Origin of the sequence: Paracidovorax cattleyae (assembly GCF_900104515.1) — a bacterium.
Taxonomy (GTDB): domain Bacteria; phylum Pseudomonadota; class Gammaproteobacteria; order Burkholderiales; family Burkholderiaceae_C; genus Paracidovorax; species Paracidovorax cattleyae.
The window spans coordinates 1-57,063 of record NZ_FNJL01000020.1; the positions used below are offsets into that span (position 1 = coordinate 1).

Below are 57,063 nucleotides of genomic sequence, written 5' to 3' on the forward strand. Positions count from 1 at the left end.
ACCGGGCCTGCAAGGCCCTTCATGCACGAGGCGCAGACCGCCCAGGGCCTCATCAAGCATTCAAAACGGCTGGCGCCCACTCGTGCCTATTCGGATTCATCAAACATGGGGTTGTGAGAGGCTCCCAAGGGGCTGCTGCAGGCCGGCAGCGTGGAAGGCCTGACGGGCGAGCGCCTGAGCGACGATCTGCTTACCGCCGTGATCTGGAGCTGGTTCGCGGCCACGGAAAGCCATAGCCGGCTGAGCCAGCCGGCATGGTGGAGAACCCGGGGCTGAGCTACGGGCTCTTCCACGCGGTGGCGCAGCCGGTGTACAGCTGGGGCGTGGGATGGAGGCGGACCAGGAACTGGTGGACGTCCATTTCGCCCGCGTGGAACCGGGGGCGCCCTCTTGCCCCTCCTCTCGGCGATAATCCTCCCGTGAAGCGCGCCAGACCGCCGCTGGTGCACGTGCCGAAAGGCCGCACTGGAGGAACGTCCGGACTGCACAGGACGGCGTAGCAGCTAACGGCTGTCCACCGCGAGGTGAGGATCAGAGCAACAGAGACGAGTCCGGAAGGAGTGCCGCAAGGCAGACCAGCCGGGGTGAAACGGGCAATCTCTACGCGCAGCAATACCAAGTAGGCCAGCGTTGACGTGGTTCCGCGGAGCTGGCGGGTAGGTAGCATCGAGCCGGGTGGGCGACCCCCGGCCCAGAGTAATGGCGGTCACATGCGGGCAACCGCATGCACAGAATCCGGCTTATCGGCGCGCTTCACACTTTTGTTTTTCCGTGCGCCTGCGTCCTGCAGGCGCCGCCGCATCCCTGGCGGCACCCGCATCTTTCACCGCACTTCATTTCAAGGCCGCGCGCAGTGCGGCGCATGGCCGGCGCGCAGTTCCGCGGCGCGCTGTTCCGTGCCGGGGTGGGTGGCGAGCAGGCCCATCCACACGCTGTCGCCGCTTCCCTTGCGCGGGGGCGCTTCGGGCGTCTCGCGCGCAGCCGGGTTGCTGCCCGGGGCTTCGGGAGGCTTCGCGGCCGTGCCGCCTTCGCCGCGCTGGCCCGCGGCTCCATCCGCATCGTCTTGTTCCTCGCGGCCATCCTTCGTGCGATCGCCTGCGGGCGCCTTGCCGCGGGGCGGCGCCTCCCGCTGCTCCTGCGCGATGGCCAGCAGCAGGTCGGCCATGGGCGCGGTGGGCAGGCGCGCATGGCCCATGAGCGCGAGGGCGTAGCAGTCGGCCTCGCGCTCGTGGGCGCGGCTGTAGGCCAGGCCGGTGACGAGGGCGCCGCCGGTGGACAGCAGGCTGGAGACATCCCCCAGCGCCAGGCCCAGGCCGATGTTGAGCACGCCCTGCTCGACCACGGTGCGCGTGGTGTGGCGGTACACGACGTGGCCGATCTCGTGCGCGAGCACGCCGGCCACGGCATCGTCGCCCAGGCCCTGGCGGGACGCGGTTTCCGCAAGGCCGTCGGTGATGACGACGGTGCCGCCCGGCAGGGCGAAGGCGTTGGCGCCCATGCCGCGCCGGAACTCCAGGCGCAGCGCGGGTGCGTAGCCCGCATAGCGCTGCGGCGCCGATGGCATGCCCTGCACGAGCGTGTCGAAGCGGGCGCGCAGCTGCTGCTGGCGCTCGGGCGCGAGGCGCGAGGGGCGCAGCAGGTCGCCGTCCATGCGCTCCAGCGTTTCCCGCGCGAGGGAGGTCTCCCATCCCGGGGGCACGGCCCGGGTGAGCTGGGTGGCCAGCCAGGGCGTGCCATAGCGGTAGAAGAGCGCCAGCACCAGCACGGAGGCGAGCAGCACGGCCGCCAGCATGCCCCGGCGGGTCTGCATGCGCTGGGCGATGCCGGCGCGGTGGCCGGCCGCCTGCAGCGCGGCGTGCCAGCGCGCAATGCCATCGCCCGCGATTTCCAGGCTGCCGCGCTCGCCCAGGTCCACCGCCAGCCGCGGGGGAGGGCGGCGCGGGTTCCAGGCCTCGGGCCAGTCCACCGCATCGTGCGCGAAGTGCTCGGGGTTACCGCCCCCGGCGCCCACGGGGTGCAGCATGAGTTCCGGGCCGCGCAGGCCGGGGGCGATGGCCGCGAGCACGGCGCGGCCCTGGCTGCTGCGCCCGTCGAACCAGCGCGCGGGCACGGGCTGCGGGGCCGTGCCGGAGGGCGTTCCGGCCCCCGGGGCGGCATGCCCGGAATCTGCCCGCGGAGGCGGCGGTGCGGCGGAGGTCATGGCGGGTGGGCGCCGTTCAGCCGATCAGGTCCAGGCCCGCGGCGTCGGCCAGGGCGTCGCCCACGCCGCTCTGCTGTTGCCGCTGCAGCTGCCCTGCCAACTGGTCCACGCCGCCCTTGACGTGCAGCGTCACGGATTCGAGCTTCATGCGGTATTCGTTCACGCGGGCGAACGGGCGGTAGAAGCCCAGCGTGAGCAGGGTGAGCAACAGGTTGCGGATGCGCAGGCCGACGAAGCGGCGCGCGCGCAGGTGGCATTTGAAGCGCGCCACGTGGCTCACGCCGATCTGGTTCCAGGTGATCTGGAACAGGCGTGCCTCGCGGTAGGCGCGCGCCGGCGCCGAGACCAGCAGCGCCAGGAAGCCGAAGAACACGATGCCCACGATGAAGAGCATGGCCAGCCAGATCCCCATGTGCTGCATCTTGCCGGACAGCAGCGCCAGCGACCCGCCGAAGGCGGCGCCCACGATGGCGCTCATCCCCGCCACGGTGAGCAGGAACACGCCCACGGTGGCCAGCCACACCTTCACGAAATCCATGTACACCGGCTTCCAGCGGCCGGGCTCGGTGCCCAGGCGCGAATGGAGCACCAGGATGCTGCGGTAGTTGTATTCGAGCCGGATGGCGCACAGCACGGTGAGCACGAGCGTCAGTGCGAGCAGCCCCCACATCGCGCCGGTGACCTGCGGGAGCCTGCGGCCCGAGGCGCCGGCCACGGGTTCCGGCGCCAGCGCCTGCAGCCCGTAGAACGCGGCCAGCCACAGGGCGGCGATGGCGAACACGGGCCAGCTCGCCGCATAGACCTGCCGCCAGCCAGCGGTGAACTGCAGCCGCAGCCCGCGCCAGCGCGTGTTGCCGAGGCGAAAGCGCATGGCGCTGCCCCAGATGAGCGGCGCGAGCGCCGCGCCCGCGAGGATGAAGAGGCCCACGGCGGTGTCCTGCCCGGTGCGCACGGCGATCTGGTAAGCGGCGGTGAGCACCAGCAGCACGACGAAGCCGAACACCATGCGGCGCTGCTGCGCGGTGAATTCGAGCGGGCTGCCGGCCACCAGCGTGTGGCCGTAGAAGTACTGCACGGTGCGGCGGCGCGCCCAGGGGGTATAGAGGCCCAGCGTCAGGATGCCCAGCAGCACGTTGACGATCCAGACGCGGAAGTATTCGCCGCCGCTGCCGGTGAACTCCAGCGGATGCGGCTCGATGCCGTGCGACGTGAACGATGACGCCATGCGTGCCACGTGGGGCTCGACGCGCTGATCCATGGATATGCCTCCCTCGAAGAGCCCGGCAGTTTATCGCGGCGGCGCGAGGATCAGAAGCGCTCCCAGGGCAGCAGGTAGCGCCACTGGCCTTCGGGCACCCTGGCGAGCGAGACGCGGCCGATGCGCAGCCGCTTGAGCGCCGTCACCTGCAGGCCCACGGCCTCGCACATCGCGGGGATCTGCCCGGGGCGGATGCCCTTGAGCGCGAAGCGCAGCCGCGTCTCGCTCTGCCAGCTCACCCTGGCGGGCGGCAGGGGCCGGCCGTTGAACTCCAGGCCCCGACAGAGGCGCTCGAGCCCGCCTTCGGCAATACGCCCTTCCACGGAGGCGATGCATTCCTGCTCGAGCAGCTCGATGTCTTCGGCCAGGCGGCGCGCCATGCGGCGGTCCTGCGTATAGACCACGAGCCCGCTGGCCGCGTCGGCCAGCGGCGTGAAGCACTCCTGCTGCCGGAAATGCCGCTGCAGCACCCGCACGGGCGGGCTGTCGCCCACGTACCGGTGGCCGGGCTCCAGCAGCGTGCCGGCGTCGGGTGCCCCGCCGCTGCGCGCCTGGCGCGGATCGCCGGCGGGGCCCTGGCCGATGCCGGCTTCCCAGCCGGCGGGCTTGTGCAGCAGGAGGGTGACGGGCGGCGCTTCCTCGGCCTTCGCGTTCTGCGCCACCACGACGTCCTGGTCCGGGCGGACACGGGCTCCCGGCGCCTCGGTCATCCGGCCGTCCACCTGCACCCAGCCGCCTTCGATGAGCCACTCGGCTTCGCGGCGGGAGCAGCCGCGCATCTCGGCGACGCGCTTCGACAGGCGGATGTGTCCGGCTTCGCCGGCGCCGGTGTCATTGTGGGAAAGATCATGCATGGCCGGCCTCCAGCGCGCGCAGGCGCTCCACATGGGCGAGCAGGGAGCGCTGCGCCACGGGCCACAGCCGCTCGGGCACGTCGGCATAGGCGTGGCGCACCCAGTCGTCCATGCTGCCGTCCGGCAGGGCCTGCATGGCCGCGAGCACTTTGGCCTCGCGTGCGAGCCGGTGCGCCTTCAGCCGGGCGATGGCCTCGCGCGCACCGGCGATCGCATGGCCGTGGGCCGGCAGGATGAATTCCACGCCGTGGCGTTCGCACAGCGCGTCCAGACGGTCGAGCGAGGCGAGGTAGTCGTCCATGTTGCCGTCCGGCGGATCGATCGCGGTGGTGCTGCCGTTGAGGATGTGGTCGCCGCTGAATAGCAGGCCGTCCTCGTGCAGCAGCAGGCACAGGTGGTTCGCGGCGTGGCCCGGGGTGTGGACCACTTCGAGGGTGTGGGTGACGTCGCCTTCCAGCTGCCGGCCGCTCAAGGTGATCCGCTCCCCATCGGCCAATGCCCGGTCGGGCGTGAACCGGCTGGCCGCGCGCGCCGTGGGGGCGGAGGGCAGGCCCAGCACGGGCGGGCGCGGGCGGCCGGCCGCGGCCACGCGTGCGGCCAGCGGCGCGGCGCCCGGTGCGTGGTCGGCATGGGAGTGCGTGCACACGATGGCGCGGATGTCGCCGCCCGCCGCATGCCAGAGCCGTTCGAGATGCGCCTCGTCGGCCGGGCCGGGGTCGATGGCGATGTAGCCGGTGGACGGATCGCCCACCAGGTAGCTGTTGGTGCCCGGGCCGGTCATGGCGCCGGGGTTGGCCGCGGTGAGCCGCTGCAGGTTGCGCAGCAGCGGCACGGACCGCTCGGGCTGCCAGTCGAGCGGGTGCACGATCTGCCCGTCGGGGCAGACCAGGGCCAGCTCGCCATAGGGTGCTTCGTGCTCCATGTAGCGTGCCTCGCGGCCTGCGAGCAGGCCGGCGCGCGGGCAACTGGTCCACAGCGGCTGTTCGTGGGCCACGGCGGCGAGCACCGCATCGGCGCCGGCGAATTCCGCCAGGCGCTCCAGCGTGCGGATGGTCGGGAAGATCATGAAGAACTGGCCTGCCGCATGCCGGTCCAGCGCGTCCCGCGGGCGCACCCACACGGGCTCGAACTGCTCGGTCTCGTCGGCCACGGGCTCCTGCCCCTGCGGCATGCGCGCGACCAGGAACGGCACGTCGAAGCGCCTGGGCAGGTCGCGGTCGGCCGTCCAGTGCGCGAGCAGGAAGACCGCATCGGCGGCCAGGCGCAGGCCGCGCGCGGCGCACTGCGCGATGAAGGGCGCGCCGCGGTCGAGCGCGGCGATGTCTTCTTCGGTAGCGAAGTGGCCGTCCGGGCGCCGCGCGAGCAGCACGCCCAGTTCCTCGAAGCTTTCGCGGATGGCGGCGACGGCCTGGGTGACGCGGTCCTGCGTCTGCGCCGGGCGCCGGTCGGCCTGCGAATGGGTGGCGGGCTCGGCGTCCTGCGGGTCGATCGCGCCGCCGGGAAAGACGTAGGCCCCCGGCGCGAAGCTGGCCTGCGGCGAGCGCCGCGTCATGAGCACTTCGAGGCCGCCGCCGGGCGCGTCGCGCAGCAGCAGCACGGTGGCGGCCGCGCGCGTGGCGGCAGGCTCGCGGTGGGGATGGAGTTGTTGGGAAAGGCGGGGCATCCGGGGATTATCGGCAGCGTCCCCTGCCCGCCGGCAGAGGGGGCTTCCCGCCCGTGCCCTGGCGGGCCCCGGTTCAGGCCGCGGCCACCGCCGGCTCCGACTGGCGGTGGCCCGCCGCGGTCTTGTAGGTGCGCACCCAGTCGGCCAGCAGCGCGGGATCGAGCACGTCGCCGATGCGCTCGAAACCATCGGGCGCGCGCTCTTCCACCATGTCGAGGATGGCGTCCAGGCCTTCCGCGCGGTTGAGCTCCACGATGCGCGCGGTCATGGGCCGGCGCCCGTCCTCGTAGGCGTCGAGGGCGGCCGGCAGGTCGTGCGGGCGGGCAGCCAGCGCATCGGCGATGGCGCGCGCGTCCAGCAACGCCTGGGTCGCGCCGTTGGAGCCGATGGGGTACATGGGGTGGGCCGCGTCGCCCAGCAGCGTCACGCCGCGGCCCTGGCGCCAGCGCGGCAGCGGGTCGCGGTCCACCATGGGCCATTCGAGGATCTGCGTGGCCTGCGCGATCAGGCCCGGCACGTCCACGAAGCCGAAGCGCCAGGTGCCGAAGGTGGGCAGCAGGTCGTCCACCGAGCCCGGCCGGCTCCAGTCCTCGCGGCCCGGGGCCGTGAGGCCGCCGCCGAAGCCATCCTCGCGCAGCCGGCGGTCGGCCACCCAGTTGACCAGCTGCAGGCCGTCCTCGCGCGGCGGGGCGATGGGGTAGACGACGAATTTCGCGCGGCGGTGGCCGGCCTGCACCATGGTGCGGCCGTCCATGAACGGGCGGGCCCAGGTGGTGCCGCGCCACATCATCATGCCGTTCCAGCGGGGCGCGCCTTCATCGGGATGGAACTGGCGCCGCAGCGCCGAATGGATGCCGTCCGCCCCGACCAGCAGGTCGCAGCGCAGCGTGGCGGTGTCGCCGGCAGCGAGCTCGGCGTGTGCCAGCACATGGCCGTCAGCCTCCTCCGTACAGCCGGTAACGCGGGTGCCGGCGCGCACCCGGTCTTCGCCCAGGCGCTGCAGGCAGGTGTTCCACAGCAGCATCTGCAGCTCGCCGCGGTGCACGCTGTACTGCGGATGGCTGTAGCCCGCCTCGGTGCCGCGCAGGTCTTCGTAGATCGGCTGGCCGTGCCGGTTGGCGAACACCAGGGCGCGCGTGCGCACGGCCATGGCGTCCAGCGCGGGCAGCAGGCCCAGGCTGTCCAGCACCTCCACCGCATGCGGCAGCAGGTTGATGCCCACGCCCAGCGGCTGGGGCCGCGCCGCGGCTTCGCACACCGTGACGCGGTGCCCCTGGGCACGGAGGGCGAGCGCGGCGGCGAGGCCGCCGATGCCGCCGCCGGCGATCACGATGTCCAGCGGTCGCGGCGTGGCCTGGGAGGGGGCGGGGGAGGGCGAAGTCATGGCGGTGCGTTCTCCGGGTAATGCCGCTTGACGCGGGTCAAAGCGGCCGCCTATTGTTGCGTCATGCAACAAAACCGGCGCTCCGAAGAAACCCGCGGTCCCGGCGCACGCCCCACCGCGGCCGCCCGCGCGCCCGATGCACCCGAAGGCTCGCTGCAGCCGCTTCCGGGGCTGCGCTACGGCGTGCTGGACCAGCTCATGGGCTATGCGCTGCGCCGGGCGCAGAACGCGCTCTACCTCGATTTCCAGCGCGCCGTGGGCGACGACGTCAGCCCGCAGCGGTTCGCCGCCCTGGTGCTGGTGGTGGGCAATCCGGGCCTGCGCCAGGGGCTGCTGGCCGAGGCGATGGGCCTGCACCGCAGCGGCGGCATGCGCCTGGTGGACTGGCTGCACGCCCAGGACTGGGTGCGCCGCGAGGCCGATCCGCAGGACCGGCGCTCCTGGCTGCTCCATCCCACGCCGCAGGGCCGTGCCGCGTTGGAGGCGCTGTCGGCCCGCGTGCGCGCGCACGACGACGCGCTGGTCGCATCCCTGGGGTCCGGCGGCAAGGCCCTGCACCCGCTGCTGGAGCGGCTGGCCCGCGTCGCCCCCGGCCCCGAGTGAAGATAGGCCCCCGCCGGTACGGGCGACGCAGTCCGGCACGATCCGAACCATTCCAAGGAGACACCCACCATGACCTTTTCCTTTCCGCGGGGCTCCGCCCCCCATCCCGCGCCGCAGGGCATGCGCCGGCGCGACGCCGGCCTGGCCCTGGCCGCGCTGTGTTTCGGCGGCGCCGGGCCCGCGGCGGCACAGCAAAGCGTGCAGCGCATCCTGGTGGGGTTTCCCGCGGGAGGCTCGGTGGATGTGGTGGCGCGCCGCCTGGCCGAGAGCTGGCGCGCGCGCAGCGGCATGACCACGCTGGTCGAGTCCCGCGCCGGCGCGGGCGGGCGCATCGCGCTCGCGGCGCTGAAGGACGCGCCGCCCGACGGGCTCACCGTGGTGCTCAGCCCTTCGTCCATGCTCACCATCTATCCGCACGTGTACAAGCGGCTGCAGTACAGGCCCGCCACGGATTTCATTGCCGTGGCGCCGGTGGCGCTGTCCACCTGCGGCTTCATGGTGGGCCCGAAGGTGCCCGATTCGGTGAAGACGCTCGGGCAGTTCGCGGAGTGGGCCAGGGGCCGGCCCCAGCCCGAGGGCTATGCGTCCCCCGCTGCGGGCGCCATGCCGCACTTCCTGGGCAACCAGTTCGCGCGCGCCGCGGGCATCTCCCTCACGCACGTGCCCTACCGCGGCGCGGCGCCCGGCCTGCAGGACCTCATGGGCGGGCAGGTGGCCTCGGGCTGCTTCAGCGTGGGCGACTGCCTTCCGCACGTGCCCACGGGCCGCGTGCGCGTGCTCGCGGTGAGCGACAGGGAGCGATCGCGCTTCCTGCCCGACGTGCCCACCTTTGCCGAGCAGGGCTTCGCGGGCATCCAGGGCGTGGAGAGCTATGGGCTCTACCTGCCCGCCCGCGCCCCCGCTGCGGTGGCCGAGCGCTGGGCCGAGGCTGCCCGCCAGGCCGTGCGCGAGCCCGCGGTCGTGGAGGCGCTGGCCAAGCTGGGTTTCGAGCCCGCGTCGGGATCGCCCGAGGAATACGCCCGCCAGCTCGCCCAGGAGCGCGACCGCTGGGCGCCGGTGGTCGCCGCCTCGGGTTTCTCGTCGGAGGAGTAGCGGCGGGGCCCGTTCCGGGCCCTTTCGCCGCGGAACCCGCCGAAAATCACGTATCTCTTTCGCGATGGTCTCCATGCCATCTCCCGCCGCCGAAGGCGTCCATCCGTCCGCCGTGTCCCTGCCGGAGGCCCTGCGCTTCTGGCTGAAGCCCGGCTTCATCGGTTTCGGCGGGCCGGCCGGGCAGATCGCGCCCATGCACGACGAACTGGTGGACCGGCGCCGCTGGATCTCCGAAAAGCGCTTCCTGCATGCGCTGAACTGCTGCATGCTGCTGCCCGGGCCCGGGGCGCAGCAGCTCGCCACCTACCTCGGCTGGCTGCTGCACCGCACGTGGGGCGGCATCCTGGCGGGCGTGCTCTTCGTGCTGCCCTCGCTGTTCATCCTGGTGGCCCTGGCCTGGCTGTACATGGCGCACGGCGATGCGCCCGCGGTGGCGGGTGTCTTCCACGGCATCCAGCCGGCCGTGACGGGCATCGTGGCGCAGGCGGCCCTGCGGATCGGGGGCGGTCGCTGCGCAGCGGCTGGCTGTGGTCCATCGCCATCGCGGCGTTCGTCGCGCTCTTCGCCTTCGATGTGCCGTTCCCCGCCATCGTGGCGGCCGCGGCGGCGGCGGGCTGCGCCCGGAGGCGTTCGGTGCCGCGGCGGCCACCGCCGCCCCCTCGGGAATGCCCAGTGCGCGGTGCTGCCTTATGTGTACCAGGGCGCGGTCGAGCACTTCCAGTGGATCACCCCGGCGCAGATGATGGACGGCCTGGCGCTGGGCGAAACCACGCCGGGGCCGCTCATCATGGTGGTGACGTTCTTCACCTTCCTGCCGTCCTTCGTCTTCATGCTGCCGTGCGGGCCGTTCATCGGGTCCACGCGCGGCAACCTCCGGCTCGCGGCGCCGCTGGCGGGCATCGCGGCGGCCGTGGTCGGGGTAATCGCGAACCTGGCGGTGATCTTCGCCCTGCACGTGTTCTGGCCGCAGGGCCTGCACGCGGGCCCCGATATGCGCATGCTGCTCATCGGGGCGGCATCGGCCGTGGCGCTGATGCGCTGGCGCGTGGGCGTCATCCCCGTCATCCTCGCCGCGGGGCTCGCCGGACTCGCGATGGGGCTGTGAGCCACGGACAGGGCCCCGGCGCAAGAGACCGTCAGGCCGGGTTCCTCGCGGGAATCTCCAGCCCGCGCGCCACCGCGGGCCGGGCCGCGAAGGCATCCAGCACCCGGCGCACGTGGGTGAACCGGTCGAACTCCACCAGTTCGCCCGCCTCGTAGAAGCCCACGAGGTTGCGCACCCACGGGAACACCGCGATGTCGGCGATGGTGTAGTCCTCGCCCGCCATCCAGGCACGGCCGTCGGCCAGGTGCCGGTCCAGCACGCCCAGCAGGCGGCGGCTCTCGGCCACGTAGCGGTCGCGCGGGCGCTTGTCCTCGTAGTCCTTGCCGGCGAATTTGTGGAAGAAGCCGAGCTGGCCGAACATCGGCCCGACCCCGCCCATCTGCCACATCAGCCACTGCAGCGCGGCATAGCGCTGCGCGCCCGCGGGGGCCAGGAAACGGCCCGTCTTGTCGGCCAGATAGACCAGGATGGCGCCGGACTCGAACAGCGCCAGGGGCTGGCCGCCCGGGCCGTCGGGGTCCAGGATGGCCGGGATCTTGTTGTTGGGATTGAGCGAGAGGAATTCGGGCGAGGTCTGGTCGTCCTGGTCGAAGCGCACGAGGTGCGCCTCGTAGGGCAGGCCGGTTTCCTCCAGCAGGATGGACGCCTTCACGCCGTTGGGCGTGGGCAGCGAATAGAGCTGCAGCCGGTCGGGATGGCGGGCGGGCCATTTGCGGGTGATGGGGAAGGCGGCGAGCACGTTGTCGGTCATCGGAACTCCTCGGGGGCGTAAGGGATGGATGCCGCCATCATCGCGCGCCCGGCCGGCCCCTGCCGGCGAGGGGCCATGCTATGCCCGCCGGGCAACGATAATCCTGCGGATGCAGATCCGCTTCACCAAAATGCAGGGTGCCGGCAACGATTTCGTCGTGCTCGACGAAACGCAGGGGCGCCTGGGCCTCACGCCCGCGCAGTACCGCTTCCTCGCCGACCGCCACTTCGGCGTGGGGGCCGACCAGATCCTCACCGTGCGCCCGTCGCCGGCCGACGGCATCGATTTCGAATACGTCATCCACAACGCCGACGGCGGCGAGGTCGAGCAGTGCGGCAATGGTGCGCGCTGCTTCGCCCGCTATGTGCGCGACAAGGGCCTCACCGACCGGGACACCATCCGCGTGCAGACCCTGTCCGGCGTGATCGCCCCGCGCCTGACGCCGGACGGCCGCGTCACCGTGGACATGGGCCGCCCGCGCTTCGCTCCCGCCGAGGTGCCTTTCGACGCCTCCGGCCTCGCCCCCGCGGCCCGTGGGGCGGGGCAGACCTGGCCGCTGGCCCTCGGCGCTGGCGCCGATGCGCAGGTGGTCGATGTGGCGGTGGTCTCCATGGGCAACCCGCATGCCGTCCAGCTGGTCGATGACGTGGACGCGGCGCCGGTGGCGCGCACCGGTCCGCTCATCGAGAGCCACGCGCGCTTTCCGCAGCGCGTGAACGCGGGCTACCTGCAGATCGAGGACCGGGCCCGCGTGCGCCTGCGCGTGTACGAACGCGGCGCCGGCGAAACCCTGGCCTGCGGCACGGGCGCCTGCGCCGCCGTGGCCGCGGGCATCCGCCTGGGCCTGCTGGACGCGCGCGTCGATGTCCGCACGCGCGGCGGCCTGCTCACCATCGCCTGGAGCGGCGACCCGTCCGAGTCCGTCTTCATGACCGGCCCGGCGACCACCGTCTTCGAAGGCCAGATCGACATTCCCGACGCACCATGACCCATCCGCATACCCCCGCCCAGGCCGTGCCTCCCATCACGGAAGAAGACATCGCCGAATTCCTCGCCAACACCCCGGGCTTCTTCGAGCGCCATGCCGAACTGCTGACCGGCGTGGTCCTCACCAGCCCCCACGGGCAGCGCGCCGTCAGCCTGCAGGAGCGGCAGGCCGAGATGCTGCGCGAGAAGATCAAGGGCCTGGAGCAGCGCATCATGGAAATGGTGCGCCACAGCCACGAGAACACCGCCATCGCGCAGAAGATCCACCAGTGGACGCGCGAGCTGGCGCAGGCCGGCGACCCGGCGCTGCTGCCGGGCGTGGTGGAGCAGGGCATCCGCCGGCTGTTCGACGTGCCGCAGGCGGCGTTGCGCCTCTGGGACGTGGCCGGCCCGTACGCAGGCGCCGCCTTCGCGCAGGGCGCGAGCGCCGATGCGCGCTCGTTCGCCACCTCGCTCACGCAGCCGTTCTGCGGGCCCAACCTCGGCTTCGAGCCCGCGGGCTGGCTGCCCGAACCGGCCACGGTGCAGTCGATCGCCCTGCTGCCGTTGCGCCAGGGGGCGCTCGATGGCGATGCGCCGGCCTTTGGCCTGCTGGTGCTGGGTTCGCCCGATGCGCAGCGCTTCGGGGCCGACCTGGGCACCGACTTCCTCGTGCGCATGGCCGAACTGGCCAGCTCGGCGCTCTCGCGTCTGCGCTGATCCGGCCATGGCGGATGCCGTGCAGCCGGTCGCGCCCACCGATCCCGACGTGCTGCGCTACCTGGAGCACGTGCGCGTGGAAAAGCGCCTGGCGCAGCGCACCGTCACGCTCTATACGCTCGATCTGGCCAGGCTGGCCGCCAGCGCGCGCGACGCGGGCGTGCCGCTGCTGCGACTGCAGACCGCGCACATCCGCCGCTTCGTCGCGCAGATGCACGCGGGCGGGCGCGGCGGGCGGGGCATCGCGCTGATCCTGTCGGGCTGGCGCGGCTTCTTCACCTGGGCGGCGCGGCAGGGCCTCGTGCCCCACAACCCCGTGCAGGGCGTGCGCGCCCCGCGCGCGCCCAAGCCGCTGCCCAAGGCGCTGGGCGTGGACGATGCGGTGCAGCTGGCGGAGTTCGAGGGCTCCTCGGGCAGCGACCCGTGGCTGGAGGCCCGCGATGCGGCGATGGTCGAACTGCTCTACGGCTGCGGCCTGCGCGTGGGGGAACTGGCGGGCCTGGACGCCGTGCCCGGGCCCGATACGCAGCGCCAGGGCCGGGGCTGGATCGATCTCGATGCCGCCGAGGCGCACGTCTTCGGCAAGGGGTCGAAGCGGCGCAGCGTGCCGGTCGGATCGGCCGCGCTGGCGGCCCTGCGCACCTGGCTGGAGGTGCGGCTGCAGCCCTTCGGCGGCGCGGCGTCCGGCCGGGCGGATGCCGCGCTCTTCCTGGGGCGCCGCGGGGCGCGGCTCACGGGGCAGTCCATCTGGTCGCGCCTGCGGCAGCGCAGCCAGCTCGCGGGTCTCTCCACCCCCGTGCATCCGCACATGCTGCGGCACTCCTTCGCCAGCCACCTGCTGCAGTCCAGCGGCGACCTGCGGGCGGTGCAGGAGCTCCTGGGCCACGCCAACATCACCACCACCCAGGTCTATACGCGCCTGGATTTCCAGCACCTCGCCAAGGTGTACGACGCCGCCCATCCGCGGGCGCGCCGCAAGCCCGGCGGCTGACGGCGGGGGCTTTCGTGGCGCAGGTTTTCCGCGCTGCAGAATATCGTCCCATGCCCCGCCACCTCGCCACGCCACTACGATCCCCTTTTGATCCGCGCCGCCGGCGCCTGTTCGCCCAGGCGGCCGGACTGTCGTCCCTGCTGGCGGCGCCGCTCCTGCTGGAAGGCTGTGGCGGAGGGGCCCGCGCTGGCGCGGCCGGCCCGGAGCCGTCTTTCACGCGGGCCCGGCCCCTGCGGGCCAGCTGGGTCTCCACGGTCCTGAACCTGGACTGGCCTTCCGCGGAGTCCGTCCGGATCACCGACGATGCGCAGCGCGCCGCCGTGCAGCAGGCGGAGCTGCTGCGCATCCTCGACGAGGCGGTGGCCACCGGCCTCACCGCGGTGATCTTCCAGGCCAAGCCGTGCGCGGATGCGTTTTACGCATCCGACCTCCTGCCCTGGTCGCCCTACCTGACCGGCACGCTGGGCCGGCATCCCGGCTTCGACCCGCTGGCCTTCGCCGTGGAGCAGGCGCATGCGCGGGGGCTGGAGTTGCACGCCTGGCTCAATCCGTACCGCGTGTCGATGGACGTGGGCGCGGACACCGTGCGCATGCTGGGCAGCACGCCCGCCGACGGCCCGCCCAGCATCTACCGCACCCGGCCCGGCTGGATCCGCACGGCCGCACGGCGCTTCGTGCTCGACCCGGGGCTGCCCGAGGTGCGGGCGTGGCTGGGCAGCGTGGTGGCCGAGATCACGTCGCGCTATGCCGTCGATGCCATCCACTTCGACGACTATTTCTATTACGAGACCGCCGATTCGCCCCTGGACGACACGCAGACCTTCGCCACCTACGGCGGTGGGTTCGCGGACAAGGGCGACTGGCGCCGCGACAGCACCCGGCTGCTGGTGCAGGGGTTGTCGGAGCAGTTGCGCGCCACCAGCCCCGGGGTGCGCTTCGCGGTCAGCCCCGCGGGCGTCTGGCGCAACCGGGCCGACGATCCGCGCGGCTCGGACACGCAGGCCGGCGCTCCCAGCTACGACGCGGCCTTCGCCGATACGCGCCAGTGGGTGCTCGATGGCCTGGTGGACGACATCGTGCCCCAGGTGTACTGGCCTTTCGCGCGGCAGGCGGTGGGCTACGGCACCATCGCGCGCTGGTGGGCGGACGTCGCGCTGGCCTCGCCCGGCGTGCAGGTCCACATCGGCATGGCGCTCTACAAGGCGGGGCGGCCCACGGCCCAGGAGCCCGACTGGGGCGTGGAGGGCGGCGTGCCGGAAATCCGCCGCCAGATCGACCTCAACGAATCCACGCCCGGCATCCACGGCAGCGTGCTGTTCCGCCACGCCTTCCTGCGGGACCCCGCGGCCGCGGCCGTCGCGGCCTGGCTGCGGCAGCGGTGGGTGCCCGCGCCCTGAGGCAGCCTCCCTGTTGGCTCACCCGTGCTGCAGCAGCGCCCGGGGGGCGGAAGCCGGCGGCAGCGCCGCGCCGGCCAGGGCGAGCCGTTCGACCGGCAGCCGGAAGCTGGCCACGGTGCCGACCAGCTCCCGCGCGCGCTGGCTCAGGGCCGCGGCGGCGGCGGCCATCTCCTCGACCAGCGCCGCGTTGTGCTGGGTGGAGCGGTCCATGTCGTTCACCGCGTCGTTGATCTGGTCCACGCCCTGGCTCTGCTCCTGGCTGGCGGCGGTGATTTCCCCCACCAACTGCGACAGCCCCTGGATCGACTGCACCACGCTTGCCATGGTCTGGCCGGCGCGGCCCACCAGCTCGGTGCCCGCGGCCACGCGGTCCATGCTGGTGCCGACCAGGCCCTTGATCTCGCCGGCCGCCTGGCCCGCGCGCTGGGCGAGACGGCGCACTTCCCCCGCCACCACGGCGAAGCCCCGGCCCTGCTCGCCCGCGCGGGCCGCTTCCACCGCGGCGTTGAGCGCGAGCAGGTTGGTCTGGAAGGCGATGCTGTCGATGATGCCGGTGATGTCCGCGATGCGCCGGCTGCTGTCCTGGATCTGCTGCATGGTGCCCACCACTTCGGTCACCACCGCGCCGCCCTGGGCAGCGACGCGCGACGCGGCCTGCGCCACGCGGTCGGCCTCCAGCGCATTGCCCGCGTTCTGCCGCACGGTGCCGTTCAGTTGCTCCATGGAGGCCGCCGTCTGCTGCAGCGCACCCGCCTGGCCTTCGGTGCGCGCCGAGAGGTCGCTGTTGCCCTGGGCGATCTGCAGCGCGGCGGAGGAAACGCTCTCGGCGCTCTCGTGGATGGCCGCCACCATGGCGGCGAGCTGGTCGCGCATGCTCCGCAGCTGGGCCATCAGGCTCGCCGTATCGCCCTGGCGCGCGGGAATCTCGATGGTGAGGTCGCCCTGAGCCACGCTGCGCGCCACGGCCGCGGCCGCGCCGGGTTCTGCGCCCAGCTCCCGCAGGATGCCGCGCACCACCAGTGCGCCGAAGCCGATGGCGAACACCATGCCCGCCAGCACCGCCGCGATGACGCCCGAGCGGGTGCCGGCGTACTGGATCTCGGCCGCCTCGTAAGTGCTGCGCGCCGTGTCCAGCTGCACCTGCGTGAGGGCCGCGAGCACCGCCTGCAGCGGGTCGAGCGCCGGATACATCTCGCGGGCGGCGAATGCCGTCAGGCCGGGGATGTCACCGGCGCGCAGCAGCGCCTCCAGGGCCTGCACGGCGGCGTCGGCGCGCGCCTGCAGCGGCCCGAATTCCGAGAGCAGCCGGCGCTCCTCGACATGCATGCCGGTCGCCAGGTAGGCGGCCCACTGCTCCCGCACCTCCTTGCGCGCCGCTTCGACCGACTCCAGGCCCTGCTGCGGCGTCAGCGCACCGTCGCGCACCTTGTGGGCGGTGTCCACGATGTTCACCGCGTAGGCGTCGGCCACCCGCTTGATCTGCTGCAGCGGCACGACCCGGTCGTGGTAGACGGAAACCAGGCCGGCATTGGAGTGGCCCATGCCCATCAGGCCGGCGGCGCCGACCCCCGCGGCCAGCAGGCAGAGGGTGGCCAGGAGCCAGCCGAGACGCGTCGAGACCTTGAGCCGGTGTAGGTAGTGCATGGGATTTCCCTCGGTAGTGGATGTGGATCTTTTCTTGGCGGGCCTTTTCGGGGCCTGCAGGCACGGATCCTAGGAAAGCCCGGCACCGGCTTTCTCAACAATCCTCAAATCTTCTTCATCGCACAATTTCTTGCGCATGGAAGCCACGTTCTTCGTGGATTTCATGTAAGCGAATGGTCGGCGGATGGCCCGAAACCGCGGAAAATGCGCACCTCACGACAACCACGGATGCGCCCCGGTGCGCATGTTGCATGACTGAATCAAAGAAGACCGCGCCGTCCCGGGCAGGCTTGCGGTGGTGGCTGGGCGTCGGCCTGGCGGTCATGCTGTTGTCCTGCTTCGGCGTGGCGGGTAGCCAATGGGCCGCAGCGAAGCTGAAGGAAAGACAGGTCGTTCCCTCCCCGGATGCCAGGTCGGGTCGTGCGTTCGGCCATGTGGATTCGTTGCAACGTGTTTCTGATGGATCGCTGCGCATCCAGGGGTGGGCGATCAGCCCGGACGGCATCCGGAACCTGGAGGTCCATGTCAATGGGCAGCCCCTGGTGATCCCCTACGGACTGCTCCGCCTGGATGTCTACCGGGCCCATCCGGGCATGCGCGGCGCCCCGACGGCCGGTTTCGACGGCAAGCTTCCCATGGGCGACATCGATCGGCAGACGGACCTGGAAGTCGTGGTCGTCGATCGGAAGGGCGGGAAGACGACGCTGCTGAGGCAATCGTTTTTCCCCCAGGCCTATAACACCCGCTGGGGTGATTTCAGGCCCGGGCGGAGCGTGGATGCCGACGACGTGTTCTTTTTTCCCATGGCCACGAGCCATGTGGAGGGAGGGGGTGCCGACGGCATCCGTGAAACCTACGCTCCCTATGAGAGCCGCACCGTCAAGGCCGGGATCCGCGTCCAGATCCTCTACATGCGCACCACCACCGGCGCACCGGGGGACTATGCGTTCGACCCGGATTTCGTCCCGGACAAGAAATGCGGCAAGCGGCTCATCGCGGAAGACGGCCTCCACGGCGTGATGCGGTACGCCATCGAGAAGAAGATGCCCGTCCTGTTCACGCTCAACGGCGGGATCTGGGCCGATGCCCCGTGCGACGCGCCCCAGTGGGACATCAACGATGTGCTGGAGCAGGACGAGACGCTCTGCCAGTGGAACGACAGGAATGGGGTGATGCCCGACTCGGCGATCGAGGGGCAGCCCGGCTCGTTCGAGTCTCCGGAGCTGGGGCGTGCCCTGAGCCTGAATGTGTTCGCAGAGCGGGCCCGCTTCTACAAGAAGCGCAACCTGCAGCAGGCCGCCGCATTGATCCAGCGCTTTGCCATCGAGCACCCTGACCTGTTCATCGGCATCAGCCTGGACCCGGACGTGTACATCAACCCCTTCTTCGAGGGGCGGCAGTGGTACGACTACAACCCGCAGACCTTGCGCCAGTTCCGCGACTGGCTGCGCGGCAGCGGGCCCTACGCGAACGAAGGCGGGCCCGGCGTGCCGGACCTCCGGGCCTACCGGCGGCCCCAGCCGTTGACCCTGGCGGATATCGACAGGATGAGGGGCCGGCACCACGCCAGCTGGGAAGAGGTCGATCCTCCGCGCCGGTTCCCGAAAGCGCCGCACCCGTTCTGGCAGGAGCCCTGGACGCAGGCCTGGGAGCAATTCCGCCGCCATCTCGTGAAGCTGCATTACGACGAGCTGTCGCAGTGGGTGGCGCAGACCGGCGTGCCGGCCAGCCGCATCTATTCCGCGCAGGGCTTCATGCCCCCGGGCCTGATGGAACCCTTTGCCGTGCGCCTCGACAGCCCGGCCAAAAGCTACGATTCCGGGGGTATCTCGATCGAGGGCTCGGCGCCGGTGCAGGGGCGCCTGGGCGCGATCATCTATGGCGACAGCGCCACCAATTCGATCCCCATGGAAGGCAAGGGCTCGCTGTTCGACGAATTCCGCCGCTACAGCCCGGAATGGGCCGCGGTGGAATACAACACGGCCGACCTGACCGCACCCCGGCGCATGGCGAACTATGACCGGGCCTATCGTTCGCTGAGGGAGATTTCCAACTATGGGGCGCGCCTCGTCTCTCCCATGGCCTGGAACGGCAGCCCGGGCGAAGCGGCGAATACGAAAGGCTATGTCAGCTACACGTCATTGCGCCGTACGCCGCTCGAAGAGGCCATCCAGCATTTCATGATGTCCCGGTATGACCTTCCCCGCGGCGCACGCCTCTGGACCTTCGGAGCGGGAAGGCACCATGACACGGATGGGTGGCAGGCCGACGCAGGAACACCGGTGGCCGCCACCCCGGACGGGCTGCGCCTGGTCCTGGACGGCGCAGGCCGTGCCGGCGCCTTATCGCCCGCCGAACTGGCCATGCGCCCGGGCGCGTTCGACGCACTGGTCGTGCAGGCCGACGGCGGCGGCGAAGACCTGAGGCTGGCGGTGGACGTGCAGACCGCAGGAGGCGCCTGGCAGCCGCTGGTGGCCGAGACCCCCGTTCGGCAGTGGGAGCACCGGAGCGCGGGATGGCGCATACCGCTGCCGGCGGCTTCCGCGCAGGATTCCGAGTCGTTCGACCGTCTGCGGCTGGTCTGGCGGGGCCCGCCTGGCGCCACCATGGATCTGGCCCTCGTGGCGCTCTACCCGGCGCCGCGTGCGGCCGCGGTGGAACCTGGCGCCCGCTGAGCCGTCGCGGCGCCGGCCCGGGCGCCCCGCGGCTCCCGGACAATACGGCCCATGAAAACCATCCGCCTGCGTCCTGGCAAGGAGCGTTCCCTCCTGCGCCGCCATCCCTGGATCTTCGAGTCCGCCATCGCCAAGGGCGGTGGCGACAGCGGCGAAACCGTGCGGGTGGAATCGGCGGAAGGCCGCTTCCTGGCCTGGGCCGCCTTCAGTCCCGCGTCGCGCATCCGCGCCCGTGCCTGGAGCTTCGACGAGGCGCAGCGCATCGATCCCGCGTTCTTCGCCGCGGCCGTGGACCGTGCGGTCCGGGCGCGTGAACGCTTCGCCATCGAGAGCGACGGCGTGCGCCTGGTACATGGAGAGTCCGACGGCCTGCCCGGCCTGATCGTGGACCGCTACGGCGATACGCTGGTGGCGCAGTTCACCAGCGCCGGCACCGAGCGCTGTAAAGCCGTGATCGCCGATGCCCTGCTGAAGGCCACCGGCCTGCAGAAGCTCTACGAGCGCTCCGACGCCAGCGTGCGCCAGCTGGAGGGCCTGGAGCCCGCGACGGGATGGCTGCGCGGCGAAGGCCCCACGGAGCTGTCCATCCGGGAGCATGGCTGGCGCCTGACGCTCGACATCGCCGAAGGCCACAAGACCGGCTTCTACCTCGACCAGCGCGACAGCCGCCACCGGTTTTCCGAGGCCGTGCGGCGGCTCGGCGCGCGCCAGGTGCTCAACTGCTACTGCTACACCGGCGGCTTCACCGTGGCGGCGCTCGCGGGCGGGGCCGCGCAGGTCACCTCCATCGATTCGTCGGGACCGGCGCTGGAGCGCGCGCGCTCGCATGCGGCCCTCAACGGCTTCGATGCCGGGCGCACGGAATTCCTCGACGCCGACGTGAACGCCTCCCTGCGGCGGTTCCTGCAGGAGGGGCGGCGCTTCGATGCCATCGTGCTCGATCCGCCGAAGTTCGCCCCCACGGCGGCGCATGCCGAGCGTGCCGCGCGGGCCTACAAGGACATCAACCGCCTGGGCCTGCAGTTGCTGGCGCCCGGAGGGCTGCTCTACACCTTCTCCTGCTCTGGCGGCATCAGTGCCGACCTGTTCCACAAGATCGTGGCGTCGGCCGGTGCCGATGCGGGGGTGGACGGCTACATCCTGGAGCGCCTGGGCGGCGCTCCCGACCACCCCATGACCCTGGAATTCCCCGAGGGGGAGTACCTCAAGGGGCTGGCGGTGATGCGCAAGGGAGCGTGAAAGGCGCCTGCGGCTCGCTGTCGGCGCCGGCCATCTCGACGCGGCCGCGGCCGCTGCGCTTGGCGGCGTAGCAGGCGGCGTCCGCGTCGGCCATGAGATTTTCCAGCGGCTCGTGCGTGTGGCCGAACAGCCGCACGCCGATGCTCGCGCCGATCCGGAACGAGCGTTCCGATGCGTGGAAAGGCTCGCTGCGCAGGACATCCACGATCTGCAGTGCGATGCCCCGCGCCCCATGCCGGGTGCAGTGCCGCAGGAGGACCACGAATTCGTCGCCGCCCAGCCGCACGAGCACGTCGTCCCCGCGCACGCAGCGGCGCAGCCGGACCGCCACCTGGCAGAGCACGTGGTCGCCGGCCGCATGGCCGGCTTCGTCGTTCACGGCCTTGAATCCGTCCAGGTCGATGAACAGCAGCGCATGCGAGCCGGGCTGGGCCGAGAGCTCCTGGACCTTCGCGCCGAGGCTGCGGCGGTTGGGCAGGCCGGTCAGCACATCGTGGCGCGTTTCCGTGCGCAGCTGCTCGGCCAGCACGCGCAGCTGCTCCTCGCTCTCGCGTGCACGCAGTTCGGCCGCGCGCAGCTCGCTTTCGTTGCGCTTCACTTCGGAGATGTCCGTGTGCAGGGCGTAGCTCTGCCCGCCGGCGCTGCGGTTCATGGTGACGCGCATCCAGCGGCCGCCCGGCAGGGGCACTTCGAAGGGGGCCCCCGCGAAGAAGGCCGCATCGTGCAGTGCCGCGGCCACGTCCTGGGCGCGCCGCAGCCGCTCCTGGGCATCGGGCGACGCATCCCAGAGCTGCCGGACGATCTGCACGTAGGTTCGCTGCGCCAGCGCTTCCCTGGAGGGCAGCCCGTGCATCATCACGAACAGGTCGTTGGCGTACAGGATGCGCCCTTCGTCGTCCAGCACGGCCGCGGCTTCGCCCAGGTCCTCCAGCATCTGACGGGTGCCGGAAGCCGGCAGCGCCGCCTGTCTCTCCGCGGCCGGCGCGTCCGGGCCGTCGTCCACGTGCGCCACGTGCTGCCAGACGCGGATGCGATGGCCCCCCTGCAGCGGCACCGCGGCCACGCGCAGCCAGCGCCCGAGGTGCTGGAAGACATAGGGCCGCGTCTGCAGGCGGTTGCGCACCAGGCCGTCGGCGATGAAGCGGCCGATGTGCGGCAGGTCGTCGGGCGGCAGGCGGCCCAGGTAGAAGCGCCGCAGGTTGTCGGCGTAGGGCTCGCCGGCATGGATGTGGCCCTCGTGTTCCGGGAAGAAGCGGAGGAACGATGGATTCCACAGCACGGTACGTTCCTGGGCGTCGAACACGCACATGGCGATGCCCAGCGAATCCAGGAGCGTGGCGGTCAGGTCGAAATCCATGGCCTGGAAAGTGGCTGGGGAACGGCTCGGAGGGCTGTCGGAATCTGGAAATCAATGTAGCGCATTTCCTGCCGCGCCAACCGGGGAAAAGACAGGCTTTGGCGCGTGAAATCCGGGGGTGTTGACAGCCTCGCTAAACTTTTGGGAAGGGGTGCCACGCCGGCACCCTCCACCTTCCGAAAGCGTTCGCCGATCATGTCCCTCATTCCGACCACCATCCTCACGGGCTTCCTGGGCTCGGGCAAGACCACTCTCCTCAAGCGCGTGCTGACCGAATCGCACGGCCAGAAGATCGCCGTCATCGAGAACGAGTTCGGCGAGGAGAACATCGACAACGACATCCTGGTGACGGATTCCAAGGAACAGATCGTGCAGATGAGCAACGGCTGCATCTGCTGCACGATCCGCGAGGACCTGCGCGAGACGCTCCAACTGCTGGCCGCCAAGCGCCGCAAGGGGCTCCTGGAGTTCGACCGCATCGTGATCGAGACCACCGGCCTGGCCGATCCCGGCCCGGTGGCCCAGACCTTCTTCATGGACGAGGAGATCGCCGAGACCTACCTCATCGACTCCATCATCACCCTGGTGGATGCCAAGCACGCCGCCCAGCAGCTCAACGACCGGCAGGAGGCGCGCCGCCAGGTGGGCTTCGCGGACCAGATATTCCTGTCCAAGACCGACCTGGTGTCCCGGGAGGAAACCGACGCGCTGATCCACCGCCTCAAGCACATGAACCCGCGCGCCCCGATCAAAGCGGTGCATTTCGGCGAAGTGCCCGTCTCGGAGGTGCTGGACCTGCGCGGCTTCAACCTCAACGCCAAGCTCGACATCGACCCCGATTTCCTGAAGGACGAGGACGACCACGGACATGGCCATGACCACGGGCACGACCACCACGACCATGACCACGAGCATGGCGAGCACTGCAGCCATCCCTCGCACCAGCACGGGGGCCACGGCCACCACCACCACCATGACGACGACGTGAAAAGCTTCGTCTACCGCGCCGACCGTCCCTTCGATCCGGCCAAACTGGAGGATTTCCTGGGTGCCATCGTCAACATCTACGGCCCCCGCATGCTGCGCTACAAGGGCGTGCTGCACATGAAGGGCACCGAGCGCAAGGTCATCTTCCAGGGCGTGCACCAGCTCATGGGCAGCGACCTGGGGCCGCAATGGGCCGGGGACGAGAAGCGCCAGAGCAAGATGGTGTTCATCGGCATCGACCTGCCCCAGGACATCTTCCAGCAGGGCCTGGCGCAGTGCCTGGCCTGAGCCGTACCGGGCCGGGCACCGCGGCCGGTTTGTAGGATAACCACTACTTCGCGGGGGATGGCCGCGCAGTCCGTGGATCGGCCGATACAATCGCGCCCCGGCAAAAACGGGAGGACAACCGCCGCTGCATCGACCGCTTTTGGCAGGGCGGGCGGCACGGGCGGGACCGGGTTTGCCTCGCCGCCGTCCCATTCCGGTGGAAATCGCCGTACGTAGGAGGCGGCATCCTTCCCGTTTGGAGCAATTGACCGTACCATCCACGGCACCGTCGCCGGCCACCCCGCCGGCGCAGCCAGCCTAATACACATCATGCCTACGACCCTGCAAGCGCAATCGCCCGTCGCGGCCGCCAAGAAAGACCCGAAGCTGGCCAACAACTGGAAGACCAAGCCGGCCGAGGAGCTCTCCGACGCCGAGGTGCTTTCCATGCCCGACAGCGAATACATGAACGAGAAGCAGCTGGCCTTCTTCCGGCACAAGCTCGTGCAGCTCAAGCAGGACATGCACAACAACGCGGGCGAGACCACCGAGCACCTGCGCGAGGACACCGTGGTGGTGCCCGACCCGGCCGACCGCGCCACCATCGAGGAAGAGCACGCCCTGGAACTGCGCACCCGCGACCGCGAACGCAAGCTCCTCAAGAAGATCGAGCAGTCCATCGCGCGCATCGATGCGGGCGACTACGGCTACTGCGACGAGACCGGCGAGCCCATCGGCGTCGGCCGCCTCCTGGCGCGCCCCACCGCCACCCTGTCCCTCGAGGCGCAGCAGCGCCGGGAGCTCAAGCAGAAGATGTTCGGGGATTGACGGCGCTGCGCCTGCCTCGCAGCCTCCGCGACCGGCCCGCCCCGCCGTTTTCCGTACCCGTCCGCCCGACCCCCGTGCCGAGGCGCGTGCCCTCCAGCCACGACGATCCATGAGCAAGGAAGATTCCTCCCGCGGCCTGCTGTCCAAGGTGGTGCGCTTCGTGCGCAATCCCACCGTCAACTGGAATGAGCTCGACTCCATCGACGAGGAGCGCGAGAGCCAGTACAGCAAGCAGATGCTCAAGGAGATGATCGAGCGCAAGCGCCGCAACGACTTCGTGCGGCGCCGAGAATTCGACCAGCTGCGCAAGCTGCGCCAGCGCGAGGCGCTCCACGGCCAGCGGTCGGACGACCAGACCGCCCGGCCTTCGTTCTTCCATACCAGCATGACCTCGCCGGACGACCGGGCCGTCACGCTCAAGAAGATCGACGAGATCGAAGCGCAGATGTCCCAGCAGTGGTGGAAGAGCAAGCAGCCCGCGGCCGCTACGGCCCCGGCCGGCCTGGCGTCCACCGAGCCGGCGTCCTTCGGCGCCTCCGATTCGACCATCGCGGCGCATGCCCGCGCCTTCGCGCCCACCGCCCCGGCCAGCCTGCCGGCAGGGTTGTCGGAGCCCGGCGTGCAGTCCCTGTTCTCCGGTGAAAGCCTGCCGCCCGCGACGGACTTCATGGCTGCCACGGTGCCCCAGGCCTTTCCCGGGACGCTCTCCGCCGAGGGCTCGCGCCCGCTGGCGCCCCCGCTGCTCACCGAGCGGGCCGACCCACCGTCGCACCCCGTGCGCGTCTACGTGGCGCCCGAGCCGCCCCCCTTCGTGCACGAGCCCGACCTGGAAGAGGCCGCGATCCGCTTCGCGAACGGCGACTATGCCGGCGCGGAGGCCGGCCTGCTGGAGGCGCTCGCGCAGCACGAGGGCGACGAAGACCCCGCGCGGCAGGCCGAATTCTGGATGGCGCTCTTCGATTTCTACCGCGCCACGGGCGACCACGGGCGTTTCGAGTCGCTCGCCATCGATTTCGCCGCCCGGTTCGGCCGCTCTGCGCCGCTGTGGTTCTCCATGCCCGAACTGCTGGGGCTGCAGTCCCCCTCGGCGGCGGCCGCGGCCGAATCCGCCGGCGGCGGGCAGCGCGAATTCCTCTGGAACGCGCCTTCGGTGCTCACGGCGCAGTCCGTGGCCGCGCTGCAGGCTTCCGTGGCCCGTGCGTCCGCTCCGCCCTGGACCTTCTCCTGGTCGCGCCTGATGACGATCGAGGACGGCGCCGTCCCGGGCCTGGCGCAGCAGTTCGGGCAGTGGGCGGACCGCTCCGACGGCATCGTCTTCAAGGGCGTGGACGCCCTGGCGAGCCTGCTGGAGGCCCGCACGCCCTCCGGCGACAGGAGCGTTCCGCCGGACTGGTGGCGCCTGCGCATGGCGGCATTGCGGCTGATGGGCCGGCCCGACGAGTTCGAGCTGGTCGCGCTGGACTACTGCGTCACCTACGAGGTCTCCCCCCCGTCCTGGATGCCCCCGAAATGCAGCTATTCCGACGACGGAGGCGGTGCCGGCGGCCCCCCGGGCGCGGCCACCGTGTCCTTCGACGCCGATGCCTTCTCCTCGGGCTTCGGCGAGCCGGCCTCCCAGCCGGGCGGCCTGGAGGCCTCGGCGCCGGCCGCCGTGCTGTCCGGGCACATCGAGGGCGACGCGACGGCCGTTCTCGAGCCCATGGAGGCACACCTGCATGCCGGCGTGCCCTTCGCCATCCGCTGCGACCGGCTCGCGCGGGTGGATTTCGCCGCCGCGGGCTCCGTATTGAACTGGACCGCCGCCCAGCAGGCGCTGGGACATGTGGTGCATTTCACCCACGTGCCGCGGCTGGTGGCGGTGTTCTTCAACGTCATCGGCATCCACGAGCACGCGCGCATCGTTCCGCGGCAGAACTGAGTCCGTCCCCCGCGGGGCGGCGCGCAGGCCGGCCGGCGGGCTGTTGCAATCCGGGCGTCCATCCCCAATTCCGGACGCTATGGAACAGTTTCACGGCACCACCATCCTCAGCGTCCGCCGCCAGGCCGCGGACGGCACCATCCAGGTCGCCATCGGCGGCGACGGGCAGGTCACGCTCGGCAACATTGTCGTCAAGGGGTCGGCGCGCAAGGTGCGCAAGCTGCACCACGGCAAGGTGCTCGCGGGCTTCGCGGGCGCCACGGCCGATGCCTTCACCCTCTTCGAGCGCTTCGAGGCCAAGCTGGAGAAGCACCAGGGCCACCTGACGCGCGCCGCCATCGAGCTCACCAAGGACTGGCGCACCGACCGCGTGCTGCGCCGCCTGGAGGCCATGCTGGCCGTGGCGGATGCCAGCGCCTCGCTCATCATCACCGGCAACGGCGATGTGCTGGAGCCGGAGCAGGGCATCGTGGCCATCGGATCGGGCGGCGCGTATGCGCATTCGGCTGCCAAGGCACTGCTGAACCACACCGAGTTGTCCGCCGAGGAGATCGTGCGCAAGTCGCTCGCCATCGCGGGCGAGCTGTGCATCTACACGAACATGCACCACACCGTCGAGACGCTCTGACGCCCCCGCGCCCTTCGCCCTTTTGCCTGCCGGTTCCCGGCCCGTCCTTTCCCGAGTGTCCACCATGTCTTCCATGACCCCCCAGGAAATCGTCTCCGAGCTCGACCGCCACATCGTGGGCCAGTCGGGTGCCAAGCGCGCTGTCGCCATCGCGCTGCGCAACCGCTGGCGCCGCCAGCAGGTCGATCCCGGACTGCGCCAGGAGATCACCCCCAAGAACATCCTGATGATCGGCCCCACCGGCGTCGGCAAGACCGAGATCGCCCGCCGCCTCGCCCGGCTGGCGGACGCCCCGTTCATCAAGGTGGAGGCCACCAAGTTCACCGAGGTGGGCTATGTCGGCAAGGACGTGGATTCCATCGTGCGCGACCTCGTCGAGGTGGCCGTCAAGCAGACCCGCGAAGCCGACGTGAAGAAGGTGCGTGCCCGCGCCGAGGACGCCGCCGAGGACCGCATCCTCGACGTGCTCATCCCCACGGCGCGCACGACGGGGGATCAGCCCGCGGACAGCACCGCGCGCCAGGTGTTCCGCAAGAAGCTGCGCGAGGGCCGGCTGGACGACAAGGAGATCGAGATCGACCTGGCCGATGCCCGGCCCCAGCTCGAGATCATGGGCCCCCAGGGCATGGAGGAAATGGCCGAACAGCTGCGCGGCATGTTCAGCCAGATGGGCCAGGAGCGCCGCAAGACGCGCAAGCTCCGGATCGCCGAGGCGCTGAAGCTGCTCACCGACGAGGAGGCGGGCAGGCTGGTCAACGAAGAGGAGGTCAGGACGCGCGCCCTGCAGAATGCCGAGCAGAACGGCATCGTGTTCATCGACGAGATCGACAAGGTCGCCACGCGCCAGGAAGCGGGCGGTTCCGACGTCTCCCGCCAGGGCGTGCAGCGCGACCTGCTGCCGCTGGTGGAGGGCACCACGGTGAGCACCAAATACGGCATGGTGAAGACCGACCACATCCTTTTCATCGCTTCGGGCGCCTTTCACCTCGCCAAGCCCAGCGACCTGATCCCCGAGCTGCAGGGGCGCTTCCCCATCCGCGTCGAACTGGAGTCGCTCTCGGTGGGGGATTTCGAGGCCATACTGACCCAGACGCATGCCTCCCTGGTGAAGCAGTACCAGGCGCTGCTGGCGACCGAAGGCGTCACGCTGGAGTTCGCCCCCGAGGGCATCACCCGCCTGGCCCGCATCGCCTTCGAGGTGAACGAGCGCACCGAGAACATCGGCGCGCGCCGGCTGTCCACGGTGATGGAGCGGCTGCTGGACGAGGTGAGCTTCGACGCCGCGAAACTCTCCGGCCAGACCGTGCGCGTCGATGCCGCCTACGTGGACGGACGCCTCGCGAGCCTGAGCCAGAACGAAGATCTTTCGCGCTACATCCTGTAAGAAGCGATCTTTTCCTACAGACTTGCGGAGTTTTTCGCGGGTCTTTTCACGCCATCGAGCCGCCGCCCGGACGCCAGCCGCCGGGCGGCGGTTTTGCCTGGGCCGCGGCGAGGGCTGGGCGGCCGGGCAGGGCGCCGGAGTCCTGTTCCCATTCCACGTTGGCGCCAGACCCTAAGGTATCACTTCCACAGCATTTGCTAAGTGCTTATCCGGGAAGGGAAATCATCCCCGATATACGTTTGCAATCAGCGCTAAGTCGTTGATTTCATTGCAAAACTTTGTTGCACCCGATCTTGCGATCGGGCCTTTTCCTGCTACAGTGCAAAAAAGTGCAATTAAGTGGTGAAAAGTGCCCTCCAACCCCGTTCTCGGCGGGAAGTGGCGGCGACAACCTGTCGGGGTCTAACGGTGTTTCAAGGGGCGTCATCGCTGAGTCTGGATGCGAAGGGTAGGCTTTCCGTGCCCACCCGGCATCGTGACGTCCTGAGCGCGACGGCCGGCGGACAGCTCACCATCACCAAGCACCCCCACGGCTGCCTCATGGTCTTCCCCCGTCCCGAATGGGAGAAATTCCGCGAGCGCATCGCCGAGCTGCCGATGTCGGCCCAGTGGTGGAAGCGCATCTTCCTGGGCAACGCCCAGGACGTGGAAATGGACGGCACGGGCCGTGTGCTCGTGGCGCCCGAACTGCGGCAGGCCGCGGGCATCACCAAGGACACCATGCTGCTGGGCATGGGCCACCACTTCGAGCTCTGGGACAAGGCCACCTACGAGGCCCAGGAAGCCCAGGCCATGCAGGGCGAGATGCCCGAAGCCTTCAAGGACTTTTCTTTCTGAAGGCCATGGCGGACACCACGACACTGCTGCATACCACCGTCCTGCTGGACGAGGCGGTCGATGCCCTGCTGGGGGGCGCCGGCCCCTCGCCCGCCGGCGTCTGGATCGACGCGACCTTCGGCCGGGGAGGGCATTCGCGCAGGATATTGGAGAGGCTGGGGCCGCAGGGCCGCCTCGTGGCTTTCGACAAAGACCCCGAGGCGATCCAGGAAGCAGCGCGCATCACCGATGCGCGCTTTTCCATTCGGCACGAGGGTTTTCGCCATCTGGCCGACCTGCCCGAGCGCAGCGCGGCCGGCATCCTCATGGATCTGGGCGTGAGTTCGCCGCAGATCGACAGCCCCGCGCGCGGTTTCAGTTTCCGGTTCGACGGCCCCCTGGACATGCGCATGGACACCACGCGCGGCGAGAGCGTGGCCGACTGGCTGGCGACGGCCGACATGGGGCAGATTGCGGAGGTGATTCGTGAATACGGTGAAGAACGGTTTGCTGGCCCCATTGCAAAGGCGATTGTTGCTCGGCGCGCGGAGCGCGGCCCGCTGCGCACCACCTCCGAGCTGGCCCAGCTCGTGGCTGGCGCGGTCAAGACCCGCGAGGCCGGCCAGAACCCCGCGACCCGGACCTTTCAGGCTCTTCGGATTTTCATCAACGCAGAGCTTGAGGAGCTGCAGGCCGCGCTAGAGGCCAGCCTGCGCGTGCTCGCACCGGGCGGCAGGCTCGCGGTGATCAGCTTCCATTCGCTCGAAGACCGCATCGTCAAGCAGTTCATCGCGCAGCACTCCAGGGAGGTGTACGACCGCCGCGCGCCGTTCGCCACGCCGCAGCCGATGCGGCTGAAGGCGCTGGACCGCATCAAGCCGGATGCCGCCGAGGTGGAGTCCAACCCCCGCGCGCGCAGCGCCGTGATGCGCGTGGCCGAGCGCACGGAGGTGCCGGCATGACGCGCCTGAGCCTGGTGTTGCTGGTGGGCGTGCTGGCCAGCGCGCTCTACCTCGTGCGCACGCAGTACGAGTCGCGCCTGCTGTTCACCGAACTGGACCGCGCCGTCAGCGAATCCCGCCGCCTGGAGACGGAGCACCAGCGGCTGCAGGTCGAAAAGCGCGCCCAGGCCACGCCGCTGCGGGTGGAGAAGCTCGCGCGCGACCGGCTGCAGATGCGCACCGCCACGCCGGCGATCACCCAGTACGTGACGGACGACGGCACGCCCGTGCCGACCCCCACCGCACCGGCGGCGGGCGCCTCCGCCGCCACGGCGCCTGCGGGAGCTCGCCGATGAGCCGCAGCGTCCTCTACACCTCCAGCCCGCTGCTCGCGAGCAAGACGCCCGTCTGGCGCAGCAAGTTCATCGTCGCCATGGTGGCGCTGGGCTTCCTGGCGCTGGCCGGGCGCGCGGCGTACGTGCAGGTGTTCGGCAACGACTTCTTCCAGCGCCAGGGCGAAGTGCGCTTCGCACGCACGCTGGAACTGCCCGCCAACCGGGGCCGCATCCTGGACCGCAACGGACTGATCCTGGCCTCCAGCGTGCCGGCCGCCAGCATCTGGGCCATTCCCGAAGACGTGGAGCAGGACAACCCCGAGGTGCAGGCCAAGCTGCGCCAGCTGGCCAAACTGCTGGACATGCCGCTGTCTGCCCTGCAGGCCAGGCTGGCGGACGAGGACAAGACCTTCGTCTGGATCAAGCGCCAGCTCGACTGGGACGTGGGCGTGCAGATCGCCGCCCTGGACATCAAGGGCATCTACCAGCGCAAGGAATACAAGCGCCAGTACCCCGAGGGCGAATCGGCCGCGCACGTGGTGGGCTTCACCAACGTGGAAGACCATGGCCAGGAAGGCGTGGAACTGGCGTTCGACAAGGACCTGGCCGGCAAGCCCGGCTCGCGCCGCGTCATCAAGGACCGCCTGGGCCGCGTCGTGGAAGGCGTGGGTGCCGAGGTGCCGCCCGTCGATGGCAAGGACATGCAACTGTCGATCGACAGCAAGGTGCAGTTCTTCGCCTATCAGAAGCTGCGCGACCAGGTGGCGCTGCACAAGGCCAAGGCGGGCAGCGTGGTGGTGATCGACGCGCACACCGGCGAGCTGCTGGCGCTGGCCAACTACCCGAGCTACGTGCCCGACAAGCGCCAGAACCTGACCGGCGAGCAGCTGCGCAACCGCGCCATCACCGACGTGTTCGAGCCCGGCTCGACCATGAAGCCGTTCACCATCGGCCTCGCGCTCGAGACCGGCCGCGTGCGGCCCGACACCATCGTCGACACCAATCCCGGGCGCGTCACGATCACCGGCTCGACGATCTCGGACACCCACAACTACGGCGTGCTGACCGTGGAAGGCGTGATCCAGAAGTCCAGCAACGTGGGCACGACCAAGATCGCCATGCAGATGCCGGCCAGGGAGATGTGGGAAACCTTTTCCGCCGCGGGATTCGGCCAGAAGCCGCAGATCCATTTCCCCGGCGTGGTGAGCGGCCGGCTGCGCCCCTACAAGACCTGGCGCCCGGTGGAGCAGGCCACCATGTCGTACGGCTACGGCCTCTCGGCCAGCCTGCTGCAGATGGCGCGCTCCTATACGGTGTTCGCCAACGGCGGCAAGATCATTCCCGCCACCATGCTCAAGACGAGCGAGCCCGCCGTGGGCGTGCCGGTGTTCTCCGAGCGCACCGCCTCGCAGATCCGCAAGATGCTGCAGATGGCGGCAGGCCCGGGGGGCACGGGCCAGCAGGCCCAGACCGTAGGCTATTCCGTGGGCGGCAAGTCCGGCACGGCGCGCAAGCAGGTGGGCAAAAGCTATGCCTCCGGCAAGTACCGCGCCTGGTTCACCGGCATGGCACCCATCGACAAGCCGCGCATCATCGTCGCCGTGATGATCGACGAGCCCAGCGCCGGCTCGTTCTACGGCGGCGCCGTGGCCGCGCCGGTGTTCAGCGAGGTGGTGCAGCAGACGCTGCGCATGATGGGCGTGGCGCCTGATATGGCCGTCAAGCCCCGGATCGTCTCCAATGGCGTGGAGGAGTCGCTATGACCGAGCCCGTGTCCCCCCCGGTGCACCCCGCGCCCCCGCTGCTCGGCTCCGTGCCGGAGGCGCTGGAGTGGCTGCGCGCCCATGCCCCGCACGGCGCGCTGCGCACGGACAGCCGCCAGGTCGAGCCCGGCGACATCTTCATCGCCTGGCCCGGCGCGGCGACCGACGGACGCATGCACGTGGGCGAGGCGCTCGCGCGCGGCGCGGCGGCCTGCCTGGTGGAGCGCGAGGGCGTGGAGGCTTTCCGCTTCGGCGCCGAAGGCGTGGCGGCGCTGCGCGACCTCAAGGCCGCCACCGGCCTGCTGGCCGCCGACTGGTTCGGCATGCCCACGCACCGCCTGGACGTGGTGGCGGTGACCGGAACGAACGGCAAGACCAGCACCACCTGGTGGCTCGCCCACGCGCTCAACCTGCTCGCGGGCAGCGGTCTGGCCCCCCGTGGCGGCTGCGGCCTGATCGGCACCCTGGGCGTGGGCGTGCCGCCCTCGCTGGAGGGCACGGGCCTGACCACGCCCGATCCCGTGCGGCTGCAGCAGGCCTTCGCCGGCTTCGTGGCCAACGGGCTGGGCGCCTGCGCCATCGAGGCCTCGTCCATCGGGCTCGCGGAGCACCGCCTGGCGGGCATGCGCCTGCGCTTGGCCGTCTTCACCAATTTCACGCAGGACCACCTGGACTACCACGCAGGCATGGCGGCCTACTGGCAGGCCAAGAGCGCGCTCTTCGACTGGCCCGGACTGCAGGCCGCGGTCGTGAACATCGACGACCCCCGCGGCGGCGAACTGGCGGGCACGCTCGCGCAGCGCCCGATCGACCTGTGGACCACCTCGCTCACCGGCCCGGCCCGGCTGCAGGCCCGCGACATCACGTGGGGCGAGGGCGGCCTGCGCTTCACGGTGGCCGAAGGGGTGCAGGCCCACGTGCTGCAGACGCGCGTGATCGGCCACTACAACATCCACAACCTGCTCGCCGTGGTCGCTTCCCTGCGCGCGCTGGGCATTCCACTGGAACACGCCCTGTGGGCCTGCGCGCAGCTCGCGCCCGTGCCCGGCCGCATGGAACTCATCCACGAACCGGACCAGCCGCTGGTGGCCGTGGACTATGCCCACACGCCCGATGCGCTCGAGCAGGCCCTGCAGGCGCTGCGGCCCGTGGCGGAGCAGCGCGGCGGGCGGCTGTGGTGCGTCTTCGGCTGCGGCGGCAACCGCGACCGGGCCAAGCGGCCGCTCATGGGCCGCATCGCGCAGCAGCGCGCCGACGCGGTGATCGTGACCAGCGACAACCCGCGCAACGAGGCGCCGGGCGCCATCCTGCACGAGATCCTGCTGGGCACGGTGGCGGGCACCACGGTGCAGGCCGAGCCCGAACGCGATGCGGCCATCGCTCGCGCCGTCGCCGAAGCGGACGTGCGCGACGTGGTGCTCATCGCCGGCAAGGGCCACGAGGACTACCAGGAGACAGCGGGCGTGCGCCGGCCCTTCTCGGATGCCGCCCATGCCCGCGCTGCGCTGGCGCAGCGCGGGTCGGCGGCCGGCAGCGATACGGGAGGCGCGGCATGACCGGCACTCCCATGCTCACGCTGCAGCAGGCGCACGCGCTCGTGCAGGCCCGCATTCCGCAGGCACGCCTGGTGGGCGGGCCCGACACGCCGATCGTGCGCGTGCACACCGACACGCGCACGCTGCAGCCGGGCGACCTGTTCGTGGCGCTGCGGGGCGAGCGCTTCGACGCCAATGAATTCCTCGCGCAGGCGCGTGCGGGCGGCGCGGCGGCGGCCCTGGCCCATCCGGGTCGGCTGGAGACCGCCGGCCTGCCCGGCATCGAGGTGCCGGACACCCTGGCCGCCCTGGGCGCGCTGGCGGCGGGCTGGCGTGCGCGCCTCGACCTGCCCCTGATCGGCGTCACCGGAAGCAATGGCAAGACCACCGTCACGCAGATGACTGCGGCGGTGCTGCGCGCCTGGAAGGGCGGCGCCGCATTTGCAACGCAAGGCAACTTCAACAACGACATCGGCGTGCCGCTCATGCTGCTGCGCCTGCGCGCCGGGCACGAGGCCGCGGTGATCGAGCTCGGCATGAACCACCCGGGCGAGATCGCGGTGCTTGCCGGCATCGCGCAGCCCACGGTCGCGCTGGTCAACAACGCCCAGCGCGAGCACCTCGAATTCATGCACACGGTGCAGGCGGTGGCGGAGGAGAACGGCTCGGTGATCTCCGCGCTCCAGGCCGGCGGCGTGGCGGTATTCCCGGGGGACGATGCCTACGCGCCCCTCTGGCGCGGCCTGGCCGGCGCGCGCCGCTGCCTCGCGTTCGGCATGGAGCCCGGCTCCACGGCGGACGTGCGCTGCACCCGTGCGCAGTGGGATTCCGGCGCCTGGAACATACACATCGACACGCCGCAGGGCGGATTCGATGGCACCGTGCGCATCGCAGGGCGCCACAACGTGGCCAACGCACTGGCCGCCACGGCCTGCGCGCTGGCCGCCGGAGCTCCGCTCGACGCCATCGCGCGCGGCCTCGCGGCCTTCGAGCCGGTGAAGGGCCGTTCGCGCGCCTTCACGGCCGCGGTGCCGCAGCCGGGCGGCGGCACCCGCCGGATCACGGCCGTGGACGACACCTACAACGCCAACCCCGATTCCATGCATGCGGCCATCGACGTGCTGGGCGAACTGCCCGGCCCGCGGTTGCTGGTGATGGGCGACATGGGCGAGGTCGGCGACCAGGGGCCGCAGTTCCATGCGGAAGCGGGATCGCATGCGCGCGACCGCGGCATCGAGCGGCTGTTCGCGCTGGGAGCGCTCGGCATTCACGCCGTGCAGGCCTTCGGGCCGCAGGCACGGCATTTCGACGACATGGCATCGCTGCTCGCGGCGGTGCGGGACGCCGCGCCCTCGACGGGCAGCGTGCTGGTGAAGGGATCGCGGTTCATGAAGATGGAACAGGTGGTGCAGGCGCTGGAGGCGCCGGATGCGGTGTCGCAGATCCACCCCGGAGGCAGCGGCCATGGCGCTGCAGCATGTGCACGTACCACCGCGCAAGGGGGTGTCGCATGCTCCTGATGCTGTCCCAGTGGCTGCAGGGCCTGTCGCCCGAATTCGGTTTCTTCCGGGTCTTCCAGTACCTCACCTTCCGCGCGGTGATGGCGGCCATGACGGCGCTGCTCATCGGGCTCCTGGCGGGGCCGAAGGTGATCCGCATGCTCACCGCGCTCAAGATCGGCCAGCCGATCCGCGGCTACGCGATGGAATCGCACCTGTCCAAGAGCGGCACGCCCACCATGGGCGGCGTGCTCATCCTGGGAGCCATCGCCATCTCCACTTTGCTGTGGTTCGATCTGTCCAACCGCTTCGTCTGGGTGGTGCTGGCCGTCACCCTGGGCTTCGGCGCCATCGGCTGGGTGGACGACTGGCGCAAGGTCGTGCGCAAGGACCCGGAGGGCATGCGCTCGCGCGAGAAGTATTTCTGGCAGTCCGTCATCGGCATCGTGGCCGCGCTCTACCTGGTGTTCTGCATTTCCGAGAACTCCAATGCGCGCGTGTTCGAACTCTTCATCACCTGGATCCAGTCGGGCTTCTCGATGGACCTGCCGCCCCAGGCGGGCCTGCTCGTGCCGTTCTTCAAGGAAGTGAGCTACCCGCTGGGCGTGCTGGGCTTCGTGATCCTGACCTACCTCGTCATCGTGGGCTCCAGCAACGCGGTCAACCTGACCGACGGGCTGGACGGCCTGGCCATCATGCCGGTGGTCATGGTGGGCGCCTCCCTGGGGGTGTTCGCCTACGTCACGGGCAGCGCGGTGTATTCCAAGTACCTGCTCTTTCCCAACATCGCCGGTGCGGGCGAACTGCTGATCTTCTGCTCGGCCATGGCCGGCGCGGGGCTGGCCTTCCTCTGGTTCAACACCCATCCGGCGCAGGTCTTCATGGGCGACGTGGGCGCGCTCGCGCTGGGCGGCGCCCTGGGCACCATCGCCGTGATCGTGCGCCAGGAAATCGTGCTCGCCATCATGGGCGGTATCTTCGTGGTCGAGGCCCTCTCGGTGATGCTGCAGGTCACCTGGTTCAAGTACACGAAGCGGCGCCATGGCGAGGGCCGGCGCCTGCTCAAGATGGCGCCGCTGCACCACCACTTCGAGAAGAGCGGCTGGAAGGAGACGCAGGTCGTCGTGCGCTTCTGGATCATCACCATGCTGCTGTGCCTGATCGGCCTCACCACGCTCAAGCTGCGATGAATCCGACCGATCGCGACCTCCATCCCGCCGCCGGCGCCCCCCTGGGCGCCGAAGCCGCGCCATGGCCCCGTCCCGCCGCCGTGGCGGAGGAGGCGCCTGCGCCAGCCGAAAGCCTGGCAGCCGACGGCCCTGCAGCCGGGAACGCGGCAGCTGAAAGCCCGGCCGGGGACTGCGCGCCAGCGCACGCCACCGAAGCCGCCGGCACCGCCGACGCGCCGTTGGCCGTGGAGGCCGGAGGCGGCCCGGAGCCGGTGGCAGAGACCGCTGCGCAACCGGCGGCGCTGGCGGACGGATTCGACATGACCGCGCCGCGCGTTTCCGCCGCGCAGGCGGCCGCGGAGTTCGTGGCCCGCATCTTCGCGGATGTCCAGCCCGAGGCATCCCCTGCAGCCGATGCCGCCGACGTGGGCGAGGCGCCCGGGGATGACGCTGCCGGGGCGACGGACGCTCCCGCGGACGGTGTCGAGCCCGCCGAACCCCTCGGCCGTCCGGCGGACACGCTGCGCCCGCTGGCGGGCCGCCGCATCCTCATCCTGGGCCTGGGCGCCTCGGGGCTGGCCATGGCACGCTGGTGCGTGCGCTGCGGCGCCGAGGACGTGACCGTGGCCGATACCCGCGAGGCTCCGCCGCAGTTGGCGGTGCTGCGATCCGAGCTGCCCGATGTGCGCTTCGTCGCGGGCGCGTTCGACGCGGCGCTGGTGCAGGGCCACGGCCTGCATGCCGTCTATCGGTCGCCGGGCCTGGCGCCCGATACCGTGGCCCCGGTGTTCGTCGCGGCCAGCGCCGACGGCATCGCCACCGGAGGCGAGCTCGGCCTTTTCGCCATGGCGCTGGCTGCGCTCAAGGCCTCCCATGGCTACGCGCCCGCGGTGCTGGCCATCACCGGCACCAACGGCAAGACCACGGTGACCTCGCTCACCGGCCTGCTCGTCGAATGCGCGGGCCTTTCGGTGGCCGTGGCCGGCAACATCGGCCCGACGCTGCTCGACACCCTGGGTCGCCACCTGGATGCCGACACCCTGCCCCAGGCCTGGGTGCTGGAGCTGTCCAGCTTCCAGCTCGATGGCGCAGCCGGTTTCGAGCCCACCGCGGCGACCGTGCTCAACGTGACCCAGGACCACCTCGACTGGCACGGAGACATGCAAGCCTATGCGCGCGCCAAGGCCCGGATCTTCGGCGAATCCGGCCTCATGGTGCTGAACCGCGAGGACGCCGCCGTGATGGGCATGCTGCCGCCGCCCGTGCGCGTGAAGCTGCAGAAGCCGCAGTTGCGCGCCCATGTGACCTTCGGGGCGGACATGCCCCAGCGGCCGGGCGATTTCGGCATCGAGACCGTCAACGGCATGGCCTGGCTGGTCCGCGCGCAGGAGTCCGACGAGACGGCCAGGCGCACGCGCAGCCACGCCGAGGAAGATCTGCATATCCAGCGGCTCATGCCGGCCGACGCGCTGCGCATCCGCGGCCGCCACAATGCCGTGAACGCGCTGGCCGCGCTGGCGCTTGCGCATGCGGCCGGCTGCGCGTTCGCGCCCATGCTCTATGCCCTGCGCGAATACCGCGGCGAGCCGCACCGCGTGGAGCCCGTGGGCCGGGTGAACGACGTGGAGTACTTCGACGACAGCAAGGGCACCAACGTGGGCGCCACGGTGGCCGCGCTGGGCGGCCTGGGTGCCGACCGCCGCGTCGTGGTGATCCTGGGCGGCGACGGCAAGGGCCAGGACTTCTCTCCGCTGGCCATGCCGGTGTCGCGCTACGTGCGCGCCGCGGTGCTCATCGGTCGCGACGGTCCGCAGATCCGCGCCGCCCTGCGGGATGCGGGCGTGCCGCTGGTCGATGCGCCCACGCTGCCGGAGGCCGTGCGCCTGGCCGCGCAGCGGGCCCATGCGGGCGATGCGGTGCTGATGTCGCCCGCCTGTGCGAGCTTCGACATGTTCCGCAACTACGAACACCGCGCCGACGTGTTCCGCGAGGCCGTGCAGGCGCTCGCGGACGAGGCCGGGCAGGCGCTGGAAGGGGGGCTGGCATGAGCGCGGGCGCTGCTGCAACCTCCCCGCAGGGCCTGCGCCAGCGGATGGCCGGCTGGTTTGGCCGCGGCGCCGCGCCCGCGGCCGACGTGCTGCCCGTGCGCGTCGGCGGCACCGAGTACCGCCAGACCACGACCACCCCGGCGCGCGTGCTCGGGTTCGACCAGGCCCTGCTCTGGGTGGTGGTCGCGCTGCTGGCCTGGGGGCTGGTCATGGTCTATTCGGCCTCCATCGCCATGCCCGACAACCCGCGCTTCGGCAAGATCGCGCCCACCCATTTCCTCATGCGCCACATCTTCGCGCTGGGGATGGGTTTCGTGGCGGCGCTGCTCGCCTTCCAGGTGCCCATGTCCGTATGGGAGCGCGTCGCGCCCTGGCTGTTCGTGCTCTCCATCGTCCTGCTGATGGCGGTGCTGGTGCCGCACGTGGGCACGGTGGTCAACGGCGCGCGGCGCTGGCTGTCATTGGGCATCATGAACTTCCAGCCCTCGGAGCTCGCGAAGTTCGCGGTGCTGATCTACGCGGCCGACTACATGGTGCGCAAGATGGAAGTGAAGGAGCGCTTCTTCCGCGCCGTGCTGCCCATGGGCGTGGCGGTGGCGGTCGTGGGCGTGCTGCTGCTGGCCGAGCCCGACATGGGCGCCTTCATGGTGATCGCCATCATCGCCATGGGTATCCTGTTCCTGGGCGGCGTCAACGCCCGCATGTTCTTCCTCATCGCCGCCGTGCTGGTGCTGGCCTTCGCCATCATGGTCATGGGCAGCCCCTGGCGGCGCGAGCGGATCTTCGCCTACCTCGACCCCTTCAGCGAAGCGCACGCGCTCGGCAAGGGCTACCAGCTGTCGCACTCGCTCATCGCCATCGGCCGCGGCGAGATCTTCGGCGTCGGGCTGGGCGGCAGCGTGGAAAAGCTGCACTGGCTGCCCGAGGCCCACACCGACTTCCTGCTCGCCGTGATCGGCGAGGAATTCGGCCTCGTCGGCGTGCTGGTCGTGATCGCGCTGTTCTTCTGGATGACGCGCCGCATCATGCACATCGGCCGCCAGGCCATCGCGCTCGACCGTGTCTTCGCCGGTCTCGTCGCGCAGGGCGTGGCGATCTGGATGGGCTTCCAGGCCTTCATCAACATGGGCGTGAACCTCGGCGCCCTGCCCACCAAGGGCCTGACCCTGCCGCTCATGAGCTTCGGCGGCTCGGCCATCCTCATGAACCTCGTCGCGATCGCGGTGGTGCTGCGGGTGGACTATGAAAACAAGCATCTCATGCGCGGAGGCCGCGTATGAGCACCGCTCCCAGGACCGCCCTCGTCATGGCCGGCGGCACCGGCGGCCACATCTTCCCCGGCCTGGCCGTGGCGGAAGAACTGCGCGCGCGCGGCTGGACCGTGCACTGGCTGGGCACGCCCGGCAGCATGGAGTCGCGCATCGTGCCCCCGCAGGGCTTCGCCTTCGAGCCGATCGACTTCTCCGGCGTGCGCGGCAAGGGACTGGCCACGCTGGCGCTGCTGCCCCTGCGCCTGCTGCGCGCGTTCTGGCAGGCACTCGCCGTGGTGCGGCGCGTCCGGCCCGACGTGGTCGTGGGGCTGGGCGGCTACGTCACCTTCCCGGGCGGCATGATGGCGGTGCTCTGCGGCAAGCCGCTCGTGGTGCATGAACAGAACTCGGTGGCCGGCCTGGTCAACAAGGTGCTGGCCGGCGTGGCCGACCGGGTCTTCACCGCCTTCCCCGACGCGCTGCGCAAGGGCGCCTGGGTGGGCAACCCGCTGCGCACCGCCTTCACGCGGCAGGCCGAGCCGCAGGCGCGCTTCGCGGTCCGCAGCGGCCCGCTGCGCCTGCTGGTGGTGGGCGGCAGCCTGGGCGCGAAGGCGCTCAACGACATCGTGCCCCAGGCCCTGGCCCTCATTCCCCCGGAACGGCGCCCGGTGGTCACCCACCAGAGCGGCGCCGCCCAGATCGATGCGCTGCGCGCGAACTACGCCGCCGCGGGCGTCGAGGCCGCGCTCACCCCCTTCATCGACGACACCGCCACCGCGTTCGCCGAGGCCGACCTCGTCGTCTGCCGCGCGGGCGCGAGCACGGTGACCGAGATCGCCGCCGTGGGCGCGGCGGCCGTCTTCGTGCCCTTCCCGCACGCGGTGGACGACCACCAGACGGCCAACGCCCGCTTCCTCGCCGACGCCGGCGGCGGCTGGCTCGTGCAGCAGCGCGACCTCTCCGCCGAGGCGCTGGCGCAATTGCTACAAAATACGGAGCGCGAAGTGCTGTTGGAGCGCGCGCTGAAAGCCAAGACGATGCAGAAGATCCACGCCACCCGCGAGGTGGCGAACGCGTGCGAGGAGTTGACCGCATGAAGCACGCCATCCGCCACATCCATTTCGTGGGGCTCGGGGGCGCCGGCATGTGCGGCATCGCCGAAGTGCTGTTCAACCTGGGCTACGAGATCTCGGGCTCGGACCTGGCCGACAGCGCCACGCTGCGCCGCCTGGCCGCGCTGGGCATCGCCACCCACGTGGGCCATGCGGCAGCGCACATCGAGGGTGCCGACGCGGTGGTCACCTCCACTGCCGTGCAGTCCGACAACCCCGAAGTGCTCGCGGCGCGCGAGCGCAAGATCCCGGTGGTGCCGCGCGCCCTGATGCTGGCGGAGCTGATGCGCCTCAAGCGCGGCATCGCGATCGCCGGCACGCACGGCAAGACCACCACCACCAGCCTCGTGACCAGCGTGCTCGCGGAAGCGGGGCTGGACCCCACCTTCGTGATCGGCGGACGCCTCAACAGCGCGGGCGCCAACGCCAAGCTGGGGCAGGGCGAGTACATCGTGGTGGAGGCCGACGAATCCGATGCGTCCTTCCTCAACCTGCTGCCCGTGATGGCGGTGGTGACGAACATCGACGCCGACCACATGGAAACCTATGGCCACGACTTCGGCCGCCTGAAGTCGGCCTTCGTGGATTTCCTGCACCGCATGCCGTTCTACGGCACGGCCATCCTCTGCACCGACAACCCGGCGATCCGCGAGATCCTGCCCGATGTGACCTGCCCCGTCACGAGCTACGGCTTCTCCGAGGATGCGCAGGTGCGCGCGGTGGACGTGCGGGCCGACGCGGGCCGCATGCACTTTCGGGTGCAGCGCCGCAACGGCGTCACGCTGCCCGACCTGGACGTGGTGCTGAACCTCGCGGGCGAGCACAACGTGCTCAACGCGCTGTCGGCGATTGCCGTGGCGGTGGAACTGAACATTCCCGACGATGCGCTGCTGCGCGCGCTCGCGCAGTTCAAGGGCGTGGGCCGGCGCTTCCAGCGCTACGGCGAGCTGCCCGCGCAGGGCGGCGGCACCTTCACCCTGATCGAGGACTACGGACACCATCCGGTGGAGATGACGGCCACGCTCGCCGCGGCGCGCGGTGCCTTCCCGGGCCGCCGCCTGGTGCTGGCGTTCCAGCCGCACCGCTACAGCCGCACGCGCGACTGCTTCGAGGACTTCGTGAAGGTGATGGGCAGCGCCGACGCGGTGCTGCTCACCGAGGTCTATGCGGCCGGCGAGGCGCCGATCGTGGCGGCCGACGGCCGCTCGCTCGCCCGTGCGGTGCGCGTGGCGGGGCAGGTGGAGCCCGTCTTCGTGGACGACATCGGCGAGTTGCCGCGGCGCATCGCGGACAACGCGCGCGGTGGCGACGTGGTGCTGTGCATGGGAGCCGGCTCGATCGGCGCCGTGCCCGCGAAGGTGGTGGAGATGCTGCGGGCCGAGGCGCCGGCGGTGCAGGAAGGACGGTGATGGCTGTGGGCCTGAAAGATTCCGAAATCGACGTGCGTGCCCTGGGCAAGGTCGCGGTCCTGATGGGCGGCGACTCCGCCGAGCGGGAGGTCTCGCTCATGTCCGGCGGCGGCGTGCTGCAGGCGCTGCGCGCGCGCGGCGTGGACGCGCACGCCTTCGATCCGTCGCAGTCCGACCTCTCCGAACTCAAGAGCCATGGCTATGCGCGCTGCTTCATCGCGCTGCACGGCCGGCACGGCGAGGACGGCACCGTGCAGGGCGCGCTGGAGTTGCTGGGCATTCCCTACACCGGCCCGGGCGTGATGGCGTCGTCCATCGCCATGGACAAGATCATGACCAAGCGCATCTGGCGCTTCGAGGGCCTGCCCACGCCGGACTGGTGGCTGGTGTCGAGCGCTGCCGAGACCGCACGGGCCCTGGATGAACTGGGCTCGCCCATGATCGTCAAGCCCTCGCGCGAGGGCTCGACCATCGGGCTGACCAAGGTCACCTCGCCCGGCCAGTGCGAGCAGGCCTACCGCCTGGCCTCGCGCTACGACCCCGAGGTGCTGTGCGAGCAGTTCATCGACGGCGAGGAAACGACCTGCCCCGTGCTGGGGCAGGGCGCGGGCGCCCATGCGCTGCCGGTGATCCGCATCGTGGCGCCCGAGGGCAACTACGACTACCAGAACAAGTATTTCACCGACGTCACGCAGTACCACTGCCCCAGCGGCCTGCCCGCGCAGGAGGAGCGCGAGATCCAGCGCCTGGTGGTGGAGGCATTCCGCACGCTGCAGTGCCGCGGCTGGGCCCGCGCCGACATCATGATCCGCGCGAGCGACCGCAAGCCCTTCCTGCTGGAGATCAACACCTCTCCCGGCATGACCGGCCATTCGCTGGTGCCCATGTCGGCGCGCGCCATGGGCGTGAGCTACGAGGAACTGTGCCTGCGCATCCTGGCGGGGGCGTCGCTCGACGCCCGCCAGGGCCAGGTGGACGCCGCAGGGCATCCGGGAGCCGCATGACCACGAACACGCTGCCCGCACCGCTGGACGTGAAGCTCATGAACTGGACCGCGACGGTCCTGTTCGTGGGCTGCGCCGCGGCCGTGCTGGTGGCGGCCGGTTCGTGGGCGCGGCACCACCCGATGTTCGCGATCGGGCGCATCGTGGTGCAGGGCGAACTGGTGCACAACAACGCGGTGACGCTGCGCGCCAACGTCGGCCCGCACCTGGTGGGCAACTTCTTCACCATGGACCTGGCCGCCGTGCGCGAAGCCTTCGAGCAGGTGCCGTGGGTGCGCCGCGCGCTGGTGCGGCGCGAGTTCCCCAACGGCCTGCGCGTGGAGCTGCAGGAACACGACGCCTTCGCTTACTGGGGGCCGGAAGAAGGGGCGACCCTGCTCAGCACCCGCGGCGAGGTTTTCGAGGCCGGCGCCGACGACCTGGAAGACGACGAACTGCCCCGCCTGCAGGGCCCGCAGGGCCAGTCGGAAGCGGTGATGCGCATGTACCAGCGGCTTGCCCCGGTGGTGGAGCCCCTGGGCGCGCACCTCGCGACGCTGGAGCTGTCCACGCGCGGCAGCTGGCGCGCATCCCTGTCGGGTGGCGCGGCGCTGGAGCTGGGCGGCGGCACGCCGGAAGACGTCGAGGCACGCACGAAGCGCTTCGTGCGCACCGTGGCGCGCGTGGCGGCCCAGTACGGACGCCGGCCCGACGCGCTGGAATCCGCCGACCTGCGCCATCCCGACGGCTACGCCCTGCGGCTGCGCGGGGTGACCACCGTCGAGGGCGACGGACCGCGCGTTGTGCGGCCCGCCGTGCGCCGTACACCTCCAAGGAATCGCTGACCCAAGTCAGGACACACAAAGATATGGCACGAGAATACAAAGATGTGGTGGTGGGGCTGGACATCGGGACGGCCAAGGTGATGGCCGTCGTGGCCGAAGTGCTCCCGGGCGGTGACCTGAAGCTGGCCGGCCTGGGCGTGGCCCCGAGCAACGGGCTCAAGCGCGGCGTGGTGGTCAACATCGACGCCACGGTGCAGAGCATCCAGCAGGCGCTGAAGGAGGCCGAGCTGATGGCCGACTGCAAGATCCAGCGCGTCTATACCGGTATCACCGGCAGCCACATCCGCGGCCTGAATTCCAGCGGCATGGTGGCCGTCAAGGACAAGGAGGTCACCCCCGCCGACGTGGCGCGCGTGGTCGAGACCGCCAAGGCCATCAACATCTCCTCCGACCAGCGCCTTCTGCTCGTGGAGCCGCAGGAGTTCGTGATCGACGGGCAGGACGTGCGCGAGCCCATCGGCATGAGCGGCATCCGCCTGGAGGCGAAGATCCACATCGTGACCGGCGCCCAGAGCGCGGCCGAGAACATCATCAAGTGCGTGCGCCGCTGCGGCCTGGAAGTGGAGCAGCTCATGCTGAACCCGCTCGCCTCCAGCCAGGCGGTGCTGACCGACGACGAGCGCGAGCTCGGCGTGGCGGTGGTGGACGTGGGCGCGGGCACGACCGACGTGGCGATCTTCACGGGCGGGGCCATCCGCCACACGGCGGTGATCCCGATCGCCGGCGACCTCATCACCAGCGACATCGCCATGGCGCTGCGCACGCCCACCAAGGACGCCGAGGACATCAAGGTCGAGAGCGGTTACGCCAAGCAGCTGCTGGCCGACCCCGAGGCGCAGGTGGAAGTGCCGGGCCTGGGCGACCGCAGCCCGCGCATGCTGTCCAAGCAGGCGCTCGCCGGCGTGATCGAGCCGCGGGTGGAGGAGATCTTCTCGCTCGTGCAGCAGGTGATCCGCGAGTCGGGCTACGAGGAGGTGCTCTCCTCGGGCATCGTGCTCACGGGCGGCAGCGCCATCATGCCGGGCATGGTGGAACTGGGCGAGGACATCTTCCTCAAGCCCGTGCGCCGCGGCATTCCGAAGTATTCCAGCGCGTTGTCCGACATGGTGGCCCAGCCGCGTGCTGCTACTGTCATGGGTTTGCTCGAAGAGGCCCGGCAGGCACGGCTGCGCGGCTTCAAGGTGGCCCAGAAGAGCGGCTCGGTGAAGACGGCTTTCGGACGGTTCAAGGACTTCATCATCGGGAACTTCTGACATGCGAACCCCTCTGCAACGGCTTGTCCGCGGAAGTCCCACGGCCAGTGGCCTCCACCGATGGCGGGGCACGGGCCCTCCCCGCGGCGTGCACCGGCATACCCATCGCACCGTTTTCTTCTTCGTATTACCCACCGGCCGCAACGGCCAACCGCAAATCTCTCGTGAAAGACCAGGACTAGGAGCACCAGCATGACCATCGAAATGATCGAAGCCGAAGAATTCAACCAGGGCACGCAGATCAAGGTGATCGGTGTCGGCGGCGGCGGCGGCAATGCCGTCGAGCACATGATCTCGCGCCAGGTGCAGGGCGTGGAGTTCGTGTGCGCCAACACCGATGCGCAGGCGCTCACCCGCAGCAGCGCGCACCGCGTCATCCAGCTGGGCCACAGCGGCCTGGGTGCCGGCAGCAAGCCCGAGAAGGCCCGCGAGGCCGCCGAGGCCGCGCAGGAGGACATCCGCCAGGCCATCCAGGGCGCGCACATGCTCTTCATCACCGCCGGCATGGGCGGCGGCACCGGCACCGGTGCCGCACCCGTGATCGCACGCGTGGCCAAGGAGATGGGCATCCTCACCGTAGGCGTGGTCACCAAGCCCTTCGACTGGGAAGGCGGCCGCCGCATGCAGAACGCCGACAACGGCCTGGCCGAACTGGAAGCCAACGTCGATTCGCTGATCGTCGTGCTCAACGAGAAGCTGCTGGAAGTGCTGGGCGACGACATCACCCAGGACGAGGCCTTCGCACATGCCAACGACGTGCTGAAGAACGCCGTGGGCGGCATCGCCGAGATCATCAACGAGTACGGCCACGTCAACGTCGACTTCGAAGACGTGCGCACCGTGATGGGCGAACCCGGCAAGGCCATGATGGGCACGGCCACCGCCAGCGGCCCCGACCGCGCCCGCATCGCCGCCGAGCAGGCCGTGGCCTGCCCGCTGCTGGAAGGCATCGACCTTTCCGGCGCCAAGGGCGTGCTGGTGCTGGTCACGGCCGCCAAGGGCAGCCTCAAGCTGTCCGAGTCGCGCCTGGCGATGAGCACGATCAACGCCTATGCGTCGCCCGATGCCCACGTCATCTACGGCGCGGCCTACGACGACAGCCTGGGCGACGACATCCGCGTCACCGTCGTGGCGACCGGCCTGTCACGCGCCAACGCGCGCCGCCAGCCGATCTCCGTGGTGCAGGGCGGCCTGCGCACCGGCACCGACAACATCGCCTACCAGATGCCCATCGCGGGCGCTGCCGTGGGCGTGGCCGGCGGCCTGGCAGGCGGTGCGGCATCGCAGACCGACTACGGCAACATGTCGGTGCCCAGCGTCTGGCGCACCAACCGCACGCAGGCCGCGGCCCGCGTCGACGCGCTGTCCTCGGGCGGCATGGACGACCTGGAAATCCCGGCCTTCCTCCGTAAACAGGCAGACTGACCCCTTGAGTCGCCGTCTTCCGGAGGCCATTGGCCGCCCCGCTTCCGCAAGGAGGCGGGGCGGCTTTTTGTTTCCGTTGTGACGCATGGGCTATGGATGGCATAGCCATCTGTGCGGGCAGGGACGGGTGCCGCCACCTAAAATTGCGGGATGCTCCAGCAACGCACGATCAAGACCCTCACCCGCGCCGTCGGCGTGGGCCTGCACAGTGGCCAGCGGGTCGAGCTCACGTTGCGTCCCGCCGCGCCGGACACGGGCATCGTGTTCCGCCGCATCGACCTCCCCGAACCCGTGGACATCCCGATCCGCGCCGAGTCGGTGGTGGATACGCGCATGGCCTCCACCATCGGCATGGGCGGTGCCAAGGTGCATACGGTCGAGCACCTCATGTCCGCCTGCGCGGGCCTGGGGCTGGACAATCTCTACATCGACATCACCGCCGAAGAGGTGCCCATCCTCGACGGATCCTCGGCCTCCTTCGTGTTCCTGCTGCAGAGCGCCGGCGTGGTGCTGCAGAACGCACCGAAGAAGTTCATCCGCGTCACGCGGCCCGTGGAAGTGCGCGAGGGCGATGGCCAGCAGCTCAAGTGGGCGCGGCTGGAGCCCTACCATGGCTACAAGCTGCGCTTCGAGATCGATTTCGCCCACCCGGCCGTGGATTCCACCGGCCAGAGCGTGGAGTTCGACCTCGGCTCGGGCAACTACACGCGCGATATCGCGCGTGCCCGCACCTTCGGCTTCACGAAGGACGTGGAGATGATGCGCGCGAGCGGCCTCGCGCTGGGCGGCGGGCTCGACAATGCCATCGTCATGGACGACTACAAGGTGCTCAATGCGGACGGCCTGCGCTACGACGACGAGTTCGTGAAGCACAAGATCCTCGACGCCATCGGCGACCTCTACATCGTCGGCCGGCCGCTGCTGGCGGCCTACAGCGCCTTCCGCTCGGGGCACGCGATGAACAACCGGCTGCTGCACGAACTGCTGGCGAACGAGGATGCCTGGGAGATCGCCACGTTCGAGAGCGAGCGGCAGGCGCCCACCGGTTTCGCCGCACCCGTGCATGCCTGGTGAGCCCGCGCCGCCATGCTGCTGTTCCGAGGTCTTTTCTTCTTCCTGCTGCTGCTGGCGGTGGTGTCGTTCGTGTTCTACGCGGCCACCGGGCAGCCGCGCTTCAAGCGCTTCGGCATCGTGATCGTCAAGTGGACGGTGCTCTCGGCATTCGCCTTCTTCGCGGTGCTGGCGCTCGAGCGCTTCCTCTGATGTCCGCCGGCGCGCCCCGCCCCCGGGGTGACACGGCCGGGCATCGCTCCTATACTCGCGCCTGCTCCGGGGTGCACGTAGAGACTCGCAATGTTTCTGGGCGTGCTGAGACGGCGGACCTGACCGCCGGAACCGCGAACTTGATCTGGTTAGTACCAGCGTAAGAAGAGCTGCAGCCGGGACTCCCGCACCTGCAAGCGGATGCCTTGAAGCATCCGCCTGGCCGCCGCGCGCCGTCGCCCCGTCCCATGGGGCAGGGCCGCGCAGCGGGCGCCTCCACCCGGAGGCCGGTACGGCGCACCTGGCCCCATGCGGAGCACATTTCCATCCACCCGAGGAGATTGCCCGCATGAACGCCCCCGACAAGTTCGCCCAGCTGCTCGCGCTGACCCGCGAACCCTTCCCCGCCTCCACCAAAAGCTACCTCATCGGCAGCCGCCCCGATGTGCGCGTGCCCGTGCGCGATATCGCGCTGACCAACGGCGAGCAGGTCAGCGTCTATGACACGTCCGGCCCCTACACCGATCCCACGGCCGACATCGACGTGCGCCGGGGCCTTGCCCGCGTGCGCGGTGCCTGGATCGAGGGCCGGGGCGACACCGAACGCTACGAAGGGCGCCAGCGGGTGGCGCTGGACGACGGCAGCAAGTCCGAGGACGCCGCCCGCCTGGCCGTGCTCCGCGCCGAGGCCGCAGCCCTGCAGCGCACGCCCCTGCGCGCCCGGAGCGGCGCCAATGTCACGCAGATGCACTACGCCAGGAAGGGCATCGTCACGCCCGAGATGGAATACGTGGCCCTGCGCGAGAACGGCCGCCGCGAGTGGATGGCGCAGTACCAGCAGGATGCCGCACGCGAGCACCGCCTGGCCGGCAACCCGATGGGCGCGAGCATCCCGAAGATCATCACGCCCGAATTCGTGCGCGACGAAGTGGCGCGCGGCCGGGCCATCATCCCGGCCAACATCAACCACCCCGAGGTCGAGCCCATGGCCATCGGGCGCAACTTCAAGGTCAAGATCAACGCCAACATCGGCAACTCGGCCGTCACCTCCAGCATCGAGGAAGAGGTCGAAAAGCTGGTCTGGGCCATTCGCTGGGGTGCGGACAACGTGATGGACCTCTCCACCGGCAGGAACATCCACACCACGCGCGACTGGATCGTGCGCAACAGCCCCGTGCCCATCGGCACCGTGCCGATCTACCAGGCACTGGAGAAGGTGGGTGGCATTGCCGAGGACCTGACCTGGGAGATCTTCCGCGACACGCTCATCGAGCAGGCGGAGCAGGGCGTGGACTATTTCACCATCCATGCGGGGGTGCGGCTGGCCTTCATCCACCTCACGGCGCAGCGGCGCACGGGTATCGTCTCGCGCGGCGGCTCCATCATGGCCAAGTGGTGCATGGCGCACCACCGCGAGAGCTTCCTGTACGAGCACTTCGAGGACATCTGCGACATCATGAAGCAGTACGACGTGTCCTTCAGCCTGGGCGACGGCCTGCGGCCCGGCTGCGCGTCCGATGCCAACGACGAGGCGCAGTTCGCCGAGCTGCGCACGCTGGGCGAGCTCACGCAGACTGCCTGGAAGCACGACGTGCAGACCATGATCGAGGGCCCCGGCCACGTGCCCATGCACATGATCCAGGCCAACATGACCGAGCAGCTCAAGACCTGCCACGAAGCGCCGTTCTACACCCTGGGGCCGCTCACCATCGATATCGCCCCCGGCTACGACCACATCGCCAGCGCCATCGGCGCAGCCATGATCGGCTGGATGGGCACGGCCATGCTCTGCTACGTGACGCCCAAGGAGCACCTGGGGCTGCCCGACCGCGACGACGTCAAGCAGGGGATCATCGCGTACAAGATCGCGGCCCATGCGGCCGACGTGGCCAAGGGCCATCCGGGTGCCCGAGCGCGCGACGACGCGCTCAGCCAGGCGCGCTTCGACTTCCGCTGGCAGGACCAGTTCAACCTGGGCCTCGACCCGGAGACGGCGCAGCAGTACCACGACGAGACCCTGCCCAAGGACTCGGCCAAGGTGGCGCACTTCTGCTCGATGTGCGGGCCGAAGTTCTGCTCGATGAAGATCACGCAGGAAGTGCGAGATTTCGCGGCCCGGGGCATGCAGGAAAAGGCCCAGGAGTTCCGCGGCACGGGCGGGGAGCTGTACGTGCCGATCCAGGCGGTGTGATGCCGCCCGTCCGGGCCGGGCGGGGCGGTTCAGCCCGCGCTGGCCAGCAGGCGCTGCGGGCGCGCAGGCAGCAGCGCGCTGCGTGCCGGCGGCCCGGCCGGGGCCGGCTCCTGCGCGGGCAGCACGAACTGGCTCACGAGCTGGGCCAGGTCGTGGGTCTGCAAGCGCAGGCTTTCGGTGGCGGCAGCCGATTCCTCCACCAGGGCGGCGTTCTGCCGCGTCATCTCGTCGAGCCGCGCCATGGCCACGTGGATGGCGGCGATGTCCTCGTTCTGCGACTGCGCATGGCTGCGGATCTCGCCCATCGTGCGGGCCGTGTCCTCCACGGTCGAGACCACGCGGTGCATGGTCTGGCCGGCCTGCCGGGCCAGGCCGGCGCCGTCCTGCACCTGTTGCACCGTCGCCTGGATGAGGCCTTTGATTTCGCGCGCGGCTTCGGCCGAACGGTTGGCCAGGCTGCGCACCTCGGCCGCCACCACCGCGAAGCCGCGGCCCTGCTCGCCGGCATGCGCCGATTCCACCGCCGCGTTCAGCGCCAGGATGTTGGTCTGGAAGGCGATGGAATCGATCACGCCGGTGATGTCGGCGATGCGGCGCGAACTGGCGGCGATCTGTTCCATGGTCTGCTCCACCTGGCCCACCACGCCGCTGCCTTCGCGCGCGACCTGGGCCGCCCCGGTCGCCAGGGATTCGGTTCGCTGCGCCGAATCGGCGGCGCCGGCCACCCGGAGGGTGACGTGCTCCAGCGCCGCGGCGGTCTCCTGCAGCCGGGTGGCGGTTTCCTCCGTGCGGCTGGACAGCTCGGCGTTGCCGCCGGCGATCTCCGACGAGGCCGAGCGGATCGCCTGTCCCAGGGACTGCATCCGGCGCACGAGGCCGCGCAGCGCCGTCTGCATCACGGCCAGCGATTCGAGCATGTGGCCCGCCTCGTCCCGGCCGTGCCCCTGGATCTCCTGGCGCAGGTCCAGTCCCGCCACGCGGTCCGCCGTCGCGCCTGCCTGGGCGATCGGGCAGGTGATGCTGCGCACCAGCCACAGGGCCAGCAGCATGCCGGCCGCCAGCGACAGCACGCCGAACGCCAGCAGCGACCAGCGGCCGGCCGCACCCAGCCCGGACACCTCGGCCGCTCCGGCGTCGATGGCCTGGCGCTGCGACTGCGACAGGCCGTCCAGCGATGCGAGCAGGCGCGTGGCCGCGGGCACGAAGCGGTCTCCGTACACCTGGCGGATGCGCTCCGTGAGGCCGGAGTCCCGTGCGGCGATCAGTGCGGCGCAGGCCTGGCTGAAATCCCTGCCCGCCGAGCGCACCGCCACGATCCGTCCCGCGTCCTCGGTGCCCTGCAGGCGTTCGGCGAGTTGGGCCAGGAGGCTGTCGTACTGCCGCTGGGTGCGCGCGATGTCGGCACCCAGGATGTCGCCTACCTCGGGCTCGGAGCTGAGGGCCACGGCCTTGTAGCGCTCCGCATTGATGGCCTGCAGGCGGTGCGCGTCGGCGACCAGGCGTTCGGTGGCGACCCGGCGGTCCACCATGGCGCTGGCCGATGCGCCGATGCGTTGCAGCGCGACAACGCCGATGGCCGAACCGATGCCGTTGAGCGCCAGTACGGCGAGAAAGGCACCGAGCAGCCGCCGCCCGAGCGCGCCGCGGCGGACGTGCCGACCCGGCAATCTGGAGGGCGGCAGGGAAGGCGGGGCGCCTTCTAAAGAATGGGATGAGAGAGTCACTCAGGAGACCTGGCTGGGCAGGGAAATGGCGGGGCACGCCCGGATTCGGATACTTTGCACCAAGAATGTGACAATTTGTTTATCCTGGTTGCGCGTGGGTCACGTGGCGTGTGACCGCGCCAGTCGTGCTTACCCTGCCGGTATCACTGCCGGACCGACCTATAGTGGGCGCCCCGGCGGCCCACGAGGCGGCAATGCGGGTGGGCGCAGTTATTGCATGGGCCCTTTGTAACGTTTTGTAGAGGATGTCATGAATACTTTGGGACGCCTGTCGATCCGCACGCGCCTTTACTTCGGCACGATCTTTTCCCTGGTGCTGCTTGTCGTGATCGGAGGGCTGGGATATCTCGCCCTCGACCGCACGCGCGACACGCTGCAGGTGCTTTTTTCCCAGCGGGTGCAGACGCTGACCGACATGGCCGACCTGCGCACGACGCTGGGCACACTGCGCCGCACCGAAAAGGACATCATCCTCAACTTCAACAACTCTGTCGAAGTGGCCTCGCAGAGAGAGGCCTGGGGCAAGACCCTGGCCGCGCTGCGCAAGAGCCTCACGGCCGTGCGGCAGGTGCAGGCAGGCGACGCGGCCTTCGTGGCCTCCATCGACAAGGCGCAGGCCGAGATCCAGCAGTACGAGGCCGGCATCTCCCCGATCTTCGAGCAGATCGAGCGCGCCCAGCTCGACGGGGCCGGTGGCGCCGCCTATGCCGACCGCCTCAAGGGCCACATGGAGGCGACCGACCAGATCCTCGCGAGCCTGGCGCAGAGCGCCCGCCAGAGCATGGAGGAGGCGCGGCAGGGCGTGGAGGAGCGCACCGCCACCATGTCCGCGGTGATCGGCGGCGGGCTGGTGCTGGCGCTGGCGGTGCTGATCCCGCTCACCTTCTTCAGCGTGCGCTCCATCACCGCTTCCCTGGCGCAGGCCCGGGCCCTTGCCGAACGCATCGCCGGCGGGGACCTGTCGCATGAAGTCCGGCCCGCCCAGATGGACGAGGTCGGCCAGCTCGTCGTGGCCATGGGGCGCATGCAGGATGCGCTGCGCGGCCTGGTGCGCCAGGTGCAGGAGGCCTCGGGCAACATCTCGACGGCCAGCACCGAGATCGCCTCGGGCAACCACGACCTGAGCCAGCGCACCGAGCAGACCGCCGCCAACCTGGAGGAAACGGCCTCGTCCATGGAAATGCTCGCCGGCACGGTGCAGCAGAGCACCCAGTCCGCGCGCCAGGCCAGCGACTTCGCGTCCACCGCGGCCCAGGTGGCGGCCAGGGGTGGCAGCGTCGTCTCGCAGGTCGTGGACACCATGGGCCAGATCACCGACAGCTCGCGCAAGATTGCCGACATCACCGGCGTGATCGATTCCATCGCCTTCCAGACCAACATCCTGGCGCTCAATGCCGCTGTCGAGGCCGCGCGAGCGGGCGAGCAGGGCCGCGGCTTCGCGGTGGTCGCGGCCGAGGTGCGCACGCTGGCGCAGCGATCGGCTTCGGCGGCCAAGGAGATCAAGGAGCTCATCGGCTCCTCGGTGGAGCGCGTGGAGAGCGGCTCGCGGCTCGTGAGCCAGGCCGGCACGACGATGACCGAGATCGTGGACAGCGTGCGCCGCGTCTCCGAAATGATCTCCGAGATCACCGCCTCGTCGGCCGAGCAGAGCGACAACATCGGCCAGATCAGCCAGTCCGTGAGCCAGCTCGACCAGATGACCCAGCAGAACGCCGCCCTGGTCGAGCAGTCCACGGCCGCCTCGGAGTCGCTGCGCGAGCAGGCGGTGCAACTGCTCGGGGCCGTGCGCCGCTTCCGCCTCGACGACGGCGGCACGGTGGTGGAGACCGCCCTGCAGGCACCGACGCCGCCCGGCAGCACGCCCCTGGTGCCCCGGTCCCGGGCCGCCGCCCTGCCCGAACCCGTGCGCGGACCGGTGGTCGGCTTCGTGCGCCACGAGCCCGCCGCCTGACCGGGCCGGCCCGACCGGACCGGGGTTGCGGTTTTCCCCGGCCGGGGTGGGCCGTGCATGGTGGTAGGCTGCGGTTTTTGCCCCGCAGCAACGAGCCATGATCCGTACAGACTCCTCCTGCGCCGATGCACCCGGCTCCGGCGCGCTGAACCACTTCCGCTCCGCCGGCCTGGTCCTGTTCCTGGGCCTGTCCTCCCTGGGCGCGCAGGCGCAGCCCTACGACGGCATCCCGGGCCGCGAGTACGAGCACGGACCCGGACACCGCAGGGGCGGCCCGGGCCACGGGCACCATGCCGGTCCGCGCCATGCACCGCCGCCTCCGCCGCACCGGCAGCATGCCGGCCCGCGCCACCATCCCGGCCCCTCGCCGCATGCCCGCGCCCATGGCCGCCGTGGTGCCGGCCCGCACCACGACTGGTACCGCGGCGGCCGCGTGCCGCCCATGTACCGCTCCCACCACTACGTGGTGCAGGACTGGCGCGGCCACCATCTGGCGGCGCCGCCCTACGGCTACCACTGGGTGCAGAACGGTCCCGACTACCTGCTGATCTCGGTCGGCTCCGGCGTCATCGCGCAGATCGTCTTCCGCTAGCCGGAGGGCATCAGAGCGTCCGTCCGCCCCGGTACATGGCGTGCTGGCGGCGGTTGAGCGTCGTGGCTTCCGCCAGCCGGCCCATCGCCGCGCCGGCATGGGCGTGGGTGATGGCCAGGCCCAGCGCGTCGGCGGCGTCGCTGCCCGGTACCCCGGGCAGCTGCAGCAGCCGGCGCACCATCTCCTGCACCTGGGACTTGGCCGCGCGGCCGTGGCCCACGACGGCTTTCTTCATCTGCAGCGCGGTGTATTCCGCCACCGGCAGCTGGCTGGCCACCAGGGCGGTGACGCAGGCGCCCCGCGCCTGGCCGAGCAGCAGGGTGGACTGGGGGTTCACGTTCACGAAGACGATCTCGACCGTGGCCACGTCGGGCTGGTAGCGGGCGGCCACTTCGGTGATGCCGTCGAACAGGATCTTCAGGCGGCCCGGCAGGTCGCCCAGGGCCGCGCCCGTGGTGCGGATCGTGCCGCTGGCCACGTAGCTCAGGTGGTGCCCGTCCACGTCCACCACGCCGAAGCCGGTGGTCTGCAGGCCGGGGTCGATGCCCAGGATTCTCATGGGGGTGCCGCTCACAGCCCGAAGTACCAGCGGGCCGAATGGAAGAACACCGGGCCCGCGAAGCACAGCGCGTCCACGCGGTCCAGCAGGCCGCCCGCCCCGGTGGTGGACTGGCCCTGCAGGCCCCAGCTGGTCACGCCGCGGTCGCGCTTGAGGGCCTTCATCACGAGGTGGCCGAGCGTGCCGGCCAGGCACGCCAGCAGCGCCATGCCCAGCGCCTGCCCCGCCTTGAAGGGGGTGATGAACGACAGCGCCACGCCCGCCAGGCCGCCCACCGCGACGCCGACGCTCCAGCTCAGCCACTGGAAGCTCTGGCTCACCAGCGGTGCCACGGGGCGGTGCGGGAAGCGCCGGCCCAGCAGGTGCTGCGCGATGACGCTGGTCTGCACCACGGCCACGAGGAAGAAGACCAGGAAGGCGCCTCGCCCTTCGTAGTTGGGAAAATCGAGCAGCAGCAGAGCGGGCACGTGGCTCATGCCGTACACGCAGACCATGATGCCCCACTGCAGCTTGGCGTTGCGCTCCAGGAAGCGTTCCGGGTCGTTGGCCAGCGCGCTCGCCACCGGCAGCGCGAGGAAGACATACACCGGGATGAACACCGTCAGCAGGTCGAACTTGCGCATCCCCACGATGGCGAACTGCAGCGGCAGCACGACGAAGAACGCCAGCGCGAGGCTGCGGTGGTCTCCCCGCCGCGTGGGCGAGAGCGTGATGAACTCGCGCAATGCCAGGAAGGCGACGATGGCGAAAAGCACCGTGGCCACGGCATCGCCCAGGGCCCAGCCCACCCAGAACACGATCGCCATGATCCACGACGTCTTCAGCAGGCTCCAGAAGCGGCGCCATTCCTGCTGGTGCGCCTCGTGCGCGGCCTGGTCTTCCGGGCCGGGCCCGCGCGCCTCGCGCAGGGTCTGGAAGAAGGCGTAGAGGGTGACCAGCGACAGCAGGCCGAACATGGCCACGAACAGCGCGCCGATCTGCTGCGTGGTGGTGAGGTGGCGAAGCGCGTCCAGCATGGCTCACACCTCCCGCAGGGCGATTACCGCGCGCCTGGCGCGGTCGAGGAAGGCGCGCCGCTCTTCGCGCGCGCCCAGTTCGATGGGCGCGCCGAAGGTCACCGAGCACAGGATGGGCACGGGCACGACCTCGCCCTTGGGCATCACCCGCTGGACGTTGTGGATCCATGCCGGCACGAGCACCACCTGGGGGAACATCTGCGCGAGCCGGTAGAGCCCGGACTTGAAGGGCTGGGGCTCGTCCCCCTGGCCGCGCGTGCCCTCGGGAAAGATCACGATGGAATCCCCGCTCTCCAGGGCGCGCACCAGTGGCGCGAGCGGGTCGTCCCCGGGCAGCGCGGCGCGCAGGGCCTCCGGGTCCGGCCGCGCGGGCTGCGCCGGATCGGCGGGTGGCGCGGCCGGTTCGGCCAGCGCGGGCGCGGGCTGCGCCAGAAATCCCTCGAGCGTGCCCTGGGCGGGCAGCGGGCCGCGCGCGGGAGGCTCCGGCTGCGTGGGCAGGACGGACTGGGTGGGCTCGGTGATGGCCTGCAGTGGCGCTCCGCCCGGCGTGTCCGCGGCGGGCTGGGGCGGTGCCTCCGGCGCCGGGCGCTGCGCGGGGGTGCCGGAGACCCGGTCCACGTACACCGCGTTGAAGACGGCGGTGGTCAGCCATTGCCGGAAAGGGGTCTTGGTCCAGTAGTCCTTCGCCGCGATGGGCCGGGTGATGCTGCGCAGTTCCTGGGGCAGGGCGGCCCAGATCATGACCAGGTCGGCATGGCTCTGGTGGTTGGCGAAATAGATGCGCTGCTCGGCCTTGGGCGGGCAGCCGTACCACCGGGCCTGCGAACCGGTGAGCAGGCGCACCAGCCCGAGCAGGAAAAGGCTCATCAACTTGGACAGCATGGCCCGGATCATACGGGGCGGCCCTCTGCCGCAGCCCGCTGCGGATAGCGCGCGACCCTTTGGGCAATCCCGCAGGCCGGGAAGGGCCATGAATTGCGGAAAGGAACTAAATCGTTCCACTCTTCGGAATCCGGAAAGTTCGCCTCCTATTCGGCGAATATGGCTTCTAGACTCTGCCCATGCGAACCAAAAAATGATTTTGGTATCGTATTTCTCAAATTCATCAAAGAGGGAACCTTGCACATGTCTTCCAACCTCCTGCTGTCACGCCGCCACGCTCTTGCGCTGGGCCTGGGAAGCGCGGCCCTGCCCTGGGCCGCCCACGCCCAGGGTCCGCAGGGCGCGGGCGGCGGCGACTTTCCCTCGCGGCCGATCCGGCTGGTGGTGCCCTTCGCGCCGGCGGGATCGACGGACATCCTCGCCCGGCTGCTCTCCAGACAGCTCTTTCCCCACAGCGGCCAGCCCATCGTGGTGGATAACGTCGCCGGCGCGGGCGGCAACCTGGGGGCCGCCGTGGTGGCACGTGCGCCGGCCGACGGCTACACCCTCGAGATCGGTGCGATGTCCACCCATGCGATGAATGGCAGCCTC

At 70.5% G+C, this 57,063-nt stretch carries 47 protein-coding genes, 1 other RNA gene, 1 pseudogene and 1 riboswitch (1 of these 50 only partly in view); of the genes and pseudogenes, 37 read left to right on the forward strand and 12 right to left on the reverse strand.

The features are described 5' to 3' along the window. The first annotated feature begins 150 nt into the window (after positions 1-150). A complete protein-coding gene (locus BLR05_RS27515) occupies positions 151-276 on the forward strand; it encodes a hypothetical protein (protein WP_279616025.1) in 126 nt (41 codons plus the stop codon). A gap of 145 nt (positions 277-421) precedes the next feature. Then, positions 422-759: RNase P RNA component class A (gene rnpB / locus BLR05_RS16220), an RNA gene on the forward strand. Between the two features lie 79 nt (positions 760-838). Here rnpB and BLR05_RS16225 read toward each other — a convergent pair. From BLR05_RS16225 to BLR05_RS16245, 5 genes are all read right to left on the reverse strand, one after another. Beyond that, positions 839-2,200, reverse strand: a complete 1,362-nt coding sequence (locus tag BLR05_RS16225; protein ID WP_092836036.1) for a M48 family metallopeptidase — start codon at positions 2,198-2,200, stop codon at positions 839-841. A gap of 16 nt (positions 2,201-2,216) precedes the next feature. Beyond that, complete coding sequence (locus BLR05_RS16230; RefSeq protein ID WP_092836038.1) at positions 2,217-3,458, reverse strand: YjgN family protein; 1,242 nt, start codon at positions 3,456-3,458, stop codon at positions 2,217-2,219. Positions 3,459-3,508: 50 nt separating this feature from the next. Then, positions 3,509-4,312, reverse strand: a complete 804-nt coding sequence (locus BLR05_RS16235) for an RNA pseudouridine synthase (RefSeq protein ID WP_092836172.1) — start codon at positions 4,310-4,312, stop codon at positions 3,509-3,511. Continuing rightward, complete coding sequence (locus tag BLR05_RS16240) at positions 4,305-5,975, reverse strand: MBL fold metallo-hydrolase (protein WP_092836040.1); 1,671 nt, start codon at positions 5,973-5,975, stop codon at positions 4,305-4,307. The genes BLR05_RS16235 and BLR05_RS16240 overlap by 8 nt, the downstream gene beginning before the upstream one ends. A 73-nt stretch (positions 5,976-6,048) precedes the next feature. After that, a complete protein-coding gene (locus tag BLR05_RS16245) occupies positions 6,049-7,359 on the reverse strand; it encodes a flavin-dependent oxidoreductase (protein ID WP_092836042.1) in 1,311 nt (436 codons plus the stop codon). Positions 7,360-7,422: 63 nt separating this feature from the next. Here BLR05_RS16245 and BLR05_RS16250 point away from each other — a divergent pair, with 63 nt between their 5' ends. From BLR05_RS16250 to BLR05_RS16260, 3 genes and pseudogenes are all read left to right on the forward strand, one after another. Then, the gene (locus tag BLR05_RS16250) at positions 7,423-7,962 is read left to right on the forward strand and encodes a MarR family winged helix-turn-helix transcriptional regulator (RefSeq protein ID WP_092836044.1); all 540 of its coding nucleotides are present in this window, start codon (positions 7,423-7,425) and stop codon (positions 7,960-7,962) included. A 69-nt stretch (positions 7,963-8,031) separates the two neighbouring features. After that, a complete protein-coding gene (locus tag BLR05_RS16255) occupies positions 8,032-9,054 on the forward strand; it encodes a Bug family tripartite tricarboxylate transporter substrate binding protein (protein ID WP_092836046.1) in 1,023 nt (340 codons plus the stop codon). A 73-nt stretch (positions 9,055-9,127) separates the two neighbouring features. Next, positions 9,128-10,159, forward strand: a pseudogene (locus BLR05_RS16260) (chromate transporter). Between the two features lie 31 nt (positions 10,160-10,190). Here the strand turns inward: BLR05_RS16260 and BLR05_RS16265 are convergent. Next, positions 10,191-10,910 carry a glutathione S-transferase N-terminal domain-containing protein gene (locus BLR05_RS16265; RefSeq protein WP_092836048.1) on the reverse strand — a complete coding sequence of 240 codons (720 nt, stop codon included), beginning with the start codon at positions 10,908-10,910 and terminating at the stop codon, positions 10,191-10,193. A gap of 109 nt (positions 10,911-11,019) precedes the next feature. Between BLR05_RS16265 and dapF the strand changes: the two genes are divergently transcribed. From dapF to BLR05_RS16285, 4 genes are read left to right on the forward strand one after another with little or no spacing between them, the layout of a single operon-like run. Then, positions 11,020-11,898 carry a diaminopimelate epimerase gene (dapF, locus tag BLR05_RS16270; protein WP_092836050.1) on the forward strand — a complete coding sequence of 293 codons (879 nt, stop codon included), beginning with the start codon at positions 11,020-11,022 and terminating at the stop codon, positions 11,896-11,898. Then, positions 11,895-12,596 (forward strand): DUF484 family protein, encoded by a 702-nt coding sequence (locus BLR05_RS16275; RefSeq protein ID WP_092836052.1) that lies wholly within the window; start codon positions 11,895-11,897, stop codon positions 12,594-12,596. The genes dapF and BLR05_RS16275 overlap by 4 nt, the downstream gene beginning before the upstream one ends. 7 nt (positions 12,597-12,603) lie before the next feature. Continuing rightward, positions 12,604-13,587: a tyrosine recombinase XerC gene (locus BLR05_RS16280; protein WP_092836054.1), complete on the forward strand. Its 984-nt coding sequence runs from the start codon at positions 12,604-12,606 to the stop codon at positions 13,585-13,587. 50 nt (positions 13,588-13,637) lie between these two features. After that, positions 13,638-14,984, forward strand: a complete 1,347-nt coding sequence (locus BLR05_RS16285) for a glycoside hydrolase family 10-like protein (RefSeq protein ID WP_092836056.1) — start codon at positions 13,638-13,640, stop codon at positions 14,982-14,984. Positions 14,985-15,002: 18 nt separating this feature from the next. Here the strand turns inward: BLR05_RS16285 and BLR05_RS16290 are convergent, their stop codons facing one another. Next, entirely contained in the window at positions 15,003-16,628 is a 1,626-nt protein-coding gene (locus BLR05_RS16290) for a methyl-accepting chemotaxis protein (RefSeq protein WP_092836058.1), read from the reverse strand. Between the two features lie 434 nt (positions 16,629-17,062). Between BLR05_RS16290 and BLR05_RS16295 the strand changes: the two genes are divergently transcribed. Further along, positions 17,063-19,303 (forward strand): hypothetical protein, encoded by a 2,241-nt coding sequence (locus BLR05_RS16295; RefSeq protein WP_244160118.1) that lies wholly within the window; start codon positions 17,063-17,065, stop codon positions 19,301-19,303. Between the two features lie 51 nt (positions 19,304-19,354). Next, the gene (locus BLR05_RS16300; protein ID WP_092836062.1) at positions 19,355-20,542 is read left to right on the forward strand and encodes a class I SAM-dependent rRNA methyltransferase; all 1,188 of its coding nucleotides are present in this window, start codon (positions 19,355-19,357) and stop codon (positions 20,540-20,542) included. Here BLR05_RS16300 and BLR05_RS16305 read toward each other — a convergent pair. Next, on the reverse strand, positions 20,508-21,899 hold the full coding sequence (locus BLR05_RS16305) for a diguanylate cyclase domain-containing protein (RefSeq protein WP_092836064.1): 1,392 nt from the start codon (positions 21,897-21,899) through the stop codon (positions 20,508-20,510). The two genes, BLR05_RS16300 and BLR05_RS16305, sit on opposite strands and share 35 nt — an antisense overlap. A 195-nt stretch (positions 21,900-22,094) precedes the next feature. On the opposite strand from BLR05_RS16305, the gene BLR05_RS16310 reads away from it, so the two are divergent. From BLR05_RS16310 to thiC, 23 genes are all read left to right on the forward strand, one after another. Then, positions 22,095-23,174, forward strand: a complete 1,080-nt coding sequence (locus BLR05_RS16310; RefSeq protein WP_092836066.1) for a CobW family GTP-binding protein — start codon at positions 22,095-22,097, stop codon at positions 23,172-23,174. Positions 23,175-23,483: 309 nt separating this feature from the next. After that, a complete protein-coding gene (gene dksA / locus BLR05_RS16315; protein WP_011793966.1) occupies positions 23,484-23,981 on the forward strand; it encodes an RNA polymerase-binding protein DksA in 498 nt (165 codons plus the stop codon). Between the two features lie 109 nt (positions 23,982-24,090). Next, positions 24,091-25,899, forward strand: a complete 1,809-nt coding sequence (locus BLR05_RS16320; RefSeq protein WP_092836068.1) for an STAS domain-containing protein — start codon at positions 24,091-24,093, stop codon at positions 25,897-25,899. 79 nt (positions 25,900-25,978) lie between these two features. Further along, complete coding sequence (gene hslV, locus BLR05_RS16325) at positions 25,979-26,527, forward strand: ATP-dependent protease subunit HslV (RefSeq protein ID WP_019700865.1); 549 nt, start codon at positions 25,979-25,981, stop codon at positions 26,525-26,527. A gap of 64 nt (positions 26,528-26,591) precedes the next feature. Further along, positions 26,592-27,911, forward strand: a complete 1,320-nt coding sequence (gene hslU / locus BLR05_RS16330) for an ATP-dependent protease ATPase subunit HslU (RefSeq protein WP_092836070.1) — start codon at positions 26,592-26,594, stop codon at positions 27,909-27,911. Positions 27,912-28,319: 408 nt separating this feature from the next. Further along, positions 28,320-28,748 carry a division/cell wall cluster transcriptional repressor MraZ gene (gene mraZ / locus BLR05_RS16335; protein WP_013593218.1) on the forward strand — a complete coding sequence of 143 codons (429 nt, stop codon included), beginning with the start codon at positions 28,320-28,322 and terminating at the stop codon, positions 28,746-28,748. A gap of 5 nt (positions 28,749-28,753) precedes the next feature. Beyond that, positions 28,754-29,689 (forward strand): 16S rRNA (cytosine(1402)-N(4))-methyltransferase RsmH, encoded by a 936-nt coding sequence (gene rsmH / locus BLR05_RS16340; RefSeq protein ID WP_092836072.1) that lies wholly within the window; start codon positions 28,754-28,756, stop codon positions 29,687-29,689. Then, positions 29,686-30,024: a cell division protein FtsL gene (ftsL, locus tag BLR05_RS16345; protein WP_092836074.1), complete on the forward strand. Its 339-nt coding sequence runs from the start codon at positions 29,686-29,688 to the stop codon at positions 30,022-30,024. The genes rsmH and ftsL overlap by 4 nt, the downstream gene beginning before the upstream one ends. Next, a complete protein-coding gene (locus BLR05_RS16350; RefSeq protein ID WP_092836076.1) occupies positions 30,021-31,766 on the forward strand; it encodes a peptidoglycan D,D-transpeptidase FtsI family protein in 1,746 nt (581 codons plus the stop codon). The genes ftsL and BLR05_RS16350 overlap by 4 nt, the downstream gene beginning before the upstream one ends. Next, the gene (locus BLR05_RS16355) at positions 31,763-33,322 is read left to right on the forward strand and encodes a UDP-N-acetylmuramoyl-L-alanyl-D-glutamate--2,6-diaminopimelate ligase (RefSeq protein WP_092836079.1); all 1,560 of its coding nucleotides are present in this window, start codon (positions 31,763-31,765) and stop codon (positions 33,320-33,322) included. Before BLR05_RS16350 ends, BLR05_RS16355 begins: the two co-directional genes overlap by 4 nt. Continuing rightward, on the forward strand, positions 33,319-34,821 hold the full coding sequence (locus tag BLR05_RS16360) for a UDP-N-acetylmuramoyl-tripeptide--D-alanyl-D-alanine ligase (protein WP_092836081.1): 1,503 nt from the start codon (positions 33,319-33,321) through the stop codon (positions 34,819-34,821). Before BLR05_RS16355 ends, BLR05_RS16360 begins: the two co-directional genes overlap by 4 nt. Beyond that, positions 34,812-35,990, forward strand: coding sequence for a phospho-N-acetylmuramoyl-pentapeptide-transferase (mraY, locus tag BLR05_RS16365; protein ID WP_092836083.1), 1,179 nt, complete (start codon positions 34,812-34,814; stop codon positions 35,988-35,990). The genes BLR05_RS16360 and mraY overlap by 10 nt, the downstream gene beginning before the upstream one ends. Next, a complete protein-coding gene (gene murD / locus BLR05_RS16370) occupies positions 35,987-38,017 on the forward strand; it encodes a UDP-N-acetylmuramoyl-L-alanine--D-glutamate ligase (RefSeq protein WP_192883854.1) in 2,031 nt (676 codons plus the stop codon). Before mraY ends, murD begins: the two co-directional genes overlap by 4 nt. Continuing rightward, positions 38,014-39,297, forward strand: a complete 1,284-nt coding sequence (ftsW, locus tag BLR05_RS16375) for a putative lipid II flippase FtsW (protein ID WP_092836085.1) — start codon at positions 38,014-38,016, stop codon at positions 39,295-39,297. Before murD ends, ftsW begins: the two co-directional genes overlap by 4 nt. Beyond that, positions 39,294-40,364, forward strand: coding sequence for an undecaprenyldiphospho-muramoylpentapeptide beta-N-acetylglucosaminyltransferase (gene murG, locus BLR05_RS16380; RefSeq protein WP_092836087.1), 1,071 nt, complete (start codon positions 39,294-39,296; stop codon positions 40,362-40,364). The genes ftsW and murG overlap by 4 nt, the downstream gene beginning before the upstream one ends. Continuing rightward, positions 40,361-41,788 carry a UDP-N-acetylmuramate--L-alanine ligase gene (gene murC, locus BLR05_RS16385; RefSeq protein WP_092836089.1) on the forward strand — a complete coding sequence of 476 codons (1,428 nt, stop codon included), beginning with the start codon at positions 40,361-40,363 and terminating at the stop codon, positions 41,786-41,788. Before murG ends, murC begins: the two co-directional genes overlap by 4 nt. Continuing rightward, a complete protein-coding gene (locus BLR05_RS16390; RefSeq protein ID WP_092836091.1) occupies positions 41,788-42,792 on the forward strand; it encodes a D-alanine--D-alanine ligase in 1,005 nt (334 codons plus the stop codon). Before murC ends, BLR05_RS16390 begins: the two co-directional genes overlap by 1 nt. Beyond that, positions 42,789-43,616, forward strand: a complete 828-nt coding sequence (locus tag BLR05_RS16395) for a cell division protein FtsQ/DivIB (RefSeq protein WP_092836093.1) — start codon at positions 42,789-42,791, stop codon at positions 43,614-43,616. Before BLR05_RS16390 ends, BLR05_RS16395 begins: the two co-directional genes overlap by 4 nt. 23 nt (positions 43,617-43,639) lie before the next feature. Continuing rightward, positions 43,640-44,869 carry a cell division protein FtsA gene (ftsA, locus tag BLR05_RS16400; protein WP_011793983.1) on the forward strand — a complete coding sequence of 410 codons (1,230 nt, stop codon included), beginning with the start codon at positions 43,640-43,642 and terminating at the stop codon, positions 44,867-44,869. 192 nt (positions 44,870-45,061) lie between these two features. After that, entirely contained in the window at positions 45,062-46,294 is a 1,233-nt protein-coding gene (ftsZ, locus tag BLR05_RS16405) for a cell division protein FtsZ (RefSeq protein ID WP_092836095.1), read from the forward strand. 150 nt (positions 46,295-46,444) lie between these two features. Continuing rightward, positions 46,445-47,368 (forward strand): UDP-3-O-acyl-N-acetylglucosamine deacetylase, encoded by a 924-nt coding sequence (lpxC, locus tag BLR05_RS16410; protein ID WP_092836097.1) that lies wholly within the window; start codon positions 46,445-46,447, stop codon positions 47,366-47,368. Between the two features lie 12 nt (positions 47,369-47,380). Then, entirely contained in the window at positions 47,381-47,557 is a 177-nt protein-coding gene (locus BLR05_RS26600; RefSeq protein ID WP_167361279.1) for a hypothetical protein, read from the forward strand. Positions 47,558-47,614: 57 nt separating this feature from the next. Next, positions 47,615-47,741: riboswitch (TPP riboswitch) on the forward strand. Between the two features lie 165 nt (positions 47,742-47,906). Beyond that, a complete protein-coding gene (thiC, locus tag BLR05_RS16415; protein WP_092836099.1) occupies positions 47,907-49,748 on the forward strand; it encodes a phosphomethylpyrimidine synthase ThiC in 1,842 nt (613 codons plus the stop codon). A 29-nt stretch (positions 49,749-49,777) separates the two neighbouring features. Here thiC and BLR05_RS16420 read toward each other — a convergent pair whose 3' ends face one another. Continuing rightward, positions 49,778-51,472, reverse strand: a complete 1,695-nt coding sequence (locus BLR05_RS16420; RefSeq protein ID WP_244160117.1) for a methyl-accepting chemotaxis protein — start codon at positions 51,470-51,472, stop codon at positions 49,778-49,780. 250 nt (positions 51,473-51,722) lie between these two features. Here BLR05_RS16420 and BLR05_RS16425 point away from each other — a divergent pair, with 250 nt between their 5' ends. Continuing rightward, positions 51,723-53,423 carry a methyl-accepting chemotaxis protein gene (locus BLR05_RS16425; protein ID WP_092836101.1) on the forward strand — a complete coding sequence of 567 codons (1,701 nt, stop codon included), beginning with the start codon at positions 51,723-51,725 and terminating at the stop codon, positions 53,421-53,423. Between the two features lie 97 nt (positions 53,424-53,520). Next, on the forward strand, positions 53,521-54,015 hold the full coding sequence (locus BLR05_RS16430) for an RcnB family protein (RefSeq protein WP_092836103.1): 495 nt from the start codon (positions 53,521-53,523) through the stop codon (positions 54,013-54,015). A gap of 10 nt (positions 54,016-54,025) precedes the next feature. Here BLR05_RS16430 and ruvC read toward each other — a convergent pair whose 3' ends face one another. Genes ruvC through BLR05_RS16445 form a run of 3 tightly spaced genes read right to left on the reverse strand, consistent with a single transcriptional unit; the run spans position 54,026 to position 56,472 of the window. Then, the gene (gene ruvC, locus BLR05_RS16435) at positions 54,026-54,574 is read right to left on the reverse strand and encodes a crossover junction endodeoxyribonuclease RuvC (RefSeq protein ID WP_092836178.1); all 549 of its coding nucleotides are present in this window, start codon (positions 54,572-54,574) and stop codon (positions 54,026-54,028) included. Positions 54,575-54,585: 11 nt separating this feature from the next. Then, positions 54,586-55,590: a phosphatidate cytidylyltransferase gene (locus BLR05_RS16440; RefSeq protein WP_092836105.1), complete on the reverse strand. Its 1,005-nt coding sequence runs from the start codon at positions 55,588-55,590 to the stop codon at positions 54,586-54,588. A gap of 3 nt (positions 55,591-55,593) precedes the next feature. Next, complete coding sequence (locus tag BLR05_RS16445; RefSeq protein ID WP_092836180.1) at positions 55,594-56,472, reverse strand: lysophospholipid acyltransferase family protein; 879 nt, start codon at positions 56,470-56,472, stop codon at positions 55,594-55,596. Positions 56,473-56,715: 243 nt separating this feature from the next. On the opposite strand from BLR05_RS16445, the gene BLR05_RS16450 reads away from it, so the two are divergent. Then, positions 56,716-57,063, forward strand: the 5' portion of a protein-coding gene (locus tag BLR05_RS16450) for a Bug family tripartite tricarboxylate transporter substrate binding protein (protein WP_092836107.1). It continues 660 nt past the right edge of the window; only the first 348 of its 1,008 coding nucleotides appear in the window; the start codon lies at positions 56,716-56,718; its stop codon lies off the right edge, out of view.

Excerpts from the sequence above, each read along its gene's own strand:
- BLR05_RS16225 (WP_092836036.1), bottom strand. The coding sequence starts at position 2,200 with ATGACCTCCGCCGCACCGCCGCCTCCGCGGGCAGATTCCGGGCATGCC.
- BLR05_RS16230 (WP_092836038.1), bottom strand. The coding sequence starts at position 3,458 with ATGGATCAGCGCGTCGAGCCCCACGTGGCACGCATGGCGTCATCGTTC.
- BLR05_RS16235 (WP_092836172.1), bottom strand. The coding sequence starts at position 4,312 with ATGCATGATCTTTCCCACAATGACACCGGCGCCGGCGAAGCCGGACAC.
- BLR05_RS16240 (WP_092836040.1), bottom strand. The coding sequence starts at position 5,975 with ATGCCCCGCCTTTCCCAACAACTCCATCCCCACCGCGAGCCTGCCGCC.
- BLR05_RS16245 (WP_092836042.1), bottom strand. The coding sequence starts at position 7,359 with ATGACTTCGCCCTCCCCCGCCCCCTCCCAGGCCACGCCGCGACCGCTG.
- BLR05_RS16250 (WP_092836044.1), top strand. The coding sequence starts at position 7,423 with ATGCAACAAAACCGGCGCTCCGAAGAAACCCGCGGTCCCGGCGCACGC.
- BLR05_RS16255 (WP_092836046.1), top strand. The coding sequence starts at position 8,032 with ATGACCTTTTCCTTTCCGCGGGGCTCCGCCCCCCATCCCGCGCCGCAG.
- BLR05_RS16265 (WP_092836048.1), bottom strand. The coding sequence starts at position 10,910 with ATGACCGACAACGTGCTCGCCGCCTTCCCCATCACCCGCAAATGGCCC.
- dapF (WP_092836050.1), top strand. The coding sequence starts at position 11,020 with ATGCAGATCCGCTTCACCAAAATGCAGGGTGCCGGCAACGATTTCGTC.
- BLR05_RS16275 (WP_092836052.1), top strand. The coding sequence starts at position 11,895 with ATGACCCATCCGCATACCCCCGCCCAGGCCGTGCCTCCCATCACGGAA.
- BLR05_RS16280 (WP_092836054.1), top strand. The coding sequence starts at position 12,604 with ATGGCGGATGCCGTGCAGCCGGTCGCGCCCACCGATCCCGACGTGCTG.
- BLR05_RS16285 (WP_092836056.1), top strand. The coding sequence starts at position 13,638 with ATGCCCCGCCACCTCGCCACGCCACTACGATCCCCTTTTGATCCGCGC.
- BLR05_RS16290 (WP_092836058.1), bottom strand. The coding sequence starts at position 16,628 with ATGCACTACCTACACCGGCTCAAGGTCTCGACGCGTCTCGGCTGGCTC.
- BLR05_RS16300 (WP_092836062.1), top strand. The coding sequence starts at position 19,355 with ATGAAAACCATCCGCCTGCGTCCTGGCAAGGAGCGTTCCCTCCTGCGC.
- BLR05_RS16305 (WP_092836064.1), bottom strand. The coding sequence starts at position 21,899 with ATGGATTTCGACCTGACCGCCACGCTCCTGGATTCGCTGGGCATCGCC.
- BLR05_RS16310 (WP_092836066.1), top strand. The coding sequence starts at position 22,095 with ATGTCCCTCATTCCGACCACCATCCTCACGGGCTTCCTGGGCTCGGGC.
- dksA (WP_011793966.1), top strand. The coding sequence starts at position 23,484 with ATGCCTACGACCCTGCAAGCGCAATCGCCCGTCGCGGCCGCCAAGAAA.
- BLR05_RS16320 (WP_092836068.1), top strand. The coding sequence starts at position 24,091 with ATGAGCAAGGAAGATTCCTCCCGCGGCCTGCTGTCCAAGGTGGTGCGC.
- hslV (WP_019700865.1), top strand. The coding sequence starts at position 25,979 with ATGGAACAGTTTCACGGCACCACCATCCTCAGCGTCCGCCGCCAGGCC.
- hslU (WP_092836070.1), top strand. The coding sequence starts at position 26,592 with ATGTCTTCCATGACCCCCCAGGAAATCGTCTCCGAGCTCGACCGCCAC.
- rsmH (WP_092836072.1), top strand. The coding sequence starts at position 28,754 with ATGGCGGACACCACGACACTGCTGCATACCACCGTCCTGCTGGACGAG.
- ftsL (WP_092836074.1), top strand. The coding sequence starts at position 29,686 with ATGACGCGCCTGAGCCTGGTGTTGCTGGTGGGCGTGCTGGCCAGCGCG.
- BLR05_RS16350 (WP_092836076.1), top strand. The coding sequence starts at position 30,021 with ATGAGCCGCAGCGTCCTCTACACCTCCAGCCCGCTGCTCGCGAGCAAG.
- BLR05_RS16355 (WP_092836079.1), top strand. The coding sequence starts at position 31,763 with ATGACCGAGCCCGTGTCCCCCCCGGTGCACCCCGCGCCCCCGCTGCTC.
- BLR05_RS16360 (WP_092836081.1), top strand. The coding sequence starts at position 33,319 with ATGACCGGCACTCCCATGCTCACGCTGCAGCAGGCGCACGCGCTCGTG.
- mraY (WP_092836083.1), top strand. The coding sequence starts at position 34,812 with ATGCTCCTGATGCTGTCCCAGTGGCTGCAGGGCCTGTCGCCCGAATTC.
- murD (WP_192883854.1), top strand. The coding sequence starts at position 35,987 with ATGAATCCGACCGATCGCGACCTCCATCCCGCCGCCGGCGCCCCCCTG.
- ftsW (WP_092836085.1), top strand. The coding sequence starts at position 38,014 with ATGAGCGCGGGCGCTGCTGCAACCTCCCCGCAGGGCCTGCGCCAGCGG.
- murG (WP_092836087.1), top strand. The coding sequence starts at position 39,294 with ATGAGCACCGCTCCCAGGACCGCCCTCGTCATGGCCGGCGGCACCGGC.
- murC (WP_092836089.1), top strand. The coding sequence starts at position 40,361 with ATGAAGCACGCCATCCGCCACATCCATTTCGTGGGGCTCGGGGGCGCC.
- BLR05_RS16390 (WP_092836091.1), top strand. The coding sequence starts at position 41,788 with ATGGCTGTGGGCCTGAAAGATTCCGAAATCGACGTGCGTGCCCTGGGC.
- BLR05_RS16395 (WP_092836093.1), top strand. The coding sequence starts at position 42,789 with ATGACCACGAACACGCTGCCCGCACCGCTGGACGTGAAGCTCATGAAC.
- ftsA (WP_011793983.1), top strand. The coding sequence starts at position 43,640 with ATGGCACGAGAATACAAAGATGTGGTGGTGGGGCTGGACATCGGGACG.
- ftsZ (WP_092836095.1), top strand. The coding sequence starts at position 45,062 with ATGACCATCGAAATGATCGAAGCCGAAGAATTCAACCAGGGCACGCAG.
- lpxC (WP_092836097.1), top strand. The coding sequence starts at position 46,445 with ATGCTCCAGCAACGCACGATCAAGACCCTCACCCGCGCCGTCGGCGTG.
- BLR05_RS26600 (WP_167361279.1), top strand. The coding sequence starts at position 47,381 with ATGCTGCTGTTCCGAGGTCTTTTCTTCTTCCTGCTGCTGCTGGCGGTG.
- thiC (WP_092836099.1), top strand. The coding sequence starts at position 47,907 with ATGAACGCCCCCGACAAGTTCGCCCAGCTGCTCGCGCTGACCCGCGAA.
- BLR05_RS16425 (WP_092836101.1), top strand. The coding sequence starts at position 51,723 with ATGAATACTTTGGGACGCCTGTCGATCCGCACGCGCCTTTACTTCGGC.
- BLR05_RS16430 (WP_092836103.1), top strand. The coding sequence starts at position 53,521 with ATGATCCGTACAGACTCCTCCTGCGCCGATGCACCCGGCTCCGGCGCG.
- ruvC (WP_092836178.1), bottom strand. The coding sequence starts at position 54,574 with ATGAGAATCCTGGGCATCGACCCCGGCCTGCAGACCACCGGCTTCGGC.
- BLR05_RS16440 (WP_092836105.1), bottom strand. The coding sequence starts at position 55,590 with ATGCTGGACGCGCTTCGCCACCTCACCACCACGCAGCAGATCGGCGCG.
- BLR05_RS16445 (WP_092836180.1), bottom strand. The coding sequence starts at position 56,472 with ATGCTGTCCAAGTTGATGAGCCTTTTCCTGCTCGGGCTGGTGCGCCTG.